Raw genomic sequence first — 57,671 nt, 5'->3', positions numbered from 1 at the left:
TATCCAGGTGGTTTTTCCGTTGGCATTTTTAACGGGATTGTCGTAAGCACCATTTGGCCCTAAGAAAGTTGCAATGGCAGTACCCACAGCAACATTACCATTTGCCATGACATTAGCTCCTGCTTTCCAATGAGTGGTTAGCCAATAAGAGCTGGAACTGTTAATTCCTGTTGCATAAGCAACTAAATCCCAACATTGGGCACCAGCATAGTTATCGACATTAAAGGATTTACCATTCAACTCTCCGTTTCTAAGTTGCATTAACTTATCGGAAGTAGCCATTAAACCGGATGGTGGAGTCACTACTGGCGGTTGAGGTTGTACTGGTGTCACATCCTGCCGCACTAGATCGACTTCTCTACCTACGATATTATTATTAGTAATAATATTCACCCCATCACCTTTCATATCATCGGAATCGGTCAAATCTAGTTTTCTAAAAGTGCCATCTCCGTTAGCAAGATAAACTTTACCTGTACCATAAGCATCTGTCGCCCAATGACCTTTTTCTTGGCGGATAAAGTCTGTTTTACCGTCCCCGTTATAATCGCCAACAATCAGGTTGGTTAAGTCACCTTTCATATCATCAGAATCGGTCAAATCCATTTTTCTAAAAGTGCCATCTCCGTTAGCAAGATAAACTTTACCTGTACCATAAGCATCTGTTGCCCAATGACCTTTTTCTTGACGGATAAAGTCAGTTTTTCCGTCGCCGTTATAATCGCCAACAATCAGGTTGGTTAAGTCACCTTTCATATCATCAGAATCGGTCAAATCTAGTTTTCTAAAAGTGCCATCTCCATTAGAAAGGTAAACTTTACCTGTACCATAAGCATCTGTTGCCCAATGTCCTTTTTCTTGGCGGATAAAGTCAGTTTTCCCATCGCCGTTATAATCACCAACAATCAGGTTGGTTAAGTCACCTTTCATATCATCAGAATCGGTCAAATCTAGTTTTCTAAAAGTGCCATCCCCATTAGAAAGGTAAACTTTACCTGTACCATAAGCATCGGTTGCCCAATGTCCTTTTTCTTGGCGGATAAAGTCAGTTTTTCCGTCGCCGTTATAATCGCCAACAATCAGGTTAGTTAAGTCACCTTTCATATCATCTGAATCTGTCAAATCCAGTTTTCTAAAAGTGCCATCTCCGTTAGAAAGGTAAACTTTACCTGTACCATAAGCATCGGTTGCCCAAGCACCTTTTTCTTGGCGGATAAAGTCAGTTTTTCCGTCGCCGTTATAATCGCCAACAATCAGGTTAGTTAAGTCACCTTTCATATCATCTGAATCTGTCAAATCCAGTTTTCTAAAAGTGCCATCTCCGTTAGAAAGGTAAACTTTACCTGTACCATAAGCATCGGTTGCCCAAGCACCTTTTTCTTGGCGGATAAAGTCAGTTTTTCCGTCGCCGTTGAAGTCAACTTGAGTACCCAATGTAATAGCTTTGGATGTGAAGTTAGTGAAGCTAAAAGTACGCTCCACTACATTACTAGCTGCATTTGCTTTGTCATAAGCAACTGCCCACAGGCTGTAATTACCAGTCGCGAGATTTAAGCCACTCAACGACAGATTGTAGTTGAAACTTCCCCAGCGATTGTCTGTGGTAGAGGGTGTGACACTCACAACATCGATGACTTCCACAAAGGTACCATCAGCTTTCTTGATGCGGAAATCTACCTTGGAAATGTCTGTAGCACCGTTGCTATTGTAGACTAAGCCATTATTGATGCTCAGAGCATCTGTGGGTTTGAGGTTGGTGTTATTGAGGTTGAATTGTAAGCTATTGGGGGCGACGTTGTTAGTGAAGCTAAATGCACGTTCTACAACATTACTAGCTAAATTTGCTTTGTCATAAGCAACTGCCCACAGGCTGTAATTACCACTCGCCAAGTTTAAGCTACTCAACGACAACTCGTAATTGAAACTTCCCCAGCGCTTGTCGCTAGCAGGTGTGACACTGACAACATCTTTTACCTCCACGAAGGTACCATCAGCTTTCTTGATGCGGAAATCTACCTTGGAAATGTCAGTTGCACCGTTAGTATCGTAGACTAAGCCATTATTGATGCTCAGAGCATCTGTGGGTTTGAGGTTGGTGTTATTGAGGTTGAATTGTAAGCTATTGGGGGCGACGTTGTTAGTGAAGCTAAATGCACGTTCTACAACATTACTAGCTAAATTTGCTTTGTCATAAGCAACTGCCCACAGGCTGTAATTACCACTCGCCAAGTTTAAGCTACTCAACGACAACTCGTAATTGAAACTTCCCCAGCGCTTGTCGCTAGCAGGTGTGACACTGACAACATCTTTTACCTCCACGAAGGTACCATCAGCTTTCTTGATGCGGAAATCTACCTTGGAAATGTCAGTTGCACCGTTAGTATCGTAGACTAAGCCATTATTGATGCTCAGAGCATCTGTGGGTTTGAGGTTGGTGTTATTGAGGTTGAATTGTAAGTTAGTGGGGGCGACGTTGACTGGTTGAGCAGAAACGCCCAAATTATAGTTGGTGCTGCCGTTGACAGAGTAAACTTGAATGAAGTAAGTACCACTGTCTAAAGATGTCTTGATCGATTCAGCCGCTGTTCCAGTGGTATAACAACCAGTGATAATTTCACCTGTATCAACTACACTATTTAAGTTGTAATCTCGAATTAACCTTACATTTACATCAGCCAACAAATTATCGAGAGAGAGGCTGAAACTACTGCGACTACTAAGATTGAAGCGGTAGAAGTCGTTGGTATCTGACAAACCCACCCAGTCTTTTAAAGTTTGAGAGTTGGAATTTAAATTTAGATCAAAAGCTGTATTTAAAGTATTACCTGCAATATCAAAAGGCATAAATATCCCTGTATCAGTTGGTAAAAAAACACCCCTTAAAACTTTCTTAGTTAAAAGTTTTAGTAGGAAAATTCTCGGCAGAATATAATTGATTACATTCTGCGCTTGCTAATGCAGAAACAGCTAGGGTATACCTGCGTATTTTTTTATGAAGTGCTATTAAAGTTAGACAGATGATTATGAAAAAATATAAGTTAATGACTGTTTATTTGGATTGCTCCACTCTTGATTAAGTAGTCGTTGTCAAGACAGTAGAATTTCAGATGTAGTTGTGAATCAACCAGAAAAGTGGCTGGAAAAGGTTTTTCCAGCCACTTTGAACCAAAGTAGAAAATAAGTTTTAGTGAAAAAGTTATTTTTAGATTATTTTACAGAGATGCGATCGCGCAAGAAAATACCTTAATACCCCTGCGATCGGACTTTAGCGAACCTTTTGCGCAATTCAACCATTTACTTTGGGAATTGTTGCCGCATTTTTTCCATATCAGTCGCCTGGTCATTTGCGAGGCTGTTGTAGGTGTTGGTATTCAGATTGCTATCATAATAACGGTATTGTGACCAGATGTTTGCATTGCTGATACTGTCAAGACTTTGCGGTTGTGTGGAAGCGTTTGCGCTAAGATCTATAGTCTGGTCTGGTGCGTAGAAGCGGAGCGGCTTGTCTCCAGACATCGCGCTATTCTCTAAGTTAGAAACAGAAAATTTACTAGTATTTCCCGCTATCTCTGCAATAAAGTCATTGACTAACCAGCCAGCACTCAAGCCTGCATCTGGATTTGGGCCGCCATTGCCTGCGGTCTGTGTGATAATTTGACGTACTTGGGCATCAGTCAGGCTATGATTAGCACTGAGCATCAAAGCTACTACCCCGGCAACATGAGGAGCAGCCATAGATGTGCCACTATAATTAGCATACTGATCGCCTGGTACTGATGAGTAAATATTCACTCCCGGTGCTGTTACATAGGCGAGTTGACTGATTCCTGGTCGGTTAGAGAAGTCTGCAATCTGATTATTCTGATCCACTGCGCCCACAGCCAATCCCCACTGATTTGCATAGTTGGCGGGGTAGGATATGATTGGTAACCCATTATTACCAGCTGCCATTACAACTACTACACCTTTCTTACTGGCATATTCAATAGCTGATGCTAAAGAACTGTTAGGAAAATCGCTACCTAGGCTAAGATTAATGACATTAGCTCCTTGATTCACAGCATAATAAATACCTTTAGTAATAGAACTAAGGGAGCCTGAACCAGAATCATCGAGAACTTTCACGGGCATAATTTTGGAATTATAGGCAATTCCTGTCACACCAACACCATTATTTTCTCCCGCAATAGTCCCAGAAACATGAGTACCATGACCGTTTCTATCTATGGGGTCACTGGTGTTTTCTACAAAATTCCAACCGTGGCTATCATCAATGTAGCCGTTGCCATCATCATCTATGTTATTACCAGCAATTTCTTTAGTATTAGTCCAGATATTATTTTTTAAATCTAGATGATTATAGTCAACTCCAGTATCAATAACAGCGACAACAACATCCTGACCTGTGTATCCTCTAGCCCAAACTTCTGGGGCTTTTACCATGTCAAGATTCCAATTATTACCACCTAAATCGGCAACATCGGCAAAGGTATTTTGACCAATAGCTTTAGCAACTCCAGCTGCGGCATTCACTAAGCCATAACCAGTGGTAGAGTCATAACTAAGTGTACTCATAGTATCTCTACTATCGAGTTGTTGCACATCAGTATTATTCGCCCTAAAATCATTGATATTGGGGTCAAAACTACTATGACCACTGATATTTAAATTGTCGTCATTTTGAAAATTAAAATTATCTGCTGAGGAGACAGGATTAACATTTAGCCCGTTATCATTCAATGATTTTTTATGCGTGTAATCAATGGGCATAAGTAATTTCTCCTCAAAGATGACAATTTTTTTAGACAGCGGAAGTTTTTCAAACCTTTCTTACCAAAAGGTTTTGATTCAGGAATAAGTTACCATTGTCAATAATTACTATGAAATTAATTATAAAAATGACAATTTCATTACAAATGCTGTAACTAAAAGTGTGTTTTTTGTTTTTAAGGTTGAGGTGATGGGTGGGGAGTGAAGGTCGGGGAGACCCCGCCCCTACAGATTTGTCACGTTTTTTAAATAGGTATAAAAATATGAACTTATTCCTTAGACAAGATGATTTTAAATTTTATTCTTTCTTCTGCAATTTGCTTTATTTCAATAACTTCCATTAAACAGTAAAATGATACGACTAAAGATGAAAATTTATCCCGTCCATAGTGCCTATTTCTAATTACTTAAAAATTAAATCTAGGCGTTGTTGAGTAATATTCATGGCTTGGGGTGGGGAATTTTTACCTAATAATACAGATTCAATTGCCCTACCTAGGTTATCAGAAATGCGGGTGTAATTCGGAAAAATCGGACGCGATCGCCCAAATTTTGCTTGGTCTAAAAATACCTGAATTTGGGGGAATTTACGCATAAATTTTTGATATTTCCTACTTTTTCGGGATTGCAAATTTACAGGTAAATAGCCAGTTCCTAGGGCTAATTCTGTCTGAAATGCTTCACTAGCAGCATACTCAGCAAATTTAAAGGCGGCTTTTTGCTGTTGGGGTGTGGTTTTGAATAAGAACAAATTTTCACCGCCAATACTCGTAGCGGGATTTTGTTTAATGGGAATGGGAAAGACATCAAAATCTACACCACTTTCTTGGAATTCTCCCAAACTCCAGGGGCCAGTTACTTGCATTGCAACTTTACCGCTAACCAAGTTACTGACTTCATAACCTCTTTCTGGTTCGGATAAGGTAGCGGAACCGTCTGCAATTAAATCACGCCAGAATTGTAAAGCGGCGATCGCTCCTTGATTATCTTTTAAATTCACACCTGCGGCCTGCGGTGATTCACCACTCACTAATTCACCCCCACCACTCCACATAAATGGTAACCAGGTAAACACGGTAAATTCTCCTTTACCTAAAGGCAGAAGTATACCGTACTGATCAATTTTGCCATCGCCATTGCGATCGCGGGTTAATTTTTGCGCTACTTGTCGCAACTCTTCCCAAGTCCGGGGTAAATTCTCGATACCTGCGGCTTTAAACAAACTAGGACGATAAAAAACGCCGACATTATTTGTCGCAAAGGGAATTGACCAAATTTTGCCCTGATATTCCATTGATCCAAATAAAGTTGGGTCAATTTCGTCTTTAACTGGTGAATTTTCCAGCATCTCATCCACAGGGATTAAGGCATCAAGTTCCACTAATTGACCGGCGATCGTTGGGTTGTACCATAGTAAATCAGGTGGTGCATTGCCTACGACTGCTGCCAAAATTTTGGGCATTTGCTGATCCTGTTGCCCAACATAGAGTGATTCTACTTGAATATCCGGATGGGTTTGATTAAATTTATCTACTAGCCTTTGCAATACATCCCGATTGGGCGGTGGATTCACGCCTTGCCACAAGGTAACATGAATCACTTTTGCTTCTTCTCCCCGGCGGAGAATTGCTTGACATCCAGTGACAATTAATACGCCTACAAGCAGCACCAGCAGCCAGTATTTCAGGTAGGGTGAGAATTTTCTTCTTTGGCGCTGGGGATGGTGACGCGGCGAAAAAAAGTTGTACATGATGTTCATGAATCAGCAATTCAAGCAAAGCGATGTCTGATGACAAGCCGCTTCCCGTCTACGCCACCACTTTGGCATTTTCCGCGAGTGTTGCACAATCATCCAAGGTAAGGATTTTCACTGGTCATTGGTCATTGGTCATTGGTCATTGGTCATTAGTCATTGGTCATTTGACTTTGGGCTATTGACTATTGACTCTTTCTCAAACTACCTTTGCATTTCGGTTATATCTTAATCTGGAAATGCAGTGTAGATAAAGTTCAGGTTATGGCAGGACATAGTAAATGGGCAAATATTAAGCGCCAAAAGGCTGTGGTGGATGCAAAAAGGGCAAAGACCTTTACCCAGCTGTCAAGGGCGATTATTGTTGCGGCTAGAAGCGGTATACCAGATCCAGCGGGAAATTTTCAACTGCGCACAGCAATTGATAAGGCTAAAGCGGCGGGAATTCCCAATGATAATATTGAACGGGCGATCGCTAAAGGTGCAGGCACATTTGGTGGTGATAATGCTAGTTTTGAAGCTATTCGTTACGAAGGTTACGGGCCTGGTGGTGTCGCAATTTTAATTGAAGCCCTGACAGATAACCGCAATCGTACTGCTGCTGATTTACGTGTTGCTTTTAGTAAGAATGGTGGGAATCTGGGTGAAACTGGTTGTGTTAGTTGGATGTTTGAACAAAAAGGTGTTTGTACAGTCCAGGGAGTAGTTGATGAAGAACAGCTTTTAGAAGCATCTTTAGAAGGTGGAGCTGAGTCTTACGAAATGGCTGAGGATGAGATGGCGGAAGTATTGAGTGAAGTAGAAAATTTAGAGATTCTCAATAAAACCCTCAACGAAAAAGGCTTTGAGGTAACTGATACAGAATTGCGGTGGATTCCTAGCAATACTGTGGAAGTTACCGATCCCGATCAAGCGCGATCGCTTCTCAAATTAATTGATACCTTAGAAGGTTTGGATGATGTTCAAAATGTTACATCCAACTTGGAAATGGCAGAAAGTCTGATGGCTTTGAGTATTGTTTAGATTGACATGTATAATTTGTTGTCTAATATACATCTGGTGACAATAGACATACAAATTTCATAGAATTTACAAACCAATGAAATACGGCTATGGGATGCTGGGAATGTTAAGGCTGTATGGAGTTACCATAAATTATTTAGTCACAGCCTGATTTTTAGACCTAATATTTTCTTGCCCCTGTAGCCGGTTCTCAAGTTTCGGTGTTTTAGCTGTCACAATCTTTTGAACTCCCAAGTTTGGTACTCCAGATGATATACCGACGAAAAGAAACAATTTGCCCAGAGAAAAATATAGAAATCTACACAGAAAGTTTATATAACTCATAAAACAATTACACGCTTTTTTGCCATACTATAAGGGTCTACTATTGAATGCTCTGAAAAATCTCAAACAGAAAAGTTAGCCTTAACTCCTAAGTCTGGCTCTGTTGATAGCTGTACTTACCGTAGACCTATGTGATAACCAGCTCTTTGAGGTGACTATACAGCAGCCTTCCCCAAGAAACAATGACTGCTAATTTCTACATTTTATAGTAGATAATCAATTAATTTTTTGATTTTCCCGTAACTACACACTATACCATTTAAACCCGCTGCCTCTGGCAGTGGGTTTTTTATATTGTTAATTGATGAAAAAGTGTGCAATTAAAGAAATAGTGTTGACTGTTGACTGTTGACTGTTGACTGTTGACTGATAAAGGATAAAGTTAAATTGAATTTAACAGCAAAATTTATCTGAAAAATATACATAAAAAATTCATGTCAGAAACAAATCACTGACATATAAATTTAGGATAGTTAAATCGTTGGTTCTTTCACTAAACAAATCATCAGGTTATCATGAATAAATTAGCTAAAGGTTTACTTCTGGCGTTAGCGATCGCTACCCCTGTAGCTATTTATGCATCTGTTTTTCAAGCTGAAGCTGCTACTATATATAAGACTCATCATGCAGCAACAAACAAAGCTAATGGTGGCAAAATAGTTAAGCATAAACATCTCAAGCATCATACCAAACGCTCTGCTAGTTCAGCAGTAAATAAAAAGTAAGCTATTGCATTTAAATTTATACTACCAAAGCAGTGATTAACTTGGTTATCAATAGTTGATTTTAGCTTTGTCTCCTAGTTTTTTTATCTATCTTTGCTCAAGATCACAAAATCAAACCTCGCTGCGTTCCTCAGTAATCGGCGAGGTTTTTTCTCGTGTAAATCGGTTAACTTGCTTGAGACTGAGCGATCGCGCAAAATATCAGATTATTTCTACCCTGCCTTCTGTACTTCCTGTGCTAACACAGTGATGGGATATTTTTTAGTTGCCAGAATTTTGTAAACAGCTACGCAAATTGGGAGTTAAACATAATAATACGGATTTAACATGAGAAGAGCCGATGCAATACGGTTCGGATAAGCAATTTTTATCTCCCTTTGGGGAAAGGGAAAAGGTTAAGGGGTAAGGGGGAAAGGTTTGAATGGGCCCTTTTCCCTTTCTCCCTTAACCGAACCGTATTGACATCCGATGGATGAAGTCGTTAGATTACAAGCCTTTACTGCAATACCTTGTTATATTTTTATAAAAAAAATCCTGAGAAATTAAATAAAACTGTTATTTAAATAGTGGAGATACTAAATTGTACCTAAATAAATATAATCATCCGGCGATGCAGCAAAGCCTGAATTTGGAAACGGATTCCACAGCAACCAGGCAAAATCAACCTGTGGCGGCAATTTTAGAGCAACCATTGCCGTTGATTGCAAATATCGTTAATGACGTTGAAGATTGTCAAAATTGGCTGAGTGTTCATCAGCTTTGGGGAAAATTGCCTCTACAAGCAATACAGGCGATCGCTCAATCATTCGATTGCTTTAGCGTCGAACCCAAAACGCTGATCTATCAGGAGGGGCAGACCCCTATAGGGATGTATCTTCTAAAGTCGGGAAAGGTGGAGATTTTCCGACAATCGTTGATTGGTCACTTGCTAATTCGCTACCGGAATCCGGGTGAATTATTTGGTTATACGCTGATCGCTAATGGCGTAGAAGGAACATATCAAACCAATGCGATCGCGCTGACAAAAAGCGAAATTTTGTTTTTACCGAAAGCCGCATTTCAAGCGCTGATTGCGGAATACCCTGCAATTGAACAGATAATTCATTCCCAGCTCTCCCATGATTTGTATGAGTATACCACTCGCATTGCCTGGGAACAGGAGCGGATTCAAGCTTTACAGTCCTATATCCAGCCATTACCAAGCAAAACAAGCATTATTGGCAGTAGTAAAGCTGCACAAAAACTGACAGAACAGATTAATCAAGCAGCCGCAAATCTCCAGCCTGTGGTGTTGCAAGGGCAAGCAGGTACAGGTAAAACATTTGTAGCAGGTTTGATTCATGCAGGCTCCGAACTAGCATCCCAACCCTTTGCGGAAATGGACTGTGCGGCGCTACTGCGTGCAGAAGATGGTCGGTTGAATACGGATGTGTTGTTTGGTAGGGTAGGACAGCAAAGGGGGATTCTGGAACTGTTAGAGCGGGGAACCCTGGTATTAGATAATGTGCAGGTGTTGAGTCAGGGCGATCGCTCTCGCTTAATTCACTACCTAAAAACCGGATTAATTCTGCCAAACCAAGGTATTTTGGGCAAAATTAATTCTGCTACTGAACCTGCACCACCAATTCAATCTTCTGTGCGCCTCATCTTGGCATCGCCTAACAAACTAGAATTGCCTGATATTCAAGCCATTACTATCAAGCTTTTTACTCTACCCCAACGGAAAGCCGACATTCCCGATTTTGCCCGCTACTTTTTGAAGCAGTTTTGCTGTGAACAGAATCGCCCCTTGTTACAACTAGATCAATCCGATCTCCGTCGTCTGATTAGCTACGACTACCCCGGAAACCTGACAGAACTGGCAGAGATTTTGCACAGAGCCGTGATGATGACACCATCAGGGCATTCGGTGATACCAGAACAAGCATTATGGTCAGTAGAATCAACTAAAAACGCCTTTCGGCTGGATCTGTTGACTCATATACCCTGGTTGCGGCAAATATTGCTGAGTCGCTGGTATCCCAAGGGTATCTGGGTAATCATGATGGCTGTTTTTGTACCTGTGACAGTGCTGGGTTTCATTGGCCCCCAAAATCAGGATAGCAGTATCACCTTAAATTTGTTTTGGGCGTGGTGGTGGCCTGGTTATTTGTTTCTGTTTGCCTTTGTGGGTAGGCTTTGGTGTGCCGTCTGTCCATTTATGATTACCGGAGCCGTCATCAGGCGCATTTCTCTGTGGCTATTTCCACGTCAGCAACTCACCTGGAATAGCAAATGGTTGAACCGTTGGGGAGGCTGGATTGTATTCGCTGGCTTTGTGGCTATTTACCTGTGGGAAAAACTCTGGGACTTACCACACCATGCCTATTTGTCTGCTTGGTTGCTGTTGACAATCACCGCCGGAGCGACAATTTTCAGCTTAATTTACGAGCGGCGATTATGGTGTCGGTATCTTTGCCCGATTGGTGGGATGAATGGTTTGTTTGCCAAACTGTCGATAGTTGAGTTGCGATCGGCTCAACAGGTGTGTGGCAGTCAGTGCAGTACCTTTGGCTGCTATAAGGGGACAACGCCAACTCCCATCACCTTTGCTGAAGCCTTGCCCAGCGAAGGACAGGAAACGGGGGGATGTCCGCTGTATTTACATCCGGCGCAATTGCAGGACAACCGGGATTGTATGCTGTGTATGACTTGCTTAAAAGGCTGTCCCAATCGCTCGGCACAATTGAATTTGCGGTTCCCAGCTTCGGATTTGCTCGATAATCACAAGGGATTTTGGGCAGAAGTTGCCCTTTTGTTGCTGCTATTGGGTGGTGTGTTCATGCATCATGGGCAGAAGATTCTCGGATGGTTGGGATTTGGTTCTGTTCCTCTGGATGCGGATCATTTGCTGCTTAGCATTCCCATTGTGCTTGTGCTTCTGAGTATTCCCGCCGTGTTGACTTATTTAACTCATGCGATCGCTCGTTTTTTCGATTCTCAGCAACCAGACTATCTCACTGTTATTTATGCCTATCTGCCCTTAACCCTAGCAGCTAATCTCACTCATTACATTCCGGCGGCTATGACTCAAGCCGGGCAAATTCTCCCAGTTTTAGCAAGGACGCTAGGTTATAGCGGTGCAGGCTTACCCACCCTCACCTGGAGTTTAGATGTGGCGCAATTTCTGCAAGGCGTAACCCTACTTTCGGTAATGGTGTTTACTCCCTATCCACTGCTGCGGATTACCAAGCGATCGCTCTTGAACAACCTGCCACATTTGTTGCTGATGTTGGGTTTTACAGCATTCTTTTTTGAGTTGATGATCTAACTTGCTCTAAATTGCGCGATCGCGTCAAAATAATAGTTAAGATGCTGTAATTTCTCTTAACAATGCCCCTAACACAGCTTTTGCAAACCCTACCTTCTCCCCAAACAGCCACAGACAAGGGGGGATATGATTATGATTTGGTGATTGTCGGCGGCGGGATTATTGGCTTAACCCTAGCCTCAGCTTTAAAAGATTCCGGCTTGAAGATACTGCTGGTAGAAGCCAAAGTAGCATCAGCCGCAGTCGCCAAAGGCCAAGCCTACGCCATTCACATGCTTTCAGCGCTAATTTACCAAGGAATTGGGATTTGGGACAAAATGTTGCCGCAAATCGCCAAATATCACCATGTACGCCTATCTGATGCCGATTATTCTGAGGTTGTGGAATTTAACACAGCAGATTTAGGCACACCAGAATTAGGTTATGTGGCAGAACACCAAGCACTGTTACAGCCATTACAAGAATTTGTCCGTGATTGTACGAATGTAACTTATTTATGTCCCGCAGAGGTAGTGAAAACAGAGTACCAACAGGACATAGTTGCCATAGATATCAAAGTGGCAGAACACACAAGGACAGTACGGAGTAAATTATTAGTAGCCGCAGACGGAGCGCGATCGCCAATTCGCCAAGGCGCGGGAATTAAAACTCACGGCTGGAAGTATTGGCAATCCTGTATTGTCGCCTTTGTTAAACCAGAAAAACCCCACAACAATACAGCCTACGAAAAATTTTGGACTAGCGGGCCATTCGCGATTTTACCTTTACCGGGGAACCGTTGCCGCATCGTTTGGACAGCCCCCCATGAAGAAGCCAAAGCCTTATGTGAGTTGGGTGACGAGCAATTTTTAACAGAACTCAGCCGCCGCTTTGGTAATCACATGGGTAAATTGGAATTACTAGGCGATCGCTTTATTTTTCCCGTCCAACTCATGCAAAGCGATCGCTATGTCTTACCGAGATTAGCATTAATTGGCGATGCAGCCCACAATTGCCATCCGGTTGGCGGACAAGGCTTAAATTTAGGTATTCGCGATGCAGCCGCATTGGCGCAAGTAATCCAAACAGCCAACGCCAAAGGTAAAGATATTGGTAACATCCAAATCCTCAAACGCTATGAACGCTGGCGTCAGCGAGAAAACTTAACAATATTGGGATTCACCGATTTGTTAGATCGGATGTTTTCTAATAATTTCTTACCCTTATTGCTGGTTCGTCGTCTAGGTTTATGGATCATGCGCCGAGTGCCTCTGCTTAAAATCTATACTCTCAAATTGATGATTGGGTTAAAAGGGCAAACTCCAGAACTGGCAAAAAGGTGAATTTGTCATTTGTCATTTGTCATTTGTCATTTGTCATTTGTCATTTGTCCCCCCTGCCCAATGCCCAATGCCCAATGCCCCATGCCCAATGCCCACTCGCCCTAGAAAAAATGAAAAAATCGCAACACTTACCGCTAGTAATGCTAAAGTTTCAAGAAATTCATCTGAAATTTTCAGCGGGTATTCATGCTGAAGCAGCTTAAAAAAAATCCAGTTCCGATCATTGCTGGTGCAGGACTATGTGCCTTTTTAGCTGGGGCAATGGTTTCAGCGCCGCAGATTGGAAAGTCCGTGGGACAATGGCTAAAACAGGGTAATAATCCAACAGAGCAGATATCGGAGGCTAGTAAAGCTAAGTCCGCCGTATATCCACTGGTGTCACAATCTCTACCAGAAAGAGCCGCAAAATTAGCAGATATCGTCCAAAATTCCCGAACGCTAGACAGAGAACGCGCTCGTTATCTGTTAGCTAGCGATTACATTGAAAGGACTCAAGGGAAAAAAGCGCTGGTTTTACTAGATGGACTAGAAAAAGATTATCCCATCCTTGCGCCTTACATTCTGCTGAAACAGGCTCAAGCCCAAGATATGTTAGGTGAAAGTGGTAAAGCCTCGGATTTGCGGCAGAAAGTGCTGAAACAGTATCCCAAAACCGCAGCCGCAGTGAAAGCTATTTATCTAATTGCGCAACCGAAGCAACAGGATATAGCGATCGCTCAATTTCCCACCCATCCCCTAACCTGGGAAATCATCAAAAAACGCCTGCAAGAAAATCCCAATCAGCCGCAATTGCAGTTAATTTTGGCAAAATACGCTGCCGATCAACCAGGAACAGTAGGCGTGTTGGATGCGCTAACCCAGGAGTCAACTCTCAAACCGGAAGATTGGGAAATCATTGCTACAGCCTATTGGACAAACAACTTATTTGACAAAGCAGCAAATGCTTATGCCAAAGCACCCAAAACAGCACTAAATCTCTACCGTACTGGACGCGGTTTGCAAGTTACAGGTAAACAGAAGGAGACAGCGATCGCTAGTTATAAACAACTGGTGCAGCAATTTCCCGAAGCCGAAGAAACTGGAACTGGCTTACTGCGTTTAGCCGAAATGGTACAAACTCGTAAAGATGCTTTGCCTTATCTTGATCAAGCGATCGCCAAATTTCCGCAAGTAGCTGGTAAGGCAGTAGTAGAAAAAGCCAAAATTTACAAAGCGCTCAATGATAATAAATCAGCCGCTCAGGCATGGCAAGTACTGATAGCCAAATATGGCAATTCTGACGAAGCCGCAGAATACCGTTGGAAAATCGCCCAAGAAAAAGCCAAAGCCAAAGATTATGTCGGTGCATGGCAATGGGCAGAACCAATTACCACCAACAATCCCACCAGTATTTTGGCTCCTAGAGCAGGTTTTTGGGTAGGTAAATGGGCCACCCAGCTAGGGAAACAGCAAGAAGCGAAAACCGCTTATGAATATGTTCTTAGCCAGTTTCCTTACTCATACTATGCATGGCGATCGGCAGCAATTCTCGGGCTGAATGTCGGTAACTTTAGTACCGTCCGCCAAATGAACCCAGAAGTAGTTGCACCCCAGCGTCCCGTACCTACTGCCGGTTCGGAAACATTTAAAGAATTGTATCTTTTAGGACAAGACAGAGACGCTTGGTTGCAATGGGAGACAGAATTTATCAATAAAGCCCAGCCTAGCGTAGCAGAACAATTTACCGAAGGCTTGATGCAGCTAGCGAGAGGGGAAAATAAAATCGGAATTGACACAATTTCTAAATTAGAAGACCGAGAAACCCCAGAAGAACAAGCCGAATATCAAACTCTTAGCCAACAGAGTATTTACTGGCAAGCCCGTTATCCCTTTCCTTATTTGCAAGAGATTGAAAAATGGTCTAAAGAACGCCAAATCAATCCCTTGCTAGTCACTGCTTTGATTCGTCAAGAATCGCGCTTTGAATCTAAAGCCAAATCCATCGCCGATGCTATGGGCTTAATGCAAGTTTTACCAAGCACAGCTAAATGGATCGCCCCACAAATCAAAGTTGATAGCAAAACAATCAAGCTAGATGATCCTAACGACAATATCATGCTAGGAACTTGGTATTTGGATCATACCCATCAGCAATATAGCAATAACTCCCTGTTAGCGATCGCTAGTTACAACGCTGGCCCTGGTAACGTATCCAAATGGCTGCAAACTATGCCAACACAAGATCCAGATGAATTTGTCGAGAACATCCCCTTTGATGAAACCAAAAATTACGTGCGTCAAGTATTAGGCAACTATTGGAATTATTTGCGGCTATATAACCCAGAAATTTCCGAATTAGTTGGAAAATACTCAACTACCCATCCCAAATTGCCAGCGCAGTGATTGATTGGGGGATGGGGAATTGGGCATGGGGCATGGGGCATGGGGCAAATGCGTAGGCGTAGCCCGCCGCAGGCATCGCCGAAATAGCAATTGGGTTTCCCGAAATAGCTTTTGGGATCGCCCAAATAGCAATTGGGTTTCCCGAAATAGCAATTGGGTTTCCCGAAATAGCTTTTGGGTTTCCCGAAATAGCTTTTGCGATCGCCCAAATAGTAATTGGGTTTCCCGAAATAGCTTTTGCGATCGCCGAAATAGCAATTGGGTTTCCCGAAATAGCTTTTGTGATCGCCGAAATAGCAATTGGGTTTCCCGAAATAGCTTTTGTGATCGCCGAAATAGCAATTGGGTTTCCCGAAATAGCAAATGGGTTTCCTAAAATAGCAATTGAAGCTACAAAGCAGAATTAGCAAAAAACTCAATCCCAATGCCCAATGCCCAATGCCCCATACCCCATGCCCAATGCCCAGTAAAATAGTTAGCAAATGTTGCCTAATCGCTGAATCATGACGCCACAAAATTTAGATACCCAAGCGCAGTCCAATTCATCGGGTGAATACTCAGATCCATCTGCTACAACTTCTCCTGATATGGAAGTGGAAGAAGATGGCGACACTGAGGGTGATCCCCTTGATGAGTTACCTGATGAAGTGGAAATGTCTTTTTTTGACCACTTAGAGGAGTTGCGACAACGGATTTTTTATGTCCTAATTGCTGCTGTTGTAGGTATTGTCGGCTGCTTTTTCTACGTCAGGCCGATTGTTCAGCTATTAGAAGTCCCCGCACAAGGAGTAAAATTTCTCCAATTAGCACCTGGAGAATATTTCTTTGTTTCTTTTAAAGTCGCCGCCTACAGTGGTTTATTGCTGTCTACCCCCTTCATTCTTTATCAAATTATTCAATTCGTTCTTCCCGGACTCACTCGCCGCGAACGCCGCTTATTAGGGCCTGTAGTTTTAGGGTCGAGTTTGCTGTTTGTGGCAGGTTTAGTATTTGCATATTTTCTTCTCATCCCCGCAGCTTTGAAGTTTTTTATCAGCTACGGTGCAGATGTAGTAGAACAACTTTGGTCAATTGAAAAGTATTTTGAATTTGTGTTGTTGCTGTTATTTAGCACAGGTTTAGCATTTCAAATTCCGGTGATTCAACTATTACTGGGTGTTTTGGGAATTGTATCTTCAAAACAAATGTTTTCTGGTTGGCGTTACGTAATTATGGGTGCAGTAGTTTTAGGTGCTGTCCTCACACCTTCCACTGACCCCCTTACCCAAAGTCTTTTAGCAGGTGCAGTTTTAGGACTTTATTTTGGTGGGATTGGTTTAGTCAAGTTAATAGGTAAGTGAATTGGGGCATGGGGTATGGTAAGGGGGACAAGGAAGACAAGGAGAGAAGTCTGAGCGGAGGCTTCCTCCGATCAGAACTTCGGAGGGACAAGGGGGACAAGGGGGACAACTGACAACTGACAACTGACAACTGACTAATGACAAATGACCAATGACAAATGAAAAATTTATGCTGTAATTTACTAGTCATTAACTGTTTAGCACTGATTATCAGTAGTTGTAATTCTCCCAAGTCAACTAATGCGATCGCATCTAACTCTGTTGCTTCGCCAAAAAATACTGCGATCGCTAGTGGTAACTTTGCAAATAATAGCTGGATGCAGCTTTGGGGCGTGAAAAAAGCTGGTCAGTGGGGATTAAACAATACCGCTGTGATTAAAGACCCCAGCGGCAAATTTGAGAAAGTGCTGCGAGTGCGTTATCCTGCTGGTTCTGCTAGTCCTACTGTTTCCCGCAAAAATCATTTACCCCTCGGTGGTGCACAATTTTCTGCTAACTTCGGTATATCGCCAAAAAATTCATTACGCTTAAGTTACTATCTCCGATTTTCGGAAAATTTTGACTTTGTTAAGGGCGGAAAATTACCAGGATTATTTGGTGGTACAGCAAATAGCGGTGGCGACATTCCCAATGGTAGTGATGGCTTTTCTACACGCTTTATGTGGCGAAAAAACGGTGATGGCGAAGTCTATGCTTATCTTCCTACTAGTACTGAATATGGTACTTCAATTGGCAGAGGTAAATGGCAGTTTCAGAAAGGAAAATGGCATCATATAGAACAGCTTGTAGTGCTAAATCAGCCAAATCAAAATAATGGTCAAGTACAAGTTTGGCTAGATGGGAAACAAGTCCTCAACCAGAAAAATTTAACTTTTCGCACTACTGATAAATTGAAAATAGAAGGCATATTTTTTTCTACTTTCTTCGGCGGCAGTGATTATACTTGGTCTACTCCCAAAGATGTGTATATAGATTTTGCTAATTTCTCACTTGCTGAGGTAAATAAATTTTAGCCAAGAAGCAGAGAATAAATCACATATATTGCAATCCTAAATCATTCGTGAACAACAAGATCCCCGACTTCTTGAATAAGTCGGGGATCTGATCTGAGCGATTTTTATACCAATTTGAAAAAATAATGCGACAGATGGTAGGGGCACGGCAGTGCCCATTGGTGTCAACTTAACGTGAAACCCGCTTGGTGAAAAGGTTTCGCCCTCACCCCCAGCCCCTCTCCCCAGGGGAGAGGGGAGCTAGAGATCCAATTCCCCTTCTCCCTGGGGAGAAGGGGTTAGGGGATGAGGGAGCGAGGTATTTGTACAACGCCCATCCTATATAGCTTTTAGCTTAAGTTGACACTAATGGGCAGTGCCGTGCCCTCTAGAATATATTGATGTGTCGCAAACATTATTTGAATTGGTATTACAAATCAAATAACAATAGGCTTGGTGTTAAGTAGGTCAACTTTGAAAAACGTAAAATAGATTCCTGGCGATTACTACCCTGCGGGAAGCCGCTCCGCGTCTACGCTACACTGCGTTTCGCTCGTAATGACATTTGACGTTTAATTATGTTGAGCTACTTAGAGCCAAAAACCTTAACCCGCGATTCTTTAGGGAAATTTTGCCAATAGCGATCGCCATTCTGAGTTTCACTATAGTGGGAATTTCGCTCAAGGGACTTGAACAGAAATTTTTCCCTACTTCAGCTAATGTATGGGCAATAGCTGCAAAGTTATTTGCTCAAGGACTTTTTGCGTAGTTCCAATTTTTTTCTTTACCCCCTTGACACTCCAGTGAACTGGAGGATTCAAGATGAAATCAGTCTTGAACACGACTTGATAATTGGAGCCTGAAAATGGAGAATGCCACACTTAAGCTGCGCGGGATGAGTTGCGCTTCCTGTGCCAGAAGTGTAGAAGATGCTATCAGTTCTGTCCCAGGTGTCAATGAATGTAGCGTGAATTTTGGGGCAGAACAAGCAACAGTTGATTATGACCCCAAAAAAACAGATTTACAAACCATACTCGATGCAGTGGATGCAGCAGGTTATTCTGCTTATTCCCTACAAGAACAAAATCTGATGGCGGGAGAAGATGATGAAGAAAAAAGATATCGCTTAAAAGAATCGAGTGATTTGCGGCGCAAGGTGACAGTAGGGGGAATCATTGGTACTGTGCTGGTGATTGGCTCACTACCAATGATGACAGGTTTACACCTACCTTTAATTCCCACATGGTTGCATAACCCTTGGCTGCAATTAGTTCTCACCACTCCTGTACAGTTCTGGTGCGGCTACTCGTTTTACGTCAATACCTGGAAAGCTTTGCAGCGTCATGCTGCCACAATGGATACATTAATTGCTTTGAGTACAAGTGCAGCATATTTCTATTCTCTATTTGCTACCTTAGTTCCTGGCTTTTTCATTGCTCAGGGATTGATGCCAGATGTGTATTATGAAACTGCGGCGATTGTTATTACTTTGATTTTGTTAGGGCGGTTGTTTGAAAATCGCGCCAAAGGACAAACCTCAGAAGCTATCCGCAAGCTGATTGGGTTACAAGCGAAAACCGCACGGTTGATTCGCAATGGGCGAGAAATAGATGTACCCATTGAACAAGTACAAATTGGCGATGTGGTGCTGGTTCGTCCTGGGGAGAAAATTCCCGTTGATGGCGAAGTCGTTGACGGAACATCCACAGTTGATGAAGCGATGGTGACAGGGGAAAGTATTCCCGTGAAAAAACAAGCAGGGGATGAAGTCATCGGCGCAACCATCAACAAAACTGGAAGTTTTAAGTTTAGAGCCACAAGAGTAGGTAAGGATACCGTACTGGCGCAGATTGTGCAATTAGTGCAGCAGGCTCAAGGCTCAAAAGCTCCCATTCAAAGATTAGCAGACCAAGTTACAGGGTGGTTTGTGCCGGCGGTAATTGCGATCGCTCTTTTTACCTTTATCATTTGGTACAACATCATGGGTAATGTCACCCTAGCACTAATGACCACAGTCGGGGTGTTAATTATCGCTTGTCCTTGTGCATTGGGTTTAGCCACACCTACCTCAGTCATGGTGGGAACAGGTAAAGGTGCGGAAAACGGCATTTTAATTAAGGGAGCCGAAAGCTTAGAATTAGCGCATCAGATTCAAACAATTGTTTTAGATAAAACCGGCACAATTACCCAAGGTAAACCGACAGTTACCGATTTTGTCACAGTTAACGGTACACTGAACGGCAATGAAATCAAGCTGATACAACTAGCCGCCTCTGTAGAACGCAATTCTGAACACCCCTTAGCAGAAGCAGTTGTCAGATATGCTCAATCTCAGGAAGTACAATTAGCAGATGTCGGAGATTTTGCCGCCGTGACAGGTAGTGGTGTCCAAGGTATCGTTTCTCACCGACTTGTGCAAATTGGTACACAACGCTGGATGGAAGAATTGAGTATTAACACCCAAGGCTTGCAACCAGACAAAGAACGCTTAGAATACCTGGGTAAAACAGCAGTTTGGTTAGCAGTTGACGGCGAAATCAAAGGATTGATAGGTATTGCTGATGCGATTAAACCCACTTCCCCCCAAGCTATTAAAGCATTGCAAAAACTCGGTTTAGAAGTTGTCATGCTCACCGGTGATAATCGCCGCACCGCCGAAAGTATTGCCCGTGAAGTTGGGATTACGCGGGTTTTAGCCGAAGTTCGCCCCGATCAAAAGGCGGAGGTGATTAAGTCTTTGCAAGCAGAGAAGACACGGAGAAGGGGAGACAACCAGACGCGGCGAGAACAAAGTTCACCGAGTCCCCGCGTCCCAACGTCTTTGCGTCAATCTATAGTGGCGATGGTTGGTGATGGTATTAATGATGCACCAGCTTTAGCCCAAGCCGATGTAGGAATTGCTATTGGTACAGGTACAGATGTAGCGATCGCCGCTAGTGACATCACCTTAATCTCTGGCGATTTACAAGGCATAGTTACAGCAATTCAACTCAGCCGCGCCACAATTCGCAACATTCGCCAAAATTTATTCTTCGCCTTCATCTACAACGTTGCTGGTATTCCCATCGCCGCCGGAATTCTCTTCCCCATTTTTGGTTGGTTGCTTAATCCCATCATCGCCGGTGCAGCAATGGCTTTTAGTTCAGTTTCTGTAGTTACGAATGCGCTACGTTTACGTAACTTCCAACCGAAAACTCTCGGATAAGGGAAATAATAATGCCCAATCAAGGGATATTTTTCGGGACTTTAGCAGGATTTGGATTTCTGTTGGGAGTAATTGCAGGAACTTTAGTGTAGCTAAAAAATTACACCAAATATCTTTTAAACCCCGAAATCCAAACCACAGCTAACTCTTAATTACGAATTACGAACTACGAATTACGAATTATAGGAGGTTTTTCAATGATAAATAAAACAGCACTCATCGGTAGTATAGCTAGTTTAGGGGTAGTATTTGGAATTGCATCTGGGGAAGCAACTGCACAAACATCTCACCAGGCGCACTCAATCCAAACCAATCAATTTCAACATATCGATCAGCCCTTAGGAAATAAATTAGCCGTCACCCTGGGCGGATTGGGACTAATTAGCTTAGAACTTTGGTGGTTCTTGCTGAGTAAACCCAAATCTCACAAAGCAATTGCAACAGGTGAGAATATTCAGGAAGTAACAGTCACCGTTGATGGTGGATATGATCCAAATCGAATTGTAGTCCAAGTTGGGAAACCAGTACGGCTGAAATTTGCACGCAAAGATCCCAGCAGTTGCTTAGAACAAGTGGTGATTCCAGACTTTCACATTGCCGCAGATTTACCGCTGAATCAAGTCACAACTGTGGAATTTACCCCAGAAACACCAGGTGAATATACTTTCACTTGTGGGATGAATATGTTTCGCGGCGCGATCGCAGTCGTTAATTGACATCCTCCCCTGACTTGGCTATCCAACTAGCTAATTATTTGCTTGTGCCTGCTCTAAGCAAACAATTAATTTTTCGGCTAAAATCTCCACTGTTGGTTTTCCCAGCATACCTAGATGTGTACCAGGAACTTCGTGAATCTCCACTCCTTGTTTAGCCTTTCCCTTCCAGCCTCTACAGGGTTTGAATTGACACCATCTCAACACTTCTTTGGTAGTAAATAAAGTCACCCGTCCAGGGTATGTTTGTGGTACATAATCCACCATTGTGGCTTGCTTGAGAGTTTCTATCAATGCCATGTTGTAAGGATTGGCATCAAGAGTAAAAGAGTGTTCATTCCACAAGTCGAACTTGCTGCTTGGTTTCCCAGTTAACATCGAACCAAACCAATCCAGTTTGGCGAGAAAATAGTTCCATCTATCTGCCGATCTCAGTCGCCAGAAAGTCAGCAAGTAGACATAAAGTGTACGCAATAGGGAAGGATTATTGATATACAAGCTAGGGCTATATGTATCAAACATAGCTAGTAAAGCCACGCGATCGCCTTGAGCAACTAACTGACGCGCCATTTCAAAAGCAACTGTCCCGCCACTAGAAAAACCACCCAACAGATAGGGGCCATGCGGTTGAACGGTGCGAATTTCTTGGATGTAGTGAGAGGCCATGTCCTCAACTCTCGTGTGGGGAGCTTGTTTACCATCCAGTCCTTGTGCTTGTAAGCCATACACAGGTTGCTCTATACCCAGATGGTGTACTAGAGTTTGGTAGCCAATAACATTACCGCCCAGGGCATGGATCAAGAATAAAGGACGTTTCGTACTGCTACCTGGCTGAATAGTTACCAGAGAAGACCAAGACGCTGATGTATTTGATTGGCTGAGAATCTTAGCTAATTGTTCTATGGTTGGGGATTGTAACAAGGTAGCTAGGGGAAGTTTTTGACCAAATTTCTGTTCGATTTGTGTAAATAATGTGACTGCTAATAGCGAATTTCCACCCAAATCAAAGAAATTATCGCTGATGCCAATTGACTCAATACCTAAAACCGCTGACCAAATTTGCGCTAACTCGATTTCTAGGGTGTTTTTCGGAGAAACAAAGGCTTTTTCTAATTCTGGTCGGTTTTGGTCAGGGATGGGCAAAGCGCGACGGTCTACTTTACCATTAGAAGTCAGGGGGATTTTGGCGATCGCTACAAAGGCAGATGGAATCATATACTCTGGCAATTTCTCTCGCAGAAAACGCCGCAATTCATTCATCGTCGGTGTAGACTCACCATTGACCACGACATAAGCTACCAATCGCTTATTTCCTGGCTCATCTTCCCGTGCTATGACTACAGTTTCCTCTACACAGCCGTGTTGTGCCAATACACTCTCAATTTCTCCCAACTCGATGCGGAAACCGCGAATCTTTACCTGATGGTCAATGCGACCGAGAAATTCAATGTTACCATCACTGAGATAGCGGGCTAAGTCACCTGTTTTATAGAGTCGTGCTGATTTCTTGTCGCTAAAGGGATTGGGAATGAATTTTTGGGTTGTTAGTTCGGGTTGATTTAAATAGCCAGAGGCTAAACATTCTCCACCAATATGCAATTCCCCAGAAACACCAATGGGACAGGGATTGAGGTAATCATCAAGAATGTAATATTCAGCGTTTTGGATGGGTTTACCATAGGGAATACTCTTCCAATACGGCTCGACTTTGCCAATGGGATAATAATTAGACCAAACAGTGGCTTCCGTTGCGCCACCCAAACTAATTACCTCAACCCCTGGGAAAGTAGTTTTCAGTAAATCTGGCAGTGTGACTGGTATCCAATCACCACTCATAAATACTAGCCGCAATTGGGGATGGCAATTACTTTGTTGAACCAGCGGGAAAAAGCCAGCCAGTTGTTGGAGTGCAGGCGGTGCAGAATCCCAGAATGTAATCGGCTCATGACAGAGAATGTGCAACAAAGCTTCGGGATCTCGGACATCATGACTAGGGACAACCCGAATTGAACCACCTGCGGCTAACAGTCCGAAAATGTCATAAACTGACAAGTCAAAACATAAGGATGTGATAAATAAAACTCTGTCGTCAGCATTAACATTAAATGTTTTATTCACCCACTCAATTAGGTTGATTACTGGTTGATGACGAACTACAACCCCTTTTGGTGTGCCTGTAGAGCCAGAGGTAAAAATCACATAGGCAATATCATTTGAATTAGCAGATATCAGTAAATTTTCTGAGGGAAGTAAATCTAAATAAGGACGATTCCACACCTGTTGATGTCCAACTTGCCATACAGATTCAATATGTGCAGATTTATCCAAATAGATTAAGTGTTGCAATGCTATGAGTTCTAGCTCATGAATATTAGGTAACAACCAAGTTTGGGTGACTAGACAGTTAATTTCTAGAGAAGACAGCAGTAATTGAATGCGTGCTTTTGGAAAACTGGGTTCTAGTGGCACATAAGCACCCCCAGCTTTTAAAATACCTAGCACTGCTGGAATCATTTCTAGTGATCGCTCTAAATATACAGCAACTAACACCCCAGGCTTGACACCCAGTTGCTTCAAGTGATGGGCTAACTGATTAGCTCTACAGTTCAACTGTTGGTAGGTGAGTTGTTCCTCTCCACAGACGACGGCTACAGCGTCGGGTGTTTGCTCTACCTGCGCCTCAAAGAGTTGATGAATACAAAGTTGCCCTGAGAAATCTGCTAGTGTATGATTCCACTCAATCAACATTTGATGTTTTTCATCTGTCGTTAATAGTGGTAGTTCTCCTAGACTCTGCCAGGGATTATTTGCCATGCTGGACAATAAAGTCTCAAGGTGTCCCAGCATCCGACCGATTTTGGCATTGTCGAAGAGATTTTGGTCGTATTTGAGTTTCAATAACAGTTCTGAATCTGCATAACCAACCAATGTCAGAGGAAAGTTAGTTTGTTCTTCTAGCCGGAATTCCAGGTTTTGCCATCTACCACCCTGAGAACGTAAAGCCGAATTTAATTCATAGTTTTCAAATACCAGAATGCTATCAAACAACGGCTTTCCCGGTGGCACATCGCTCCATCTTTGAACGTTGACTAGGGGGGTATGTTCGTAGTCTCGCATAGTCACCCACTGCGATCGCAATTCTTTGAGCCAACTCAGAAGCGGTTTTTCCCCTAACACGTTGACTCGAACTGGCAAAGTATTGATCAACAGTCCTACCATCGATTCCGCCCCAGCTACAGAAGAATGACGACAGGCTCTTGTCGCCCCAAAGACAACATCAGTTTCACCGCTGTAACGGCTCAACAGTATTGCCCAAGCTCCCTGTACTAAAGTATTGAGTGTGAGTTGATGTTGTTGTGCTAAAGACTGCAACATCGCCGTAGTTTTTTCTGAAAGTCGGATTGCTTGCTCGCCAAAACCGATTTGCTCGCAGAGGTTGGAGTCTACTAATAAAGGCGTTGGTGCGGTAAAGCCTTTGAGGAAGTCTCGCCAAAAACTTTCAGCCTTAGACCAATTCTGCTGTTGCAGCCATGCGATGTGGTCTTGATAAGGACGGGGTTGGGGAAGTTGTAAGTCTTTGCCTTCGCAGAAAGCGTCATAAAAGGTGAACACTTCCTTAATAATGACTGACAAGGAACGACCATCTAATAAAGCATGGTGAAAAGTCCAAATAAATTGGTAGACAGATTCTCTCAGATGAAATAATCCTAGACGCATCAATGGCGCGACATTTAGCTCAAAACCACGTCTGCGATCGCTTTGCAAATAAGCTTGCAATTTAATTGATTGTTCTGTGTCAGACAAGTCACACCAATCTTGCTGTTCCAGGGGAATGATTACTTTTTGATGCACACATTGCTGAGGTTCTCGTTCACTTTCCCAATCAAAGCTAGTTCTAAAAACTGCGTGTCGTTCTACAACTTTCTGCCATGCTTGTTGAAATGCCAAAACATCGATTTTTTCACGTACTAAGCAGATCATCTGCTGAATATCCACTCCCGACTTTTGAGCAACTAGATTGTTAAACAACATTCCTTGCTGTAGAGATGAAAGTTGATATGAATCCTTTACAGTTGATACTTTCATTTTGGTTGGAGGAAAATTATAAATAATTTCATACTTGGTTACAATGCAACCATCAGGATAAAGATTAGATGATTACAAAATTCAATAAGACATTTAATGTGAATTAAGTCTTGAAACCCTTGTATTGTCCTAAGTAGTTCCAAAACAATGATGTTGGGGAAATCGGGAAACTATGATTGGATAAGAAGCGTTTCTAATTCACATCAGGCGTATAAAAAATACTCGGCGACCTATAGCAATTAGTAGATTGCTTACAATAGATCAAATCTATCCACTAATTACTAAATAAATTTCAGTAGATCACAAAGTTTTTTATAACTCCTGCCACATATACTAGAAAATAACCGATTAATCAGCCTCAGGACTTACGCAGGGACTACGAGTTTACGTCATTACGAGCGCAGCGAAGTAATCGCAAAGGCTGACTTTTTCGTCATGAGTGCGTAAGTCCTAAGCGTTTTAGCCAATACCCTGAGCTAACACAAAGCGCTCGCCTGGAAACCAAGCCTGAAACCCTGATTATTGCCTCAGTTTCCCAAAGTTTGCGATCTAGTGAATTTTATAGAATAGGCAGAGAACTTACAAAATTTATGGTAGTGCAGCTTCAATAATCATCAATCAATAGAATTTAGCAGGTAATATTTCAAATTTTGTATAAAAATCATAAAGAATTATCTACATTTTGCAAAGAAAATATAAAGCTATAATAAATCTTCCGTAATTTCAACTAATAAATTCGCTAATTTTGACTAGCCGGGTAAGCACATAAGGGAACTCCAAAAAATAAATTATTCCGTTAAAGTCGTTGACGGTTGACGGTTCACAGTTAACAGTCAACCGTCAACAGTGAACAGTGAACGATAGCAATGGAATATTTTTTTACTTGCAAGTCCCTATGAAAAACTCCATCCCCTTGTGGGTGGAGTTTTTGGGGCATGGGGAAGAAATTACTGTGTCCCGCCACAAGCCCAAAGCCGCTTTCGATAAACTTAATGGAATAATATTTTTTCTGCTTGACTCTCCAGTTAAATGGAGAGTTTACTATAAGATTAGCAATCATATCTCACTCAAAGTTTGGTAAGTATGTTAGCCCAAGCAGAAGGAAAACAGATTGGTGTAGTTGCCAAAGAAAGCGGCGTACCCATTAAAACTATTCGCTACTATGAAGAACTTGGTTTACTCAAATCATCAGGCAGAACCGAAGGGGGATTTAGATTATTTAACTCTGATGTTTTGGAGCGACTGCACTTTATTAAACGCGCTCAAAGCCTAGGATTAAGCTTGTCAGAGATTAAGGAATTTTTAAATGTTCATGATAGCGGTGAATTACCTTGTGAGCATATCAAGATTAGACTAGAAGACAAGGTAAAAGCTATTGATGAACAAATTCGTCAATTACTGATTTTAAGGCAAGAATTATCAGGGTTGCTTTCTGGCTGGGAAATCAAACCTGATAATCATCATTCAACTATCTGTCCAATTATTGAAAATGAATGAAATACCTAACTTTGTTAGTGAAAAAATTTGATTAAGTAGAGAGGCGTAAAAAAACCACTATTTTGTAACGAAAAGTAAATTTTCCTAAAAATCTCTTCCCATCTGCTATCTACCTTTTCGTAACGACAATTTTTAACGCCGACCTAGCTTGAAAAAGTGCTGTGTACTAAGTAAAAAATACTAGCCCCTAGTCCCTAGTCCCTTTTTCATCCATCCTGGTGTACGCAGTTCATGACGGCTACTTAGTAAATACGAAACCAAGCAACACCTATAGGAATGGGTGCATCAATGCTAACCTCTTTAACCGAAAAACTGTAGAGATAAGCATTACCAAGATTTCGTTTTTTTATCTTTTTAAGCTCAATATTAAACTTAGTGTTGGGAGCAACTGGTTCGGGAAAAGCTAGTAGTATTGTTTTACCGTTCACAGACACATTAGTGTTAATCTTATGTTCATTTTCATCCACCACATCAATATTTATAAGGTCATTATTCACAGTTACATTGTCTGGAACTTTGATAATTATTTGGGTAACAGCTTTGCTATTTTGCGGAACGTGTAACCGGAAAGTATGTTTAAAAATTCCCCAGCGTGTGGGAGGGAATTGTGTATTTCCATCAATATGGGGAACCCTAGCATTATCTGTTCTAACACTTGCATAGCTAGGAGCAATAATAGCTGTGCTACCCAGACTTAATACAATAGCGTAAATTAATAATCTGTTCATACTTGTTTCCAAAATAATTAAATACGTCAGCTAAATTACCAATTCCTTTTTTATAAATGAATTGGCTCTTAATAGATGTTTTAAAACGTAGCAAAGCCATATTTAACTACCCCCTTAATACAATCGGTAATCAGGAGAAGTAAGCAATTAGCTTGCCCTTATAGGGTTAAAATTGTCAGAGATGTTTTTGCTAAGAGGTATATCACCTCTATCTACTAGCATGACAAATCATAATGAAATCAAGATGAAATCTAACCAGTTATCATTAAAATCTACAAATAAATTAAAATTAAGTAACTTGAACTTCACCTACAGGAATCACTACCAACTACTTTAGCCAACAGATGGTAAATAAAAATACAACCAATAATTGGTTGTAGTACTTGTTGAGATTAGTTCTGTTTCTAAATCCTATGGTGAATTCTAGTTATAAATTGATCAGAGCGCTTTCAGTGCATCGCTTCGCTCAACCAACTGAGTAATCGAGAGTTGAGCGTAAAGCCCTTCGGCATAGCTTCTCCTGTCGGAGAGGCTGCGCCCTAAGCGAAGCTATGCCGTAGGCTTTACGCTTAGCGCGTAGCGTCCCGCAGGGAAGTCGAAACTAGTCAACTTTAATTAGAGTCCATCGTCACATATTCAACCTGAATATTTTGGCTATTTTGCAATACTAAAGAACGTCCAGCCATTGACTTAATTTCCAGATGTTTAATTTCACTTTGAGCTACTTTTTCTAAAACGATACCTTTCAAAGCATCATTTTCTGGTTTCATCTGGTTATGTATGAGTGTGAATCCCCTGAGATGAACATTTTTAATTGTCTGTTTTACAGAATGCTTACCATGATGAGGATGAATGGAAATTACTGCATCTGCCTTTTGGGAATTAAAGTTAGCTTGCAAAATAGTCCGCCCTACACCTTGTCCTTGAATAGTTATATTGCTACGTTGAATTTGCAAGGGGTGAAATAATTCAATTTCCCCAATTGGTAAGTTAATTTGCACCTTACCTTCACTAGGTTGATGATTGATCAAGGCTTGTAAAGCTGCGGAATCATCTTTGCCATCGTTGGGATAAATTCCTTGATCTATGGCTGCAATTATTTGGGTGGGAGATGCAGCTTTAGCTTGGCTATCCCACAAAACTCCAGCTAAATCTTGGAGAGGATTGACAATATTTGCTAGGGATAATAATACAATTACAAAACAAAACATTTGGGAAAGTAGCAGAAACCGCGAGGTGCTAATTTTAATCCAGCGCACCCAGCCGGAACCTTCAGCAGAAATACTTTGATTACCGCGATTTGTCCATTTTTGTTGAGCCAGATTCATCTGTGTCCAAATTTTAACTAAAGCAGAACTCCATTGCGAAAGTAACAATAAAGGAAAATGAATTGGCTTAAGCTGAGATTGGCGTTTCCAGAAGACAACAACTAGCATCAAAGGACGACTAAACAAAATCCAAGAACTAATAATACCTGCTGCTAACCACTGGCCTTGAAGCAAAGCAATTATTAATAAGCCCGGTGTAATTAAAGAAGTCCAATAGCTGATGCGTTGATCGATGAGACACCACCACATAAACCAGCCATTTTTTTCGGGGCCAAGTGCGATCGCGCGATCGCTGTTCCGCAGCATATTACCATACCAACGGCGCATATTTTGGTAGGCTCGGTCTACCAATGACCCGGAAATTGTCTCAATTGAGTAAACTATCGTATCCGGGACATAAATCATGTCGTAACCTTGTTTCAGCAACCAAAACCAGGTACTTTTGTCATCTCCAGACAGAAACTTAAACTTTCCCCATAACCAATCATCCAAAGTATCAATTTCTAATTGCTTAGCAAATGAAGGATGCAAAGCCGCTTCGGCCCGAAATAAAGAAAATCTTCCAGTCAAACACATTACCTTCCGCGACAAGGAAACCGAACTCATTTGGTAATGTCTTTGGGCTAGTCGTAAGTGAAACCACTCAGAAAATATATAAGAGCCTGTAACAATGGGTAATTCATCTGTGGTTAATGCTCCCATTTTGGGAAACATCCGAAACAAAGGTAAACATTTGCGTAAAGTTCCCGGTGTAATTTCTGAGTCGCCATCCATCAAAGCAACAACAGTATCTGCTGGTAAATTGAGACGGGCGAGTTCTCGTAAACCCTCAGCCATAGCTTTGCGTTTACCTTCGCCAGTTTGCACCATTTGAATCAGGCGAATCGAACTCAAATGAGGATCTACTGATCGGATAACTTGGAGAATTTCCGCATTTTCCGCATCACTGCTGCTACTCACTAATACAGTTATCGGTTCGGCGAGGGTTTGCGCTTCTTTGGCGATCGCCCGAAACACTCGTTCTGTAATCCAAGGTTTTTCTTTGTAAGTTGGGACTAAAAAGCAAACTTTAGGTAAATTCTCTAAAGGAATTTTATTCGCTCGCCGCCGCCAACGGGGAAATACTATATGCAGATAAATTTGCGATCGCAATACTTGTAATATCCACCACGACCAACGCCAAGTTCCAATTGTACCAATAGTTATTAAGCCTGATAAACCCAACACGGCTAATTTATCAGGATTGCGGAGCCAGTTTAAGCCAATAAAACCCAAGGCAGAAATTAATATTATCCCTATCCAATTGATGTAGGGTAAAAGAGTTTTAGTCCAATTTTTCATGTAGTATCAACGACATCTTCTGAGGAAATAACAAATGACAAATACTTATTTTTTGCTAAAAGTCAAACTTGCTGTTAGTCCCAAGCCGCAGAATCGTTGAGATTGAGTATGTGCTGGTGGAGGAGGCATTTTCACAGTTACCCGCGCTAATGGTTTCCCCACTAAATTTGGTGGAATAGTCGGTAAAAGTGCTTGTACCTGCATCAGTTTAGAACGCTCTTCAATACCTTGGATGCTACTAATCGGCTGAATAATATCAACTTCCCCAGATAAGGTTTGCGCCTCACCGGCAAATTTTACCTTAACAGGCTTTTGAGTATCTATATTACTAGCATCCTCTGCCCGAATTACTGTTTCTAACCACAAATCATTGCAGTCTAGCAAAGTCAGAACTGGTTGCCCTTGATTTACTTGTTCGCCTTGTTCGCGTTCAGTGCTGTAAATCACACCAGCAAAGGGTGCAGTAATAGCTTGTAATTGCGGATTATTGCCCATTTTATTGGCTAAAATTGCCTGATTGGGGTTATTTTGAGCGAAGTTAAGACTGCGATTGAGTTGCTGTTTGCCACTGGCAAGTTTGGTTTCTAAAGTATTTACATGCATTTGTTGTTCTTGAATAGCCTGTAGCAATTTCGCCCGCCGTTCGGAAAGGCTATCTGCAAGATGATCTTGTTGACTAAAAGCAACACCTGTTTGAGAAGCACTCAGCGACGCTTTAGCAAAACGCAGGTTAGCTTGTATTTGCTTAACTTCCGCATTAGCAGATTGCCAAGCAAAGCGCAGCTTATCTACTTGTTGTTGAGATACAGCACCTGCGGCTAAAAGTTGTTCGTAACGTTGATAATCTGCTTTTGCAGATGTGGCTTTCGCAACTGCTGCGTCTACAGCCGCTTGTTGTTGATTGACGGTTTCTCTGGAAAGTTTGATATCAACACCCTGTACAGCTTGGTATTGATTTTCTAAAGTTTGCAATTGGTTTTTGAACAGATCTAAGGATTGCCTTGCTCCCACTAGCTGAGTCGCATAGGATTGCACTTCCCCCGCTAACTGTGAATTTTCCAGCTGCCAACGCATACGTTCATCTTGCGCTTTTTGTAATTGCAAGCTTAGCTGTTGTTCTTGATTTTGTTCAGAGAAAGTGGTTTGGGTGTTAATACGCCCTAGTACTTGTCCTGATTTGACTGCTACACCCGGTTTGGCATAAAAAGCTTCCATGCTGCCATTGATCGGCGATGTTAGACGCACAATCCGACCGTTGATTGCTACATTATCTACAACTATGTTTGTCAGGCGGTATCGAATGGATGTTGCACCCGCTACCGTCGCTGTTGCACCTAAAGCCACAAACATTATTCCCAACAGTAGACGATTCGAGTTCCCTGACTTCGCTTCTACGGTATTAACAGGTATTAAAAATTCTTCCTCTTTAAATAAATTGGTCATAAAAGATGTAGTTAAGTATTTCTTCTAGGAAAATACTACTGATTTTTTTAGTAATTTCACTTATAAATTTAGTGAATTTAATTTTAAGTAAGCAAGAATTTTTTTGAATTAAAACTAATTAAATCTTTAATTATTTATTGTCTTTGTTTAATGAATTAATTTAAGTAATTTAAATATAAATATAAATACTTTATAAAAGTTACCAATTTTCCTGATTTTTACTTTTTTTAGGCAAAAAATCTGAATTTATTACCTGCTATCTCTTAAGTAAAGTACTGAGAAGCAGATAAAAATGACGGATAATACTTCATTGAAAACCTCAGTATAAATACATATTTTTTGGCTAGAAATCAAGAAAAAATTTATAAATAAATTTCGTGAATTACCAACAAATTAGATGAAAAGATAACAACTAATTTGAGTATGTAGAGGCATGGTTAAAAATCCTCAGCCACGAAGCCAGGAGTTTCTCAGTGGTTATACCAATTTCAAAAAAGACTGGGGTATTGGGTGTTGATTTTAATTCCCTGGTTGTGGGCGCGATCGCTCATTTCTCCTTTCCCTTTACCATTGTTAATATAGTTAAGTTTATTTACGTATATATATTTATTTGACGATGAAAAGTATATCTCACAGCCATTCAGTAATAATACGCTACCAAGCTGCTCTCTAGGAAAGTATAAAAGTATATAGTAAACTACTAAACAAAGTTGAGTAGTAGGTTGCATCCACAAGCCTCATACTTTACTTGCATTATAAATAGCAAGGGATTTTGATACCTAAATGCTGTTGATGGTAATGGTCTGTCCAAGCACGAACCACACCACAGCAGCTAATAAAATTGAACGAGAACAGGTTATACCCATTCTCGACAGTATCAAAGTCAAAACCAATAAATCGGGTATATCTGGCAAACGAGTCGAAATTCTGGCTGCTGACAAGGGTTATTTTTCACAAGCAAGACTGCACGTTTTGCACCAGCGTGGTATCCGCCCACATTTCTCTGAGCGAATTTGTTAGACCAAGAAAAATTGGCATAGACCAATTAAAATTTTGCTGACACTTTTTCAATAAGAGTGTTGTTTCGCAGCATGGTTTCAATGAAAATACTGCGGAATATTTGTTAAATAGCAAAGAATTGTAGCCTGTTTCAATGCTTTTCTTTGCCTAGCCAGATTCACATCTGTATTAACAGAAATTTATTAGTCGGATATGTTCATAAACGGCTAATTTCTGTGTTGCCTTTACTTTGTAAATTCATCCTAGATTCAATTGTCAAAATCAAAAACTTATGCCTACTTTTCCTTCCGATCCCTTATTTCAATATCAATGGTATCTCTACAATCCAGGGCAGTCCGGTGGTGTTCCTGGTATGGATCTCAACGTAGTTAATGTTTGGAATGACTATATAGGACGCGGTGTTACAGTTGGTGTTTTTGAAGGTGGAGTTGAATACGATCATCCTGATTTAGCTCCAAATTACAATACTTCTATCGACTATGATGGCGTTACTAATAGTGGTAATCCTTACCCTCTAGCTGGCGAAGCTGCTCATGCTACTTCTGTTGCAGGTATTATTGGTGCAGCTGCAGGAAATGGTATTGGTGGTGTAGGTGTAGCCTATGGCTCTACCTTAGCTTCCTTCCGGTTTAGCTTTGAGGATGATGGTAGTAGCAAGATTCGAGCATTGCAGCGCTTACGCAATGTTGATGTGGCTAATAATAGCTGGGGTTACACCTACGGCTTTACGGATAATTTTCTTGACCCCAGTTTTGCCCCAATAGCCCATGCTATTCAAGATGCTGCTCAGTTTGGGCGTAATGGATTAGGAACAGCGATCGTTTGGTCAGCAGGAAATAGCCGTGAGAAGGGCGAGAATACTAATTATCACAACATACAAAACTCTCGCTATGTCATTAGTGTAGCGGCACTCAATGATAATGGTACAGCGTCTTTTTACAGTACTCCAGGGGCTTCTATTCTAGTTTCAGCTTTTGGTAGTGGGGTTCCTGGTAGTATTGTGACTACAGATCGCCAAGGATCTGAAGGAGACGACCCAGGAGACTATACTGACTCGTTTAATGGCACTTCAGCTGCTGCACCTGAAGTTTCTGGGGTAATTGCTCTGATGCTCGAAGCCAATCGTAATTTAGGTTATCGAGACATACAAGAAATTCTTGCCTATTCTGCTCGCAAAAACGATTTCTACAGCGCAGAGAAATATGATTGGCAAACTAACGGCGCTAATAATTGGAATGGCGGGGGTTTACACGCCAGCCATGACTTTGGATTTGGCTTAGTAGATGCTCTTGCTGCTGTGCGTTTGGCTGAAACTTGGCAAAAACAAAGTCAATCTAACAATGAGCAGTCTTTTTCCTATGCTTCAGGTCAATTAGGTTGGACTATTCCAGATAATAATACAGCAGGAATTAGTCATACTTTTAACGTCGCTGCGGGTATAGAAATTGATTTTGTAGAAGTAGAACTTAATCTGACTCATCCCTATCGGGGTGATTTGGTGGTTGAACTGATTTCTCCTAAGGGAACTATCAGCACATTGATCAACCGACCAGGTAATCAGAAGGATGATGAAGATAATATTGTGTTTAAACTCTCTAGTACGCAACACTGGGGAGAAAGCAGTGCTGGCAAATGGACGCTCAGAATCAAGGATCTAAAATCCACAGATATCGGCATTCTCAATAGTTGGAAATTAAATTTATATGGGGATACAGATACAGCGAATGACACTTATTTCTACACCAATGAGTATGGCATTTATGGCGCAACTACACTAACAGATAGTTCAGGTACTGACACAATTAATGCAGCAGCGATTACTTCCAAATCCTACATCAACCTGAATCCAGGTTCTCAAAGTATCCTGAATCAAACTGTCTTGACTATCAGCGCAACAACTATCATCGAAAATGCTTTTGGTGGTGATGGTAATGACGAAATTATTGGTAATAGTGCTGCTAACGTTCTGTATGGTGGTAGAGGTAATGATACTCTCGATGGTGGAGTAAGTTACGATACTCTTAGAGGCGGTAGAGGTGACGACACTTACATAGTTGATAGCCTTAAAGATGTCGTTACAGAAGAAGCTAATGAAGGTATAGATACAGTTAAGTCATCTGTTAGTTATACCCTAAGCGCTAATGTCGAGAATCTAACTCTCATAGGTACATTTGCAATCAATGCTGCTGGTAATAGTCTCGACAATACAATTACAGGTAACATTAGCAACAATACCCTGAATGGTGGCGTAGGTAACGATACTCTTAAGGGTGGTGGAGGTGACGATACTTACATAGTTGATAGCTTTGGAGATATCGTTACAGAAGAAGCTAATGAAGGTACAGACACAGTTCAGTCATCCGTTAGTCATACACTGGGCGCTAATGTTGAGAATCTAACTCTCATAGGTACATTTGCAATCTATGGTACGGGCAACAGTCTCAACAACATAATTATCGGTAACACTAAGAACAATGGCCTGAACGGTGGAGATGGTAATGACACTCTCAATGGTGGAGATGGTAATGACACTCTCAATGGTGGTGCTGGTGATGACAGTATCAACGGCAGCACTGGTGATGACATTCTCAATGGTGGTAGTGGTACAAATACTCTCATTGGTGGTATAGGAAATGATATATATAATATAAGTAATACTAGTGATACCATCATTGAAAATACCAATGCTGGTAAAGATGTTGTGTTTGCCTCGGTTGATTATAGTTTGGATGCTAAGGCTGCGAACGTTGAAGACCTCACCCTTATAGGTAATGCTGTGGTGGGTATAGGCAATGCCATCAACAATAAAATCATCGGTAATAATGCTGACAATTCTCTCAACGGTGGAGATGGCAATGACGATCTCAACGGTGGAGATGGTAATGACACTCTCAACGGTGGTGCTGGTAATGATACGCTGTATGGCGGTGCTGGTAATGATACTCTGTATGGCGGTATTGGGAATGACAAGTACTTTGTGGGAATTAGTAGTGATACCATCATTGAAGATATCGATGGTGGTAAAGATGTTGTATCTGCCTCAGTTGATTATAGTTTGGATGCTAAGGCTGCGAACGTTGAGGATCTCACCCTTAGTGGTAATGCTGTGGTGGGTATAGGCAATGCCATCAACAATTACATCATCGGTAATGACGCTAACAATTCTCTTTACGGCTTAGATGGTAATGACACCCTTGATGGCGGTAATGGGATAAATACTCTCATTGGTGGTATAGGAAATGACGCTTACGTTGTGAATAATACTAGTGATACCATCATTGAAAATACCAATAGTGGTAAAGATATTGTGTATGCCTGGGTTGATTATAGTTTGGAGGATAAGGCTGCGAACGTTGAGGACCTCACCCTTCAATATGCTGAGGTGGGTATAGGCAATGCCATTAACAATAACATCATCGGTAATCCAGCTAACAATTCTCTCTACGGCTTAGATGGTAATGACACCCTTGATGGTGGATATGGTAATGACACCCTCTATGGCAACGCGGGTAATGACAATCTCAACGGTGGTGCAGGAGATGATTTATTAACTGGTGGTGCGGGTAATGATCGGTTAATTGGTGGTATTGGTGCTGATGGCTTCGTTTTTTATGAAAAAACCTTTAGTACAGCTAATTTTGGCATCGATACCATCTCTGATTTCGCTGTAGGAGTAGATAAGATTTACTTAGATAAATTGACTTTCACTGCTGTCAGTAGTGACTTAGGTGTTGGTTTTACTGTGGCGAGTGAGTTTGCTAGTGTTAGTACTGATAATCTGGTAGCGATTAGCAATGCTTTGATTGTTTACAGCAGTGGTAGTGGTCGCTTGTTCTATAACGAAAATGGTAGTGCTGCGGGTTTTGGCTCTGGTGCGCTTTTTGCTAATATCTCTGGTGCTCCTGCTTTGAGTGCTAGTGATTTCCAGATTTTTGATTCTAGCAATCAATCAGGGTAATGGGAAGGGTCAGATTCCGGACTTCTTCAAGAAGTCCGGAATCTTGCAGTCCCAAGTTAGTTTTACAGCGTTTTTCAAGTAAATAGACCACGCAGTAGGGGCACGACACAAGTAAGATTATTGTATATACCAGAAGATTGTGGATGCTGTGCCCCTACGAAGAATAATGTATAATTTCAGTCTTATGGCATGATAATTTTGTCAATAAATTGTTGATTTTATAGCGCCTTTTGATTATTCCCCAAGGTTTCATTAATAGCTATCATTAATAACTCATTTAAAGTAATTCCCGCAGCTTTCGCCATACAGTAAATCACACTTTTAGGGGCATTTTTTATGTTGTATATCTCGTGAGACATTTGTCAAATGTATATTTGGGAAAAAAAGAGTTAACTATTAATAGCTGAACCAGGGCTTAATCACATTAATGCCTACGATATTGAGAAGTAGGCGATCGCCCAAAGGATAGCGAGGGACACAATTACTTTACAGTGTTTTTCAGTTGAATAGACCACGCGGAGGCGCAAGGCCTTGCGCCCCCACGTTCACTGTGGTTATTGGATGAAAATGGCTCTAATTGCTTATAATTGTTACTACTGTCTTTGTGATGAAAACAAAGACACTAAAACAAGATGAAAATAGTCTTTTAATCGCCACCTAATTCCACCAGTTTGCCAATGTTGAAGTCTATTTTTACCCAGCCTTTGAGTTTTTGGAGATTCTGAAGTAAAAGTAAGGGAATCTGCCAATGATGCAAAGTCAAAAATGGTACAGGGTCATTAAGGCGGAAAATCGCATCAGTTCCCCTGAATAGGATATTCAACCGGGTTTGCAATTGTTTCCAGGAACGGATATTAGTTAATCGCCAAATTTCGTGATATATCCAGTAAGTAGGCTTGCTACTTGCCAAGGGTTCCAGCGGTGCAGCTAAAGGAGTTTTACCAAAATAGGCCTCTGCCACACCAGGATGATTGTAAAACATGGTGATTGCTGAATGGGTACGGGGATTGCATTCAATAGCGTAAACTGTACCGTCTTCGGCTTGGATAAAGTCGAAAGAAACTTGTCCAGTTAGGCGCAAACTTTTGACGAATTGTTGCACCCATTCACGAATTTGGGGATTTTCGACGTTTTCATAGTTGATTTGAAATGCAGAAGAGTGACAACAGCAATGCAATCTTAATTCCCCATCCCGGACTGTACTATGTGTACAGAACTCTTTCCCAGGAATAAACTCTTGCATAATCCAAGGATTTTCTGGACTGATGGGTAAACTATTAACAAAGGCGGCTGTTTCTTCTGGGCTGTCGCAAGGAAGTTTAGTTAAATCTAAGCGGCGAACGGAGTCGTAAGCAATACTTTTAAGTATATATTTGCGAGTTTCTTGACTAAAATCGAAATTGATAACTTGTTGCGGGTCGGTAATTTTAAAAGACTTGGGAACAGATAAACCAAGCGATCGCGCTTTATCGGTAAAAGCAAATTTATCATCTAGCATCTTGGTAATATCTGCATCAAAGTGGAAAACTTCGCAGTATTCTGATAGTGTAGGCTTTGCTAAAGAGTCGTAGTAACTAGCTACAGGACTGCATACAGGTACATAAATGTCAACTTTTTCTTTCTTGACGATTTCTACTAGCGCCTGAATATAAGCTTCTGGATCTGATTGCGGTGCGGGAACTGTATAAAAACGACTTACGGCTTGGGAAAATCTATGGCCAGATAACCAGTATTTGTGACCTTCAATGAGAATAACTCTATGTCCGGCGGCATGAAAACTACGCGCAAGTTGCAAGGCTTTGGTCATCTTGGCTCCACTTACCAAGATAGTTTGAGGATTAGCGGCGACGACAGCTTTTTTAGTAAAAGGCGATCGCGCAATTCCCCACAGCAAAGCTATCAACACTATCAAAGCATTGAATGGCAAGGCTATTAGTAATAATGTCAGAGTACCGAGAGTCTTGAATAGAGCCACTATCTTCACCCTCACACCCGTTGAGGGTGTTGTAGATGAAGGCAAAGATAAAGAAATTGATTGTGCCATAAGTCTTTCCTTTGTGTTGATTGTAGAGACGTTGCATTGCAACATCTCTACAAACTAATTCCCAGTTTTCGTTAGCAAATTTGAGATTTTAAAGTTTCAATTTTGGATTGAGGAAATTTTAATCCAAAATCCAAAATCCAAAATCCAAAATTGTTTCACGCTACCCGTCTAATCAGAGTCACACCATCTCGTATGGGTAACAGAACTTGCTCTACACGAGAATCTGCGGCGACAACAGAGTTAAATTGAGCGATCGCTTGTCCGTTGGCGGTGCGTTGTTCTAGTGGTAGGTAAACTTGTCCCTGCAACAAAGTATTATCCACGCAGATTAAGCCGTCGGGAGCTAGTAAGTTATTATCCAAGATGGTCTGGAAGTACTCTACATACTCCTTTTTATCGGCATCGATGAAGATTAAATCAAATGATTCTTTGTTTGCTGCTAGCTTGTAGAGTGTCTCTAGAGCAGGAGCTACTTCAACGACGATTTTGTGACCATCGGGAGATGCATCAAAGCAAGCTTGAGCAAATTGAGCAACATAAGCATCTACTTCGCAAGCTATGAGTTGTCCATCCCTTGGTAATGCTTCTGCCATTGCCAAGGCTGAATACCCTGTAAACATTCCTACTTCGAGAATGCGCTTGGCTTTGGTCATGTAAACAAACATTTTCAATGTCTGTCCTTCAAGATGTCCAGAGAGCATTTCCTGTTCTAGTTGACGCACTGTTTCCCCATCACTAAAGCGTTTGCTCCAGTCTTCTTGGTTGGTTCTTTGTGCCAATGCTGCTAATGCGCTTGATTCTAGGGTGGTGTATTCATCTAAGTAAGGATCTAAACCCGCTGCTAATTGCACCGCTTGCTGTAGAGAATCTAATATCTCTGCGGGAATGTTTTGCTGTTGTGCTAATTTCAGGGTTTGCTGTAGTTGGGCTACTAAGATACTGTGTGGTGTGATTGGTCTAGCAGGAGGGAGTTCTATAATACTCGTCATCTTTTTAAACTCCCACTAATTGAACTTCTTGGGGTTCAATGTATGCGTCAACACCTGCTCCACCACGAGGGTATTTAGCACAAAGACGTTTGTGTTCAGCTAAGGCTCCATCTAGTTCTTCACGAGTCAAATCGTTAGCAAAGAAGCACTCACCAATCGGACGAGGCATGGCGGCGCGTTGTTTGCCGTCTCGTGTCAGGGAAATAGATTGGGTGGCATACCAGAGTAAATCCCCATCTAATAGAGGGTGATCGAGTGATAGACCTATACGACTCATCAAGTCGAGGATGCGATCGCGTTCTGTTGTGGGAATATAACCTCGTTGTGCAGCAATGGTTGCAGACAAAGCCATATCTATATTGACGGCGTGACCATGATATAGAGGTACACGCGGCGCTAATTCTAGGGTAGGACTCCAAGTATGACCGTAGGCAATGACGCGATCGAGGTCGATTTCATGCAAGTTTGGCGTCTCTAATTCCAACATAGTTTTGATTGCTTCATAGTTGACTTTATGGGCAATCTCTTTGATTTCTGGTGTTCCATTCACATGTCCAAAGTGAGTGGAAAGCAATTTTTCACCATATTCGTATAGCAGTTCAAAAACTTCTGAGTTAGCAACTACAGCAATTTTTACTAACTCCGCCATCCCATTACGAACTTGAGCCGTTGGCAAGGTTTGCAAAAATGAGAAATCGAGGATAACTTTCAAAGGTGCATGATATGCTCCCAAGCGATTTTTTAACTTGCGATGATTCACAGCTACTTTAATCGCTACACCTGCATCGATTAAACCGATCAACGTGGTAGGAATGCGAATGTAGTTACTCTTGCGACGGTAAGCAGCGCAAGCAAACCCAGCCACATCAGTAATTAAACCGCCACCAACTACTAAGACTGGTTCTTTACGAACTAAGCCAAAATCTGAAAAAGCATCAACAATTTTTTCAAAACTAGCCAGGGTTTTAGCTGGTTCAGTAATGATGATGGGAAATACTGTTAGGTCAATGTCATAGTGCTTAAAATATGACCTGATTTGCTCGCCGTAAAGTTCATAAACATTGGCATCAATTACAGTTAAACAGCGACCAAATTTTGCATAACTATCAGCAATTTCCCGGTTTTGAACATTAAATGCACCGTTCACATAGACAAGACTAAAATCGATTTTTTCGTAACCTTGGACGTGAAATGCAGTTTCTGTAGCTGCAAATGATGCTTGAACATTATTCATGTCTTTTGACCTCTATGCAAATTAAAAAATTGTGGAATTTTGGTAATAATTCCGGTTTACCCTAATGCACGTCAGCAGGAAATAATACTCTTTAATTTTTGAGATTAAAGGCATCACAAAGCAAGCTTTTTATAAAAAAGCTGACTTGTATTACTGTCTGGCATTGTTATTAAACAACACCATTCATTTGAGTAAATTCTGTAGGTGGCTTAATCTTTCATTCAGCAGAACCTCTAAACTAGTCAACTAGTCCAATTTGCAATATCGCGTCATAACGCTTGCATTCTTTCCTTTGGGATTGTTGACTTTAATGACAATAACATTCATCTGAATTCAGATTTATACCACTATGTTTAACTTTAATGGCTTGCCAATTGTGCAATTTCGTAAAACTTCTGTCCTGGAGAAAAATTCGTATCGTTGTTCTCCCAGCTTTAATTTGAGATTAGCACCCTGATTTACCCTAAGTTCGCTGTTTTTTAGCATTACTATTAAACCTTCTCTGGCTACTGGCTACATTCTATTTGTCTCAGAATCACAGTGGAATTTGAGTAATTTTACCTAAATGATAATTAACTCCACTGTATTTTTATCTAACCATTTTCCGATTTTTCGACTGTGCAAAAATCCTATCTTAGTAAATTACTCATATTGTCTATCTTCGGGCTGACATTTGAGATTACAACCATAATTAATACTCAAATCGTTGCTTTTTAGCATTAGTCCCAAATTATAAAATGGCTAAAAACGAAGATGACTGACTACCTTCTATTGAGGATGATAGTATTATTCATCTGGCATCAAGTCAAATTAATGCTCAGGATTCAATATATTTATCTCAGTAATTACGAAAAATTCCGAATTTAAATATATGTGAATCAATAGTTAACGAAAAGTTAACTTTATTAAGCAAAAATCTTTTGTGCAAAAATTTTACTTGATTTAATTGGCTTTATACCTCTAAATTAAGCTATTTTAGCTTAAGCCAGCAAATAATCTACTGGGGAGTAAATTAGAGTGACGTTACAAATCATAACATATTTAAATTAATTCAAGTCAATCCTTCATGGGAAGTGTAGAGGTAACAAAGCATTTTGAATAATTTATATCTAAAGATAGATGTTTTATATAGCTATATAAGCAAAAAAAGCGATCGCCCAACAAAGAGCGATCGCTACATTTTCAACAGATAATAGAGGTCGAAAAGCTTACTTCATTGTTGCCAAAACTGGTGCTACTTCAGCCTCTGCAATCTTCGGCGCTAAAAATCCATTAGCATAAATCCGGGGATTCGATTGGGAGATGACGGTATAAGACTGGCGAACCTGAGCATTTACTGCCACAGTCTTCACATCGTACATCTGCATAGCTACCTTGGGATAAAAACCAATGCCGATAATCAGCACGATAAAACAGGCAGCAATAAACACTTCCCTGGGGCTAGCATCTCTATATACTGCTTCGGTAGGTACCACGCAATCTGTACCAAAACAAACTGCTTCTTCTGCTTCCTGATTCTGCAATCCGCCATCTGTAAGGTTGCAAGTAAGTTCTGCACCAGTGCCGTAAAATACCTGGCGCAGCATGGAAAGTAGATAGATGGGTGTGAGGATAACTCCTACAGCCGCTAGGAAAACTGTGACTGTGCAGAAGGTAGAACTGTAAATATCACTGGTAGTCAAACCAACAAATACCGCAAGTTCACCAGCAAAGCCACTCATACCAGGTAGAGCTAGGGAAGCCATTGCACCAATTGTAAACAGAGCAAATACTTTGGGCATTGCTTGACCAATACCGCCCATACTGTCCATTGCCATTGTGTGGGTACGGTCATAAGTCACACCTGCCAAGAAGAACAGCACTGATGCAATCAAACCGTGGGAAATCATCTGCAACATTGCGCCGTTGATTCCCAAATCTGTGAAGGACGCAATCCCCAGTAGGACAAAGCCCATGTGGGAAATTGACGAATAAGCCAAGCGTCGCTTCATGTTGCTCTGGGCAAAGGAGTTCAACGCACCGTAGATAATGTTGACAACGCCCAGAATGGCTAACACAGGTGCAAAGTATACGTGTGCGTCGGGTAAAAGTTCCAAATTTAAACGAATTAGCCCGTATCCTCCCATTTTCAGCAATACACCAGCCAAAATCATCGATACGGGAGCAGATGCTTCACCGTGGGCATCAGGTAACCAGGTGTGTAGGGGGAAAATTGCGAGCTTAACACCAAAGGCTATTAATAATCCTGCATATAGCAGCAATTCTAGACCGAGGGGAAACTCTTTCATCCCCAAGGCAGCGATATCAAAGGTTATATTGCCACCACCGTAGAGCGCCATTGCCAGTGCTGCTACGAGAATAAATATAGAAGCTGCTGCTGTATATAACAAAAATTTTGTGGCTGCGTAACGACGCTTTTGTCCACCCCAAATACAGACCAGGAGGTAGACGGGAATCAGCTCGACTTCCCACATAATGAAAAACAACAGCAAGTCTTGAGCAACAAATACCCCAATTTGTGCCGAATACAGCACGAGCATTAAAAAGTAAAATAGTTTCGGTCTGCGATCGACTCGCCACGCTGAAAACATCGAGAGTGTGGTGACAAATCCTGCTAGCAGCACCAAGGGGACTGATAGCCCATCAACCGATACGGACCAGTTCAAACCTAACTGCGGCATCCAGGCATAATTTTCCATAAGTTGAAAACTAGCACTGGTCGCATCGTAATGCTTCCAAAAGGCGTAGCACATCAAAACAAAGTCTGCGATACCTACGCCAAGGGCATACCACCGCACGCGCGTGCCATCTTTGTCAGGCAGCGCAGGAATAAGCAGGGAAGCAACCAGTGGCAGTAGAACAATTGCGGTAAGCCAGGGAAATCGATCCGCTATCATGTCAATGAGAAAAAATACTTATCTGTGAATAAAGTCATTTTACTCGAGTTTGTAAACAATTGTGAATAAGTATTTACTTCGATAGATATAGAAAAATTTATATCTAGGGGGTTTTGTGAAAATACACATGAGTTTTATCTATGATTTATCGCTATGATTTATCGAAACATTACTTTATATTTCTTAAATTTTCTACAATATATAAGTACAAGAAACTTAATTAACAATCATTTATGTCTTCTATTTCCAGTGAAATCCTTACCCAGTCTGCATCTACTGCACCTGCATGGAAAATCGAGCTGTTGTATGACGGGGAATGTCCTTTGTGTATGCGCGAGGTGAATTTTCTCCAAAAACGAGATGCGGGTCGGGGGTTAGTGCATTTTGTCGATATTGCAGACGATGACTATAACCCCGAAGAACATGGCGGAGTAGATTTTGAAACAGCTATGGGGCGCATCCATGCAGTTTTAGCAGATGGAACAGTGGTACAAAATGTTGAAGTGTTTCGGCGTGTTTACGCAATTTTGGGGATGGGGTGGGTATATAGTGTAACCAAGTTACCGATTGTGGGTGCGATCGCAGATTTTCTCTATGGAATTTGGGCAAAATGGCGACTCGCTATCACAGGACGACCGACGTTAGAAACGGTTGTGCAAGAGCGTCAAGAGCGACTTTGTAATACTCAGGGGCGCTGTCGGATAGATTAAACTAGCCACAGATCAAGAAATTGTGGATTTTGCGATCGCTCTTATAAACTTATTAGTATTGCTGTGTATGTTTCAAACTACATATCTATACTAATACCAACTTGAAAACAGAATGCGAAAGATGGGTAGGGGCACAACAATGTTCATTGGTGTCAACTTAAGTTAAAAGGCTTATCCCACAAGCGTTTTACCCCACCCCTTTATCCCCTCCCCGTTTACGGGGAGGGGAAGTTTTGCGTTAGCAAAGCTGGGGTGGGGTGACGCGGATCGTGATGGTAGGTGAGATAATTCGGTCATCACGTCTTGGCAAGGGTTTCACGTTAAGTTGACACGTATGAACAATGTTGTGCCCTTATGAATAATTTATGTATTGCTTATAGGAACCACCTAAAATTTTACTCCGTCACAATAAATGGAATGAGGAGTAAAGTGTATGTTCTATTGGTTAAAACTTATTTATTTAAGTTTAACAGGTTTAAGTTTATTGACCGGAAGCATGGCAATGCTAACAAAACCTGTTACTGCTGGTGAACCAATTATTGATAATAATTGCCAGTATCATAATAGAACACAAGAAGTTTTTAGAAAAATCCCACCACAAAATCGCGGCACGATATTTTTAACATCCGGTTTTGAAGTTAATAATCAAAAATATTTTTTACAAGTGTATAAATTTCCGAATTCCACAGGCATTTTTTGCCTCACCAAGCTTAATTCGCTACCACAAAAATTAAAACAAGCTCAATTTATTCAAGATAAGCTAATTGAAAAAGTCGAAAAAGACTCTTATCAAAACGCTAATTATATAGTGACATTCCGAGGAGATAAAAATGATAAAATATTAAGAGCTTATTATAGATTAAACTTAACCAATCCCAATCAACCAAAGGTGACACCTATAATCGTTGTATACAAATGATAACAATTTTGTTGCGCTTAGCGAGTCATTTGTCAGTAGTCAGTTGTTGAATGTTGGAGTTTAATACCTTCCTTGTGGGCGGTATATATTTATATGTTTATATTTGATAAATTAGAATTATTTTTATATACTTAAAATGGCGTTTTTGTCTGGAAATGTAGAGTTTCTCCTAAATGTGGATGTTGAAAGTAAAGTTCTCTGGCGTGGAGATGTAAGCGATTTGCTTTGGTAGAATTTTCATACAGTCTATCTCCTAAAATCGGGTTACCAAGTCCTTTGATATCAGCAGCATGAACTCTGATTTGATGAGTGCGTCCTGTTAGCGGTTTAAACTCAACACGAGTATAGTTTCCTTCTCTCGCTATGACTTGAAAATGGGTAATGCTGGGTTTACCGTATTGCCAATTAACTTGTTGATAAGGGCGATTATTGGGATTTCCCCATAATGGCAGTTCAATTACACCTTGATCAACGGTGATAATCCCAGAAATTAAGGCTTCATAAACTTTGTGAACTTGCTGTTGCTGAAATTGTCTGCTGAGTTGGCAGTAAGTTTGGCGATGTCTGGGGACAAGCCGCTCCGCGTCTACGCGTGCCAATAGTAAAATACCAGAAGTGTCTTGATCAAGTCGATGCACAGCATTAAGCGACATCCCATCCGGTAATAAATTCCGCAACCGACTAACAACACTATCTTGAGTATCAAAATAACGTCCGGGAACTGAAAGTAATCCTGGGGGTTTATTGACAGCAATCAACCATTCATCTTCGTAAATAATCGATAGCGTTTCCTCTGTTTCTTGTCCCCCTTGTCTCCCTTGTCTCCCTTGTCCCATTTCCCGCGTCGTTTTAAAAAACCTACATTTACCCCCCTCCTCGCTTGCGGCCTGGGGATAGGGGGAAAGGGGTTCCGAGATGTGTCTTAACCCCGATAGCAAAAACCCCATCAATGGCTGACAGCGTTCTGCACAAGCACCGTAAAATCTTCCCGGAATTTTATCTCCAGCTGCGGATTGCGAACCCCACCAAAATTCAGCCATTGACAATGGCTGTAAATTATGGATCGCCGCATATTGTAAAAGTTTAGGGGCGCAACAATCCCCTGTACCTGTGGGTAAGCCGGATGGGATTAATTGTTGGAGTGATCGCGATTGTCCATAAAAATTCATTAAGCTGTAAGCTGCGTGCATCTGCGTTTGCAGTTGGCGGGAGAGTTGTTTACGCTGTTGTTTAAGTTCCAGTATCCGTGTGTCTGCTGCTGTAATTACCTGCACAAGCGGCTGTAACACTTCATTTTGCTCGCGTTTCAGTAATTTTTGCTCAATTCCCTGCTGGCGGCTTTCTTGATCCAGTTGTTCCAAGGCGATAGTGAGTGCAACGCCTGTGAGTGTTGCGCAGATTTGCTGGCGTTGTTCCTGGCGTTGATGTTTGCAATGACGGTGGCGATCGCGCATTTGTTGCAATTGCTGTGAAAATTCATGCGATCGCGTTTGGTATTCCTGTCTTTGGGGAAGTTGCTGTAAGTTAATTAATTCTTGTTTAATCGTCTCTAATTGAGCCAAAGTTTGAGCTTCTTCTAAAGCTACTTCCTCTCTCCCTGGAATCGGCGGAACCCAACCATCAACCACACTTAAACCATTCAGCAACCCAGAGAAAGCCTTGAGTATTCGCTGTTCACCTGTAGGTAGTTCAACTAGTAAGACTCCATACATCTTACCTTCTTGGCAATAACGCTCATCCTTCGCAAGTTGCTGCATTAAACTTTGAGCGATCGCTTCTACTAAAGAAGTGCGCGGTAGTCTCAGTAAATTTGCACTTTGCGGACAATACCCTTCATAGTAATAGTTAGGGGATGGGTTACTGACTGGAGAATTGCAATCAATAAAATCTGCAAGCGGATGTAGAAATACCATAGAAGGTATTATGATAAATTGACAATTAAATCTACCGCAACAGCGATATCTGGAAATGCTATTGGGTAAATCGTCCCGCCTGTTAGTGTGGATTTGGAAGCGTACTCACCATCGTGAGGATCTCGAAATACTACGAGCTGTCTTTTTCTTAAATTAACTACCCAGTATTCAGGGATTTGAGCTTCAGCATAGATTTTAGTTTTAATCTCTAAATCTTTTTCTAAGCTGGAATCGGAGTATTCAATCAGCCAGAAAATATTTTCCGGATAAGGATGATGATTTAAATATTCACGCCCCAAGCGTTGCACGATCGCAATATCTGGTTCTGGTTCAGAGTTATTAGGAAGTGTAATCGGTTTAGCTGGACGAATTGTCGCTCTTTCGCCTAATAATCGCGTGAGATATTCCCCAGCTTCGGTACTAAAATAAGCATGGGGTTCGCCTTCCGGTGACATCTCGACAATTTCTCCTCTGAGTAATTCCACACGCCGATCGTCTAAGATACCAGCTGCTATCATGCGGTGGTACTCATCTATTGTCCACTTAGCTGTAGTTACGACCATAGCGATCGCTCTTTTATCGTTCTCTTCATTTTAGATCGAAACTCCAACCTTAAATTGAGTTACGTTTTCTCCCAATTAATAATGCCAGTTCCAGCCACTTCCAGTAGCAATCCACATCAGTAAAACCAATTTTTCGCAGCCAATTTAGCTGTGTTTCTACGTCTAAAAGTTTATTGGATGGGTCGTCGTTTTCGGGTAATATTCCCAGTTTTTGTAAAAAATGCTCGTGTAATGCTGGTGTGGATGAAGCCACATGTTCTAAATTGCAAAAAATCCCACCAGGTTCCAGTATGTGAAAAATTTCTGTATACAAGGAAAGTTTGCGATCGTGGGTGAGGTGGTGAATAGCAAAGCTGGAAACAACTGCGTCAAAGGAACCTAATTCTGGGAGAGGTTGATCCAAATTGTGGGTTATTACTTGTACTGTTGTATCCTCAGCAAACCGCGTTTTTACCGCCTCTAACATAGTTGCAGAAAAATCAACGGCTATACTTTGCGCCTGAGGACGGTCAATTTTCAGTAATGCTAGTAAGCGACCATCACCAGTTCCTAAATCCAGAATACGCTTCACAGTCTTGGGTACATGTTCCAACAAAACTGCTTCACCCTCAGTACGGTGGGGTATAGAATCTGCCTTCGCTAGATATCTCAAAGCATGGTCAGCAGAAGTCCAGAGGTTGATTGGATTCATCAAATAACAATACTCCCAGAAATAGATACGCCCGAAAATATCACACTATCCCATCCTGATTTTTGGTCTGCCTTTACCGTAATTGGTAACTGGAATTAGGGGCATCAATTTTGTCAGAATAGTTCGTAGTCAGCACAGAAAGTGCTTAAAAATTCAGCACACTCAGTCCTGACTACGAAATTATTCGCGATCGCAACTAGTAGTCACTACTACTTGGGGCGATTCTGCTAATGATGCTGGTAAACTCCAATCAGGACGCAGGTTAGCTGCATGACGTAAATAGGTATGGTAAATTGGTGCGGAGGCTGGCAGGTAGACGTGAATTAAAAAGCGGATACAGCGCTGCAAGCTGCCCTCGACATGCATTTGCTGCACATCTAACATGGCCACACCATCCCAAGCAGGACGCGTTCGGGCGATCGCAGCTGGAAAAATAGCATCCAAATCCCGTGTTACTGAGAACGTAACACTAATAATATCCTTTGGCTGGAGATGATTCCGGTTTTCCAATTCATCTAATAATTCTGTTACCGCTTCTTTTATCGCTTCAGCTGTGTTTTCTGAAACAGTTGTTGCTCCACGAATAGCCCGCATTTGCCACTCCACGCCCAATCCTCCTTAAATTAGCTCAGCTGTCTTTTCTCACTTTATTATCAGTTAGGACGATAGGCACAAAACTCCTGAGTATGTGAGTTCCTCTGTCACTCACATCCCATCAAGGTCGATATAACCATAGAGGTAAACCACTGGTGGACATTTCAAACTCCAGCCAGTCAATCCCCGCCCCAATTCCTGATGAAACCTGACGACTTCCAGGGAGCAATCGACTTAACAAGGGTTTACGTTCTTCTAAAGTAAAGCATGGGGTTTTTTCTGGATCGAGTCCGACTAGTTCTGCTGTCCAGCGCCGCGCATCTTCCTCTGTTCCCAGACGATCTACCACTCCTAACTCTACAGCTTGCTGTCCAGTAAAAATCCGACCATCGGCGAAACTTTTTACGGTTTCTACCTCTAAAGAACGAGCTTGAGCTATTGTTTGCACAAACTGCTGATAACTAATGTCAATCAATTCTTGCAGAATGTTTTGTTCAGCTGGTGTCAGTTCTCGGTCAAATGCCAAAATATCTTTGTAGGGCCCAGATTTAATCACCTTGAAGGAAATGCCGATTTTTTCCAGCAAGCGTTCTAGGTTATTTCCCCGCAGAATTACACCAATACTGCCTGTAATTGTACCTGGGTTGGCCATGATATGTTCGGCTCCCATGCCAATGTAGACACCGCCAGAAGCCGAAATATTGCCAAAACTGGCAACAATTTTCATTTTCTCCCGCAGACGTTTCAGGGCGCTGTAAATCTCTTGAGAATCTCCCACTGTCCCGCCAGGACTATCAATTCGTAGCAGCAAAGCCGGAAATTTTTTCTCCTCTACTGTTTTCAGTGCTTCTAGTACACGTTTGCGAGTCCCACCGGAGATTGCACCATTAATTTCAATTCGAGCAATTTGTTTACTAAACCTGGGTTTAAAAGGCCAAACCATAAGCAATCATAAAACCTCGTAATAAACTCAATAGTAAAATGTCCAGAGGTCAAACGACCTGTTTGGCTCTACACAAAAATGCCCAGCCATGATGCTACACAAGAAATTAAGGAAGTTTTTATATTTATCTAGATGTTTATTTGATATCCTAATCTCTGTCTAGCAGAGAAACTTATCTCCAAAAACGTATAAATTGGCAATTCCCCTTCGCCTCCGCTCTCGGTGTCACCTGCGGTTACTATTAGTCTAGGGTAAATGCTTCATTATCGGGAAATTTATCCCAACCTACATGTAGTTTCCGGCTTGGATCTGCTGCCTGATGCAGCTAAATCATTAGTAAAAAAAATCTATTGCCCTTCGGGTGACGCTCCTACTTCGCACTTCAGACGCTCCTACAACGCGCTTCGCTGCCAAGTCGGCAGTTGTGTGACTTTTGCCTCACCGCCTTACCTCGCCTATTGCCTATAGCCGCCTACCTATAGGAAGAATTTCACAACTCAAATATGACTGCTATATCTCATTTAAACATAGCAAGCAAAATACTCAAATTTGGGAATTATAGATTTTTAAAAGCTTCAGCAGCCAGTCAATACCTGACAAACTGATTGCCATGATTTAGGAATCAATACGTAAAATTTGACACCGATAATAAACGTACATATCAAACAGCGCCCCAACAAAGCTAAAAGTCAAACTAATGACAATTAAGCCGCGCAGAGGACTATCCGTGCCAAAAGTAGCGAGAAAATGTATAATTTGACTAGCGATCGCTTCAGTTAAACCTTGTAAACCGGGAATGTGACCGACCAGAGGTAACAGGAGCAAAAAGCCACCGACTAAAAACATTGGTACGACAAAACTAAAAATGATTGTGAGTAACAGAGAACGGAGAAAGTTGGTGAAAATAGTCATTTAGACGACACTCCGTGGTAAAAGAGGACAATAAGCGAAAAAGCAAGATGTCATTTTCTACAATACGTGCGATCGCTCCATAGCAGTGAAGATGTCAAAAATCTTAAGTTTTCATTAAAAAAATCTGCCTCCAGTCACCTTCGATGCATCAACTAAAAGTCAGCATTAAAATCAGCAAAACCCTTGCTAAATAAGGTATTTGCTGAATAACTTTGCTTATAAAGTAATATAAAGCTTGCTCGCATCAAACTTCACTTTCTGAGAAGAGCTTTAAAGTAAGTTAATGTTTCACCCTGGAGATGGGGAAGGGGGATGAGGGAAGGGGGGACAAGGGAGATGAGGAAGTGTGGGGAGTGTGGGGAGAATATAAAAAAGTTCGCCACCCCTCCCAATGCCCCATGCCCAATTCCCCATGCCCATTGACTATTGACCATTGACTATTGACTATTCCCCATTGACTTTCGCTATTCTTAAGGCAGTTACCGAGTTAGCTACAAAACATTGAGTGAGACTACATCCAAATCCAGTTTAGGGGCGTGGGGTCAGCGGCTGCTGGCGGCGATTTTCCTGGGTGGACAAGTACTAGTTCACCTACTGAAAATCAAAATTCATTGGCGAAATACTAAAGAGCAAATGGCAGCAGTAGGGCCAGATTCTCTGTTTATTGCCCTATTAACGGCTGTTTTTGTCGGCGCAGTGTTTACCATTCAGGTAGCACGAGAATTTATTAACTTTGGCGCTGGGAATCTTGTCGGCGGTGTGCTGGCGGTAGCCTTAACAAGAGAACTCTCGCCCGTATTGACAGCAGTGATTTTAGCCGGACGAGTGGGTTCGGCCTTTGCCGCTGAAATTGGTACTATGCGAGTCACAGAGCAAATTGATGCCCTGTTGATGTTAAAAACCGACCCCATCGATTACCTAGTTATTCCCCGCGTCTTAGCTTGCTGCTTGATGCTGCCGATTTTAACTCTTCTGTCTTTGGTAACGGGGATGTTAGGAGGATTGATCATTGCATCGAACTTATATGGCATCGCCGATACTACATTTCTAGACTCAGCCCGTAACCTGCTTGGCATTTGGGATATTTTTAGCGCCATGATTAAGGCATTTTGTTTTGGAATTGTAATTGCTGTCATTGGTTGTAGCTGGGGACTGACAACAACAGGAGGAGCCAAAGGAGTAGGACAATCAACCACCACTGCTGTGGTTACAGCCTTGCTGATGATTTTTGTGAGTAACTTCTTCCTTTCTTGGTTAATGTTTCAAGGTACAGGTAGCGCATTGCTCAAAGGTATGTAAGTCAGTTGTCAGTTGTCAGTTGTCAATTGTCAATTGTTATTTCCCACCGTCCGCCTCATCTCCCTCATCTCCTAGCCCCTAACCCCTAGTCCCATTTTCCAGTGAAACGCTATCAACAATCCTCGCTATAAAGGCTGATTGCGCGCCTTATAACCCACGAAATCCTAAAATAGGAAATGTGTCTATTCACAAAACAGGATTTGAGACTGTCAGACCAAGGATGAGTATTCTCAATCGAAAATTTAAAATCCCAAATCTAAAATTGCTATGACTAGTTCATTTGCGCCCAACGCTACATCTACAGTAGAACTCAAACCTAGCTACAATATCCCTGTAGTTTTGGTAATTGCGTCGATTCCATTGCTGTTAGTTCAACCGCTGCTAGGAGGTATTATTGGATTGTTTGGTTTGTTTCTCATGTTTCAGACAGTCACACTGCGGTTGCAGTTTACTGCCACGGACTTAGATATTTACAGAGGCGAAACACTAATTCGGCGGTTTCCCTATCAGGAATGGCAAAACTGGCGGATATTTTGGCACCCAATTCCTATACTGTTTTACTTTAAAGAAATCAAAAGCATTCACTTTTTGCCGATTTTATTTGACCCTAAGACCCTGAAAGCCTGCCTGGAAGAACGTTGTCCGCAGATTTAGCACCCTCTTGTTAAAGATGCAGCATCAGCAATCAGCACCAATTACCCAGGATTTTTGGCACAGGTCAATTGTATATTTCTGAAAGCTATTTATTCGCGTCATAGGAATTACAGTATTGTTTATGAACCCAGAGGAATCTCAAACCCCAGAATCGATTGATGAGTGGTTGGCGCAAGTACAAGAACAACAGCCGAAAGTAGAAGCTTCAGATAACTCATCTGTGGAGTCAGAGGGAGAAACAGCAGCGCAGAGTTTATTAGCGCAGACGCAGCAAAATGACGCAACTGCTGAATCGCCCATTTCCGATGCTGAAGAAGGTTCTACAGTTGAACCACCAGCAGATGCAACTGCTGATTTGGTAACGCAGTTAGAAGCCGAAGCCTTTTCGCTGGGGTCAGAACTAGATTCAGAATCAGAAGCATCAGCAGCTAATTCCCTATACGCACAAGCAGCACAACAAATTGCAGATTTACAAAGTACCAAAGAATCTCTAGAAACCGAAATAGCCAATCTGCAAGCTAGTTACAAAACTCTTCAGACACAAGTTGGCGAAACCCAATTGGCGCTAGGACGACTTGTACAAGAGTCGCTATCGCAGTTAGAACAACGCAAACAAACGCTGCAAATTTCTGTAGAACAGTTGGAACGCCGTCAAGAACGCATCCGCAATGAAATGCGCACGACTTTTGCGGGAACATCTCAAGACTTGGCGATTCGGGTACAAGGTTTTAAAGATTATCTCACTGGCAGTTTACAGGATTTAGCCGCCGCCGCCGAGCAGTTGCAACTAGTACCGCCTGCGATCGCCCGCGAAAAACCTGTAGTATCTGTAAAAGAGGAAAAAACCCCCCAATCAGAGTCTGGTATCCCCTCATTTGCCCAACAGCAGTTTCAAGATACTACAAAGCAAATTCGCCGCCTCATCGATCAATATCGCAGCAAACCAGATTACTATGGCCCTGCTTGGCAATTGCGTCGTACCTTTGAACCAGTCCATGCAGAACGGGTTTCTCAATGGTTTTTCACCCAAGGCGGACGCGGTGCTTTGCGGACAATGGGTAGCCGCTTGCAGAATATTTTGATTTCTTCGGCAGTAATTTCTATACTATACAAACTGTATGGCGATCGCGTCCGCGCTTTAGTATTAGCTAATACACCAGAACGTTTAGGTGAATGGCGGCGTGGCTTGCAAGACTGTTTAGGTATAGGTCGTCCAGACTTTGGCCCTGATAAAGGGGTAGTATTATTTGAAGCACCGGAAGCTTTGGCTCAAAAAGCAGACCGATTAGTTAAAGCCAATCAACTGCCTTTAATTATCATTGACGATTCTGAAGACCAAATTAGCCTAGCACTACTGCAATTTCCCCTGTGGTTAGCCTTTGCTCCTGACCCCAAAACAATGAGAAATTATGATGATGATTTTTAATTAGTCATTAGTCATTAGTCATTAGTCAGTTGTCAGTTGTCAATTGTCAGCTGTGAAAAACCAATGACTAATGACCAATACTTCTCTTCTCCCAAGGGGAGACGCTACGCGAACGAGACGCTCCGCGAACGACTTCGCTCAGTACAAGTGACCAATGACTATTGACCAATGACTATTGACTATTGACTTTGGACTTGTTTATGGCTATTTGGTTAAGTTTATGCGCTTTTGTTTTGGTTGTAGCCTACCTATTGGGTTCTTTCCCTACTGGCTACATTGCTGTCAAGCAGTTAAAGGGTCTTGATATTCGCGAAGTAGGTTCTGGTTCAACTGGCGCAACTAATGTTCTCAGAACCTTGGGTAAAGGGCCTGGGGCTGTTGTGTTATTGATTGATTGCTTGAAAGGAGTATCTGCGATCGCTCTAGCTTATCAGTTATTCCAATTGGCTCCACTTTATAATTTTATCCCCCCTACGATAGATGCTTCTTTGTGGCAACCTGGGTTAATAACTTTAGCGGGATCAGCAGCAGTCCTTGGACACAGCAAATCAATTTTTTTGGGCTTTACTGGTGGTAAATCTGTGGCTACTGGACTAGGGACGTTATTCGCGATCAGTTGGCAGGTAGGTTTAGCAACTTTGGGTGTATTTGCTGTTGTCTTTGCCATATCACGGATAGTCTCCTTAAGTTCCATTGCAGGTGCGATCGCTGTGACAATTTTCATGGTAATTTTCCATCAGCCTTTACCTTGCATCCTGTATGCCTTTGTCGGTGGGTTGTATGTGATTTTCCGTCACCGCAGTAATATTGAACGCCTACTTGCAGGAACTGAGCCAAAAATCGGGCAAAAGGTAACAGCACAAGCAGAAGACACTGACGGACAATTAACTTCAACTTAATGCGATCGCTAAATTAGTTCTTAGTCAGGACTAAAGTCGGTGAATTTTTCATAAAGTGCTGACTACGAATTCATCAACATTCATGGTACAGACTATCAAAGATTGCGAGGGTTCAGATCCCCGACTTTTTAAAGAAGTCGGGGATCTCGCACTTTCGATTAAAATTATAGGTTTGTGTATTTTCCCTGACGGCAACCGCAGTTTGTAAAGCTAAGATTTTAAGTAATATTTATTACTAAATAAATAACATGGAACTACCTACGCTCTTAATTCTTTGTACTGGTAATTCCTGTCGTAGCCAAATGGCAGAGGGCTTTTTGAGAGAGTTAGCTGATGACTTATTCATCGCCCAAAGTGCAGGAATGAACCCAGCCAAAGAAGTCCATCCTTTGGCTATCAAGGTGATGCAAGAGATAGGAATAGATATCTCCACAAATTCTTGTAAGCATATCAACCAGTTTCTTGACCAGAAAATTGATACGGTGATCACAGTTTGCGATCATGCAGACCAAAGTTGCCCTACTTTACCTTCATCAGTTAAGCGTCATCACTTTAGCTTTCCCGATCCAGCTGAAGCTACAGGAACTGAAATAGAAAAGCTGCAAGTATTTCGTCAAGTTCGTGATGATATTAGTAGGCTGCTTTTGGCTTATGTAGCCGGGAGACGTGATGCTCTCTAATTCTTGTGACAGGAGTTATGAGCATGGTAGTTAATTCAATTGCTTTACCCTTAACTATGTTTACTGCCTTAGCAAATCGGGCTGATTTATTGATGGCATTGACGGATAGATCTGGACGCATTCAATGGGTAAATGAAGCATTAGCTAACCGTGCAGATACTACCGCTGATTTGTTAATCGGAAAAAAATTTTTTTCTGTACTGACTTCTAATAAGCAAATTAATATTCAACAAGCTTATATTCGCGAACAACTATTAAAAGGTGAAAGCTTTAAATTTGAAGTTTCTTATTTATCGCCTCAGCAGCAAGAGCATTGGCTATTAGTAGATGGTCTGCCTATTAGTAATACAGAAGGTATAACTAGTCAATACGCTGTCATAGCTAATGATATTACTTTACGTAAGCATACAGAAAAAGATTTAGAGCAAACTCGACAACGATTAAAGCGACTGGTAGAGAGTGTCAAGTTAGTACCTTGGGAAGCGGAGCCGATTAATCACCAGTTTACTTATGTAGGGCCACAGGCCATAGATTTATTTGGTTATGACTTAGAAGATTGGTATGAACGTGAATTTTGGTATTCACACATTCATCCAGAAGATTGGCCTCTAGTTCTTGAGTACCATCAACTCACGTCAAAAGCACAAGATGATTACATAGTTGAGTATCGGTTATTGACTGCTGATGGTAAATGGGTTTGGGTAAAAGATATTGTGAATGTTGTGCGTTCTGGCGGAAAAGTAACACAATTACTTGGTTTCATTATCGATATTAGCGATCGCAAACAAACAGAACTCTCTCTGCAAGAAGCTTTAAGTAGATTAGCACAAGCAAATCAGTATTTGGAAATACGGGTACAGGAACGTACTATTGCTTTGAGTCAAGAAAAAGAAAAATTGGAAAAGACTTTACAGCAATTGCAGCAAACCCAAACCCAGCTAATTCAAAGTGAGAAAATGTCCAGCTTAGGTCAACTTGTGGCTGGTGTTGCTCATGAAATTAATAATCCAGTTAACTTTATCTACGGTAACATTACCCCTGCTA

43 protein-coding genes (2 of these 43 cut by a window edge) are annotated in these 57,671 nt (G+C 41.6%); 23 read left to right on the top strand and 20 right to left on the bottom strand.

The genetic code is table 11. The features are described from left to right. The 3 genes from AACU32_RS03295 to AACU32_RS03285 form a co-directional block, all read right to left on the bottom strand. A protein-coding gene (locus AACU32_RS03295) for a BPSL0067 family protein (RefSeq protein ID WP_096597831.1) crosses the window boundary here: on the bottom strand, positions 1-2,844 show its 5' portion. Its footprint begins 183 nt before the window's first position; 2,844 of the gene's 3,027 nt are visible here — the first part of the coding sequence; it begins with the start codon at positions 2,842-2,844; its stop codon lies off the left edge, out of view. Positions 2,845-3,294: 450 nt separating this feature from the next. After that, on the bottom strand, positions 3,295-4,770 hold the full coding sequence (locus AACU32_RS03290; protein WP_096597829.1) for a S8 family peptidase: 1,476 nt from the start codon (positions 4,768-4,770) through the stop codon (positions 3,295-3,297). Positions 4,771-5,173: 403 nt separating this feature from the next. After that, positions 5,174-6,520 carry an extracellular solute-binding protein gene (locus AACU32_RS03285; RefSeq protein ID WP_096597827.1) on the bottom strand — a complete coding sequence of 449 codons (1,347 nt, stop codon included), beginning with the start codon at positions 6,518-6,520 and terminating at the stop codon, positions 5,174-5,176. A gap of 32 nt (positions 6,521-6,552) precedes the next feature. Between AACU32_RS03285 and AACU32_RS03280 the strand changes: the two genes are divergently transcribed. The 7 genes from AACU32_RS03280 to AACU32_RS03250 all read left to right on the top strand — a co-directional run bounded on the left by AACU32_RS03280 (position 6,553) and on the right by AACU32_RS03250 (position 15,609). Beyond that, positions 6,553-6,708 carry a hypothetical protein gene (locus AACU32_RS03280; protein ID WP_339377462.1) on the top strand — a complete coding sequence of 52 codons (156 nt, stop codon included), beginning with the start codon at positions 6,553-6,555 and terminating at the stop codon, positions 6,706-6,708. Positions 6,709-6,787: 79 nt separating this feature from the next. Beyond that, positions 6,788-7,546 carry a YebC/PmpR family DNA-binding transcriptional regulator gene (locus AACU32_RS03275; RefSeq protein WP_096597825.1) on the top strand — a complete coding sequence of 253 codons (759 nt, stop codon included), beginning with the start codon at positions 6,788-6,790 and terminating at the stop codon, positions 7,544-7,546. A gap of 839 nt (positions 7,547-8,385) precedes the next feature. Beyond that, entirely contained in the window at positions 8,386-8,595 is a 210-nt protein-coding gene (locus tag AACU32_RS03270) for a hypothetical protein (RefSeq protein WP_096597821.1), read from the top strand. 580 nt (positions 8,596-9,175) lie between these two features. Then, positions 9,176-11,905 carry a sigma 54-interacting transcriptional regulator gene (locus AACU32_RS03265; RefSeq protein ID WP_339377460.1) on the top strand — a complete coding sequence of 910 codons (2,730 nt, stop codon included), beginning with the start codon at positions 9,176-9,178 and terminating at the stop codon, positions 11,903-11,905. Between the two features lie 62 nt (positions 11,906-11,967). Next, the gene (locus AACU32_RS03260; RefSeq protein WP_096597819.1) at positions 11,968-13,227 is read left to right on the top strand and encodes an FAD-dependent hydroxylase; all 1,260 of its coding nucleotides are present in this window, start codon (positions 11,968-11,970) and stop codon (positions 13,225-13,227) included. 74 nt (positions 13,228-13,301) lie between these two features. After that, complete coding sequence (locus tag AACU32_RS03255) at positions 13,302-13,430, top strand: hypothetical protein (protein ID WP_339377459.1); 129 nt, start codon at positions 13,302-13,304, stop codon at positions 13,428-13,430. Further along, the gene (locus AACU32_RS03250) at positions 13,414-15,609 is read left to right on the top strand and encodes a lytic transglycosylase domain-containing protein (protein ID WP_096597817.1); all 2,196 of its coding nucleotides are present in this window, start codon (positions 13,414-13,416) and stop codon (positions 15,607-15,609) included. Before AACU32_RS03255 ends, AACU32_RS03250 begins: the two co-directional genes overlap by 17 nt. Here AACU32_RS03250 and AACU32_RS03245 read toward each other — a convergent pair. After that, entirely contained in the window at positions 15,577-15,972 is a 396-nt protein-coding gene (locus AACU32_RS03245; RefSeq protein ID WP_339377458.1) for a hypothetical protein, read from the bottom strand. The two genes, AACU32_RS03250 and AACU32_RS03245, sit on opposite strands and share 33 nt — an antisense overlap. A 224-nt stretch (positions 15,973-16,196) precedes the next feature. Here AACU32_RS03245 and tatC point away from each other — a divergent pair, with 224 nt between their 5' ends. The 5 genes from tatC (at position 16,197) to AACU32_RS03220 (ending at position 21,862) form a co-directional block, all read left to right on the top strand. Further along, positions 16,197-16,949 carry a twin-arginine translocase subunit TatC gene (gene tatC / locus AACU32_RS03240; RefSeq protein ID WP_339378669.1) on the top strand — a complete coding sequence of 251 codons (753 nt, stop codon included), beginning with the start codon at positions 16,197-16,199 and terminating at the stop codon, positions 16,947-16,949. A gap of 158 nt (positions 16,950-17,107) precedes the next feature. Then, on the top strand, positions 17,108-17,962 hold the full coding sequence (locus tag AACU32_RS03235) for a polysaccharide lyase (protein ID WP_096597813.1): 855 nt from the start codon (positions 17,108-17,110) through the stop codon (positions 17,960-17,962). A 544-nt stretch (positions 17,963-18,506) separates the two neighbouring features. Beyond that, the gene (locus tag AACU32_RS03230; RefSeq protein ID WP_096597811.1) at positions 18,507-18,710 is read left to right on the top strand and encodes a hypothetical protein; all 204 of its coding nucleotides are present in this window, start codon (positions 18,507-18,509) and stop codon (positions 18,708-18,710) included. A gap of 96 nt (positions 18,711-18,806) precedes the next feature. Beyond that, positions 18,807-21,146 (top strand): heavy metal translocating P-type ATPase, encoded by a 2,340-nt coding sequence (locus AACU32_RS03225; protein ID WP_096597809.1) that lies wholly within the window; start codon positions 18,807-18,809, stop codon positions 21,144-21,146. A 197-nt stretch (positions 21,147-21,343) separates the two neighbouring features. Further along, positions 21,344-21,862 carry a cupredoxin domain-containing protein gene (locus AACU32_RS03220; RefSeq protein ID WP_339377457.1) on the top strand — a complete coding sequence of 173 codons (519 nt, stop codon included), beginning with the start codon at positions 21,344-21,346 and terminating at the stop codon, positions 21,860-21,862. A 30-nt stretch (positions 21,863-21,892) separates the two neighbouring features. On the opposite strand, the gene AACU32_RS03215 is transcribed toward AACU32_RS03220, so the two are convergent. After that, entirely contained in the window at positions 21,893-25,945 is a 4,053-nt protein-coding gene (locus AACU32_RS03215) for an amino acid adenylation domain-containing protein (RefSeq protein WP_096597807.1), read from the bottom strand. A 1,083-nt stretch (positions 25,946-27,028) separates the two neighbouring features. On the opposite strand from AACU32_RS03215, the gene AACU32_RS03210 reads away from it, so the two are divergent. Beyond that, a complete protein-coding gene (locus AACU32_RS03210; protein ID WP_096597804.1) occupies positions 27,029-27,442 on the top strand; it encodes a heavy metal-responsive transcriptional regulator in 414 nt (137 codons plus the stop codon). Between the two features lie 242 nt (positions 27,443-27,684). Here the strand turns inward: AACU32_RS03210 and AACU32_RS03205 are convergent, their stop codons facing one another. From AACU32_RS03205 to AACU32_RS03190, 4 genes are all read right to left on the bottom strand, one after another. Further along, positions 27,685-28,170, bottom strand: a complete 486-nt coding sequence (locus tag AACU32_RS03205; protein WP_096597802.1) for a DUF2808 domain-containing protein — start codon at positions 28,168-28,170, stop codon at positions 27,685-27,687. A 611-nt stretch (positions 28,171-28,781) separates the two neighbouring features. Continuing rightward, positions 28,782-30,839 carry a glycosyltransferase gene (locus tag AACU32_RS03200; RefSeq protein ID WP_096597800.1) on the bottom strand — a complete coding sequence of 686 codons (2,058 nt, stop codon included), beginning with the start codon at positions 30,837-30,839 and terminating at the stop codon, positions 28,782-28,784. A 45-nt stretch (positions 30,840-30,884) separates the two neighbouring features. Then, complete coding sequence (locus AACU32_RS03195) at positions 30,885-32,282, bottom strand: HlyD family secretion protein (RefSeq protein ID WP_096597798.1); 1,398 nt, start codon at positions 32,280-32,282, stop codon at positions 30,885-30,887. Between the two features lie 488 nt (positions 32,283-32,770). Then, complete coding sequence (locus tag AACU32_RS03190; RefSeq protein WP_339377456.1) at positions 32,771-33,010, bottom strand: hypothetical protein; 240 nt, start codon at positions 33,008-33,010, stop codon at positions 32,771-32,773. Positions 33,011-33,080: 70 nt separating this feature from the next. On the opposite strand from AACU32_RS03190, the gene AACU32_RS03185 reads away from it, so the two are divergent. Continuing rightward, a complete protein-coding gene (locus tag AACU32_RS03185; RefSeq protein WP_096597796.1) occupies positions 33,081-33,302 on the top strand; it encodes a hypothetical protein in 222 nt (73 codons plus the stop codon). 271 nt (positions 33,303-33,573) lie between these two features. After that, entirely contained in the window at positions 33,574-37,260 is a 3,687-nt protein-coding gene (locus tag AACU32_RS03180; RefSeq protein ID WP_096597794.1) for a S8 family serine peptidase, read from the top strand. Between the two features lie 218 nt (positions 37,261-37,478). On the opposite strand, the gene AACU32_RS03175 is transcribed toward AACU32_RS03180, so the two are convergent. The 5 genes from AACU32_RS03175 to AACU32_RS03155 all read right to left on the bottom strand — a co-directional run bounded on the left by AACU32_RS03175 (position 37,479) and on the right by AACU32_RS03155 (position 44,424). Beyond that, positions 37,479-37,619, bottom strand: coding sequence for a hypothetical protein (locus AACU32_RS03175; RefSeq protein ID WP_339377455.1), 141 nt, complete (start codon positions 37,617-37,619; stop codon positions 37,479-37,481). A gap of 287 nt (positions 37,620-37,906) precedes the next feature. Next, positions 37,907-39,304 (bottom strand): ATP-grasp domain-containing protein, encoded by a 1,398-nt coding sequence (locus tag AACU32_RS03170; protein ID WP_096597792.1) that lies wholly within the window; start codon positions 39,302-39,304, stop codon positions 37,907-37,909. A gap of 155 nt (positions 39,305-39,459) precedes the next feature. Further along, positions 39,460-40,293 carry an O-methyltransferase gene (locus AACU32_RS03165; RefSeq protein WP_096597790.1) on the bottom strand — a complete coding sequence of 278 codons (834 nt, stop codon included), beginning with the start codon at positions 40,291-40,293 and terminating at the stop codon, positions 39,460-39,462. Between the two features lie 4 nt (positions 40,294-40,297). Continuing rightward, a complete protein-coding gene (locus AACU32_RS03160) occupies positions 40,298-41,527 on the bottom strand; it encodes a sedoheptulose 7-phosphate cyclase (protein ID WP_096597788.1) in 1,230 nt (409 codons plus the stop codon). A 1,208-nt stretch (positions 41,528-42,735) separates the two neighbouring features. Continuing rightward, the gene (locus AACU32_RS03155) at positions 42,736-44,424 is read right to left on the bottom strand and encodes an NAD(P)H-quinone oxidoreductase subunit 4 (protein WP_096597786.1); all 1,689 of its coding nucleotides are present in this window, start codon (positions 44,422-44,424) and stop codon (positions 42,736-42,738) included. Positions 44,425-44,657: 233 nt separating this feature from the next. On the opposite strand from AACU32_RS03155, the gene AACU32_RS03150 reads away from it, so the two are divergent. Both AACU32_RS03150 and AACU32_RS03145 read left to right on the top strand, forming a co-directional pair. Then, complete coding sequence (locus AACU32_RS03150; RefSeq protein WP_096597784.1) at positions 44,658-45,134, top strand: thiol-disulfide oxidoreductase DCC family protein; 477 nt, start codon at positions 44,658-44,660, stop codon at positions 45,132-45,134. A gap of 433 nt (positions 45,135-45,567) precedes the next feature. Beyond that, complete coding sequence (locus AACU32_RS03145; RefSeq protein WP_096597782.1) at positions 45,568-46,053, top strand: hypothetical protein; 486 nt, start codon at positions 45,568-45,570, stop codon at positions 46,051-46,053. A 131-nt stretch (positions 46,054-46,184) separates the two neighbouring features. Here AACU32_RS03145 and AACU32_RS03140 read toward each other — a convergent pair whose 3' ends face one another. The 6 genes from AACU32_RS03140 to AACU32_RS03115 all read right to left on the bottom strand — a co-directional run bounded on the left by AACU32_RS03140 (position 46,185) and on the right by AACU32_RS03115 (position 51,669). After that, a complete protein-coding gene (locus AACU32_RS03140; protein WP_096597780.1) occupies positions 46,185-47,966 on the bottom strand; it encodes an RluA family pseudouridine synthase in 1,782 nt (593 codons plus the stop codon). Positions 47,967-47,974: 8 nt separating this feature from the next. Next, positions 47,975-48,529 (bottom strand): Uma2 family endonuclease, encoded by a 555-nt coding sequence (locus AACU32_RS03135; RefSeq protein ID WP_096597778.1) that lies wholly within the window; start codon positions 48,527-48,529, stop codon positions 47,975-47,977. A gap of 49 nt (positions 48,530-48,578) precedes the next feature. Then, the gene (locus AACU32_RS03130; RefSeq protein WP_096597776.1) at positions 48,579-49,220 is read right to left on the bottom strand and encodes a class I SAM-dependent methyltransferase; all 642 of its coding nucleotides are present in this window, start codon (positions 49,218-49,220) and stop codon (positions 48,579-48,581) included. Positions 49,221-49,400: 180 nt separating this feature from the next. Continuing rightward, positions 49,401-49,826: a chorismate mutase gene (aroH, locus tag AACU32_RS03125; RefSeq protein WP_096597774.1), complete on the bottom strand. Its 426-nt coding sequence runs from the start codon at positions 49,824-49,826 to the stop codon at positions 49,401-49,403. Between the two features lie 109 nt (positions 49,827-49,935). Then, on the bottom strand, positions 49,936-50,757 hold the full coding sequence (gene sppA, locus AACU32_RS03120; protein WP_096597772.1) for a signal peptide peptidase SppA: 822 nt from the start codon (positions 50,755-50,757) through the stop codon (positions 49,936-49,938). 615 nt (positions 50,758-51,372) lie between these two features. Next, entirely contained in the window at positions 51,373-51,669 is a 297-nt protein-coding gene (locus AACU32_RS03115) for a hypothetical protein (protein WP_096597770.1), read from the bottom strand. A gap of 501 nt (positions 51,670-52,170) precedes the next feature. Here AACU32_RS03115 and AACU32_RS03110 point away from each other — a divergent pair. The 6 genes from AACU32_RS03110 to AACU32_RS03085 form a co-directional block, all read left to right on the top strand. Next, entirely contained in the window at positions 52,171-52,968 is a 798-nt protein-coding gene (locus AACU32_RS03110; RefSeq protein WP_096597768.1) for an MlaE family lipid ABC transporter permease subunit, read from the top strand. A 267-nt stretch (positions 52,969-53,235) separates the two neighbouring features. Next, positions 53,236-53,622 (top strand): DUF3119 family protein, encoded by a 387-nt coding sequence (locus AACU32_RS03105; RefSeq protein ID WP_096597766.1) that lies wholly within the window; start codon positions 53,236-53,238, stop codon positions 53,620-53,622. A 121-nt stretch (positions 53,623-53,743) separates the two neighbouring features. After that, positions 53,744-55,048 carry a DUF3086 domain-containing protein gene (locus tag AACU32_RS03100; protein ID WP_096597764.1) on the top strand — a complete coding sequence of 435 codons (1,305 nt, stop codon included), beginning with the start codon at positions 53,744-53,746 and terminating at the stop codon, positions 55,046-55,048. Positions 55,049-55,248: 200 nt separating this feature from the next. Then, on the top strand, positions 55,249-55,947 hold the full coding sequence (gene plsY / locus AACU32_RS03095; RefSeq protein ID WP_096597762.1) for a glycerol-3-phosphate 1-O-acyltransferase PlsY: 699 nt from the start codon (positions 55,249-55,251) through the stop codon (positions 55,945-55,947). A gap of 248 nt (positions 55,948-56,195) precedes the next feature. Then, the gene (locus tag AACU32_RS03090) at positions 56,196-56,627 is read left to right on the top strand and encodes an arsenate reductase ArsC (RefSeq protein ID WP_096597760.1); all 432 of its coding nucleotides are present in this window, start codon (positions 56,196-56,198) and stop codon (positions 56,625-56,627) included. A gap of 23 nt (positions 56,628-56,650) precedes the next feature. Next, positions 56,651-57,671, top strand: the 5' portion of a protein-coding gene (locus AACU32_RS03085) for a PAS domain-containing sensor histidine kinase (RefSeq protein WP_096597757.1). Its footprint extends 767 nt past the window's final position; 1,021 of the gene's 1,788 nt are visible here — the first part of the coding sequence; it begins with the start codon at positions 56,651-56,653; the stop codon falls past the right edge of the window.

Source organism: Calothrix sp. NIES-2100, from assembly GCF_963875285.1.
GTDB lineage: Bacteria > Cyanobacteriota > Cyanobacteriia > Cyanobacteriales > Nostocaceae > Aulosira.
Note: the sequence above shows the minus strand (reverse complement) of the source record. Positions and strands in the feature narration are given on the sequence as shown.

Excerpts from the sequence above, each read along its gene's own strand:
- AACU32_RS03180 (WP_096597794.1), top strand. The coding sequence starts at position 33,574 with ATGCCTACTTTTCCTTCCGATCCCTTATTTCAATATCAATGGTATCTC.
- AACU32_RS03200 (WP_096597800.1), bottom strand. The coding sequence starts at position 30,839 with ATGAAAAATTGGACTAAAACTCTTTTACCCTACATCAATTGGATAGGG.
- AACU32_RS03190 (WP_339377456.1), bottom strand. The coding sequence starts at position 33,010 with ATGCAACCTACTACTCAACTTTGTTTAGTAGTTTACTATATACTTTTA.
- AACU32_RS03105 (WP_096597766.1), top strand. The coding sequence starts at position 53,236 with ATGACTAGTTCATTTGCGCCCAACGCTACATCTACAGTAGAACTCAAA.
- AACU32_RS03285 (WP_096597827.1), bottom strand. The coding sequence starts at position 6,520 with ATGTACAACTTTTTTTCGCCGCGTCACCATCCCCAGCGCCAAAGAAGA.
- AACU32_RS03210 (WP_096597804.1), top strand. The coding sequence starts at position 27,029 with ATGTTAGCCCAAGCAGAAGGAAAACAGATTGGTGTAGTTGCCAAAGAA.
- AACU32_RS03100 (WP_096597764.1), top strand. The coding sequence starts at position 53,744 with ATGAACCCAGAGGAATCTCAAACCCCAGAATCGATTGATGAGTGGTTG.
- AACU32_RS03290 (WP_096597829.1), bottom strand. The coding sequence starts at position 4,770 with ATGCCCATTGATTACACGCATAAAAAATCATTGAATGATAACGGGCTA.
- AACU32_RS03275 (WP_096597825.1), top strand. The coding sequence starts at position 6,788 with ATGGCAGGACATAGTAAATGGGCAAATATTAAGCGCCAAAAGGCTGTG.
- AACU32_RS03250 (WP_096597817.1), top strand. The coding sequence starts at position 13,414 with ATGCTGAAGCAGCTTAAAAAAAATCCAGTTCCGATCATTGCTGGTGCA.
- AACU32_RS03280 (WP_339377462.1), top strand. The coding sequence starts at position 6,553 with ATGTCTGATGACAAGCCGCTTCCCGTCTACGCCACCACTTTGGCATTT.
- tatC (WP_339378669.1), top strand. The coding sequence starts at position 16,197 with ATGGAAGTGGAAGAAGATGGCGACACTGAGGGTGATCCCCTTGATGAG.
- AACU32_RS03140 (WP_096597780.1), bottom strand. The coding sequence starts at position 47,966 with ATGGTATTTCTACATCCGCTTGCAGATTTTATTGATTGCAATTCTCCA.
- plsY (WP_096597762.1), top strand. The coding sequence starts at position 55,249 with ATGGCTATTTGGTTAAGTTTATGCGCTTTTGTTTTGGTTGTAGCCTAC.
- AACU32_RS03150 (WP_096597784.1), top strand. The coding sequence starts at position 44,658 with ATGTCTTCTATTTCCAGTGAAATCCTTACCCAGTCTGCATCTACTGCA.
- AACU32_RS03130 (WP_096597776.1), bottom strand. The coding sequence starts at position 49,220 with ATGAATCCAATCAACCTCTGGACTTCTGCTGACCATGCTTTGAGATAT.
- AACU32_RS03260 (WP_096597819.1), top strand. The coding sequence starts at position 11,968 with ATGCCCCTAACACAGCTTTTGCAAACCCTACCTTCTCCCCAAACAGCC.
- AACU32_RS03175 (WP_339377455.1), bottom strand. The coding sequence starts at position 37,619 with ATGTCTCACGAGATATACAACATAAAAAATGCCCCTAAAAGTGTGATT.
- AACU32_RS03270 (WP_096597821.1), top strand. The coding sequence starts at position 8,386 with ATGAATAAATTAGCTAAAGGTTTACTTCTGGCGTTAGCGATCGCTACC.
- AACU32_RS03115 (WP_096597770.1), bottom strand. The coding sequence starts at position 51,669 with ATGACTATTTTCACCAACTTTCTCCGTTCTCTGTTACTCACAATCATT.
- AACU32_RS03145 (WP_096597782.1), top strand. The coding sequence starts at position 45,568 with ATGTTCTATTGGTTAAAACTTATTTATTTAAGTTTAACAGGTTTAAGT.
- sppA (WP_096597772.1), bottom strand. The coding sequence starts at position 50,757 with ATGGTTTGGCCTTTTAAACCCAGGTTTAGTAAACAAATTGCTCGAATT.
- AACU32_RS03205 (WP_096597802.1), bottom strand. The coding sequence starts at position 28,170 with ATGAACAGATTATTAATTTACGCTATTGTATTAAGTCTGGGTAGCACA.
- AACU32_RS03220 (WP_339377457.1), top strand. The coding sequence starts at position 21,344 with ATGATAAATAAAACAGCACTCATCGGTAGTATAGCTAGTTTAGGGGTA.
- AACU32_RS03215 (WP_096597807.1), bottom strand. The coding sequence starts at position 25,945 with ATGAAAGTATCAACTGTAAAGGATTCATATCAACTTTCATCTCTACAG.
- AACU32_RS03185 (WP_096597796.1), top strand. The coding sequence starts at position 33,081 with ATGGTCTGTCCAAGCACGAACCACACCACAGCAGCTAATAAAATTGAA.
- AACU32_RS03165 (WP_096597790.1), bottom strand. The coding sequence starts at position 40,293 with ATGACGAGTATTATAGAACTCCCTCCTGCTAGACCAATCACACCACAC.
- AACU32_RS03195 (WP_096597798.1), bottom strand. The coding sequence starts at position 32,282 with ATGACCAATTTATTTAAAGAGGAAGAATTTTTAATACCTGTTAATACC.
- AACU32_RS03255 (WP_339377459.1), top strand. The coding sequence starts at position 13,302 with ATGCCCCATGCCCAATGCCCACTCGCCCTAGAAAAAATGAAAAAATCG.
- AACU32_RS03170 (WP_096597792.1), bottom strand. The coding sequence starts at position 39,304 with ATGGCACAATCAATTTCTTTATCTTTGCCTTCATCTACAACACCCTCA.
- AACU32_RS03135 (WP_096597778.1), bottom strand. The coding sequence starts at position 48,529 with ATGGTCGTAACTACAGCTAAGTGGACAATAGATGAGTACCACCGCATG.
- AACU32_RS03090 (WP_096597760.1), top strand. The coding sequence starts at position 56,196 with ATGGAACTACCTACGCTCTTAATTCTTTGTACTGGTAATTCCTGTCGT.
- AACU32_RS03155 (WP_096597786.1), bottom strand. The coding sequence starts at position 44,424 with ATGATAGCGGATCGATTTCCCTGGCTTACCGCAATTGTTCTACTGCCA.
- AACU32_RS03160 (WP_096597788.1), bottom strand. The coding sequence starts at position 41,527 with ATGAATAATGTTCAAGCATCATTTGCAGCTACAGAAACTGCATTTCAC.
- AACU32_RS03235 (WP_096597813.1), top strand. The coding sequence starts at position 17,108 with ATGAAAAATTTATGCTGTAATTTACTAGTCATTAACTGTTTAGCACTG.
- AACU32_RS03225 (WP_096597809.1), top strand. The coding sequence starts at position 18,807 with ATGGAGAATGCCACACTTAAGCTGCGCGGGATGAGTTGCGCTTCCTGT.